Below are 57671 nucleotides of genomic sequence, written 5' to 3'. Positions count from 1 at the left end.
CTTCGTGTGGCCTCCGTCAGTGAGGTGACCGGCTTCCCCGAAATCATGAACGGCAGGGTCAAGACCCTGCACCCCCACATCCACGCCGGCATCCTCGCCGACAAGGACAACCCCGAGCACATGGAGACCCTCGCGAAGCTCGACCTCGCGCCCTTCGATCTCGTGTGCGTCAATCTCTACAACTTCGCCGAGGCCGCCGCCCGCGGGCTGGACCTCAAGGCCGCCGTCGAGCAGATCGACATCGGCGGTCCCTGCATGCTGCGCGCCAGCGCCAAGAACTTCCACTCCGTCCTCGTGGCCCCCGGTCCGCAGCACTACGCGCGCATCCGCGAAGAGCTGGAAGCCAACGGCATGAAGGCCCCCCTCGCCCTGCGCAAGGACATGGCCGCCCTCACCTTCCGCCAGACCAACCGCTACGACGGAATGATCGCCGACTACCTCGAATCCCACGAGGCATAGGCCAGCTTCGACGATTCCCCCGCGGTCGCCGACGCGGCCGCGGGGTTCTCCGCGCGCGTCCCCTGCCGGAACATGTTGCCTGCTTCCAATGGCGGGCATATATCTTCCGAAAAGCACAGACGGCGTCCGCCGCCGCAAGGAGAACCGCCATAGCCTCGAAAGTCCTCGGCAACACCCAGAGTCTCAAGCCCAGCCAGCTCAAGGCCGTCGCCCGCCTCTACCAGCGCCGCTACCCCCACGAGGGCGGCATGACCAACGACCAGGCCCGCGAACTCGCGGTGCTCTCGCGCGGCATCGGCCGCCAGATCGGCGTGCTCATCGACCGTCAGGGCAAGCCGTCCATGGTCATCGTCGGCGAACCGGGCGGCATCTTCATCCCCGACATTTCCGGCGAACGCCGCAGCCCCGGCAGGCTGCGCGGGCTGCGCCTGCTGCACACCCACCTCACGGACGAGGCGCTCACCGAGGAAGACCTCATGGACATGGTCTTCCTGCGGCTCGACGCCGTCACGGCCCTCACCGTGGACGACATGGGCTCCCCGCGCGACGTGCACGAGGCCACGCTCCTGCCGCCCAATCCCGAAGGCCGCGCCTACGACATCACCGGCCCCACGCCCTACCACCGCGTCACCACCAACTACCTCTCGCGCATCGAGGCGCTGGAGGACGAGATGGGTCGCGCGGGCGCAGCCGCATCCGGCTCGACGCAATCCGGCGGACGCCGCGACAGGGCCATGCTCGTCAGCGTATCCACCGAGGCCCGCGCCGCGCAGGAAATCTCCCTTCGCGAACTGGCGGACCTCGCGTCCACGGCGGGCGTGGACGTGGGCGGCACCATGATCCAGCGCGTACGCGTCATGAATCCCAAGACCATCCTCGGCAAGGGCAAGCTCGCCGAGCTTGAGGTCATGGCCCTTCAGGAAAACGCGGGCGTGATCATCTTCGATCAGGAACTTACCACGGCCCAGATGCGAAACCTCGCCGACATCACCGAACGCCGCATCCTCGACCGCACGCAGCTCATCCTCGACATCTTCGCCCAGCACGCCACCTCGCGCTCCGGCAAGCTGCAGGTGGAGCTGGCCCAGTTGCAGTACACCTTGCCCCGGCTGGTGGGAAAGAACCGGGCGATGGACAGGCTCATGGGCGGCATCGGCGGACGCGGACCCGGCGAGACGAAGCTCGAAGTGGACCGCCGCCGCGTGCGCGAGCGCATCACCCGCATCAAGAAGGACCTCACGGAGCTTCGCAAGCGCCGCAAGGCCACGCGCACCCGCCGCGCCAAGGCCGGGCTGCCCGTGGTAGCGCTGGTGGGCTACACCAACGCTGGCAAATCCACCCTGCTCAACACCCTCACCAGCAGCACCGTGCTGGCCGAGGACAAACTCTTCGCCACGCTGGACCCCACCACCCGCAGGCTGCGCTTCCCCGAGGAGCGCGAGATCATCATCACCGACACCGTGGGCTTCATCCGCCAGCTTCCCGACGAACTGAAGGAGGCCTTCCGGGCTACCCTCGAAGAGTTGGAAGCCGCCGACGTGCTCCTGCACGTGGCCGACGCGGGGCACCCGGAGCTTGAAACCCACGTCGCCGCCGTGGAGGACATCCTGCGCGAAATGGACCTGCACGAAATCCCGCGCATCATGGTCCTCAACAAGTGGGACAGCCTCGACGACGAACAACGCATGCTGGTGGGCAACATCTACCCCGAGGGCATCCCCGCCTCAGCCATCGACCGCCCGAGCCTGCGCCCGCTGGTGACGGCCATCCTCACCGCCGCCTTCCCGGGCTGGCACGAGGCCGACGCCGAGGACTGGGCGCAGGAGGCCACCGCCGTGGACGAGGGCGACGACGAAACCGAGCAGTGGGAACGGGAGCTTCCGTCGGACGACGAAACAGCTGACGAGCACGGCCGCTAGAACGCGCACCGCAGGAAGGGACGACACGAAGCCCTAGGGCACAAGGCCCCGCAAATCGGCGAGGAATCTCCGCATGACGGGAAGATAGTCGATGTGTTCGCGCGCGGCGGCTGCCACCTCCGCGCGCGACGCGCCGCGTGCCCGACGCGCCCGCTCCAGCGCCTCGCCCCACGCCCAGTCCCGCTCAAGGGGCATGTACCACGGGAAATCCGCCGGGAATGCCGGGTCCGCGCATCCGGCCACCACTGGCAGCCCCCGGGCGAGGGCGTCGCGAACCTTGATGGACGAGGCCTCGGCCAGCCCAGCCCGATGCATGGCCATACTGCCGAAGCACACGTCCGCCGTGGACAAAAGCGCATCGAGAGGCGCAGGCTCAAGAATTCCATGCCACGCCACGCGTGGCGTTCCAATGACCAATCGCCGCAGGTCCGCGTCCAGCGCCCCGGCCAGATGCAGTTCGAACGGCTCGTGCCCGGCGTACTCCGCCATACGCGCGAGCACCACGTCCAGCCCGTGCCACGGACGAAAGCGTCCGGCCACCATCACCAACCGCAGGGCGTCCCCTCGCACGTCACCAGCCAGCCGGACGCGCTGCGCGTGGATGGCGTTGGGCATACTCAGCCACGCCAGCCCGCCAGCGCGTAACGCCTCGGCCCGTGCTATCTCCGGGGTGACGCCCACCACGCCGAGGCATCCCCGCTGCCGCCGGGGTCCGGTCACACGCTCGATCAGCGCCCCCATCCGACTCTCAAGCCCCAGCTCACGCACGGCCAGCGTGTGATGCACGAAAAGCACGTTCTCCCGCCTGCGCATGGGCCGCGCCCATATCTCGCCGGGGTAATAGCGAGCCAACACCACGTCGTACTCCCCAGCCAGCGCGTCCACCACACGGTTGAAGGCCCCCCGCGCCGGGGCGAGATTCAGGGTCAGCGCGCGCCCGGCCATGCCAATGCGCCCCACCCCGCCGCGCCCCGGCGGAAACAGCCCCGTCAACCACCCCGGCACGTCCGGAGCGATACGCCGCACGCCGTCGCGCCCGTAGCCCTCCTGCCCCGAGACCACGAACACGTCCCACGCGTCGCCGTCCAACAGCCGCGCGGCCACGGCCTCGTCGGCCCGCTGCCGTGCCACGCCGGGGTAGTATTCCACGCTCAAGGACACATGAGCTACGCGCACCCTTCGCCTCCATCCGCCACCTGTAACCGATTCCCCGTCAGACTCACGACGCCCCCTCTGCGGCCTCGTGCCGCGCAATGCCGAGGGCGGCAAGGCTCTGCCGGGCGTCGCGATGGTCGGGCACGGCGTCGAGGGCGCGGCGCAGAAGCGTCGCGGCCTCGTCCCGGCGTCCCTGACCGGCAAGAATGACCGCCATGTCCGTCAACGCGTCGGCGGAATACGGATTGATGTCGAGGGCACGGCGCAGGAAGGCCACGGCCTCGGCCGCCCGCCCCCGCGCGTATGCGGCCTCGCCCCGCGCGGTGAGCATGCCAGCGTCGTCCGGCGCGAGGGCCAGCGCCTCGTCGAGCATGCGCGCCGCCGCCCGCTGGTCCCCACCGCGCGCGGATTCCTGCGCCATGGCAAAGAGCACGGCGGCCCGCTCGTCCGGCGCATGCGCCCCGGCACGACGCGTCTCCAGCCACGCCGCGCGTGCGGCGCGCTCCACGTCGAGCATGGCGAGGCGCAAGGACGCCTCGGCATCGCCCGGATAACGCGCCAGCACACGCTCAAGGCGCACCCGCGCGGCGTCGCGGTCCTCACGCTGGCAGGTCCGGCGGGCCTCCTCCACAAGCGCCTGCCGCCACTGCGCGGCGTCCAGCCGGTACAGGCCAAAATCGTACGGGGGAGCCTGCGGATCGGCGGCGGGCACGCGAAACAGCCGCTCCGGCAGGTAGGCCGCGCCGGTACGGCGGCTCACGGCGGCGGCGTCCCACTCGTCGCGCACGCGGTACGTGAAGAAAAGCAGAAGTTCCGGCGGATCGCGCCGCATCTCGGAGACGAGCCAGTCCGCATAGCGCAGCCGCGCCCCGTGCCCGTAGAGGAAAAACGTGGCCCGGCCGATGTAGAAACGGTCCGCGTAGAGATACAGGGCCGGATGGTCGCCCCAGACCAGAAGCCGCTCGCCCTCGCGGGCCAGTTCGCGAACGGCGGTACCCACCTCCCGCGCCAGAGCGAAAAGCCCCCACATGGAGGTGGTCCCGTCGGGATTTCGCCCTTCGCGCTCCTCGACGGCGAAACGCCGCAGGCGCAGCGCCAGCCACCCCGCCTGCGCAAGCCCCACGCCAACGAGCGCCCACCACGCCATGCCCCCGGTCTGAACGGCCCAGTGCGCTCCGGCACCGGCCAGAAGCGCCACGGGGAGCCACAGCGGATTGAAATGCGGCGTGAAATAGTTCTGCTGCACCTGCTGCATGCCAACGAGCACCGCACCAACGCCAATGAGCGCCGCCGTGGCCCCGTCACCACGCAGGGGCCAGCACACGAGCCACGCCCCGGCAACGCACAGCACACCCCACAGGTCGCGAAGGCTCCAGCGCAGGTTGCGCCACGCGAGAAGCCCCCGCCGCCCGCGCGAGGTGGCGCTGTTCACTCCGAGGTAGCTGTCCCCGGCCTCAGCGATGCCGTACTCCCACGAGTTGAAGGCGCGGTTCCACAGCTCCCGCGCGCCGATGACGCCAAGGCGCTCCAGCACGTAACCCGCGTACTCGGCCAGCGGCGTCACGAGGTTGATAAGGTACTGGCGCGGCGAGCACTTCTCGACCAGCGGGATGAGCGCCAGCGGGGCGAGCATGATGACGGCGAAGCCCACGGCGTAGGTCCACAGCGCCGTCCACGGGCCGGGCAAGAAGGGGAAGGCCAGCGGCACTACCACCGCCCACGCCAGCGCGGTCAGCTTGATATGCACCATCCACCCGGCCATGAGCCCGGCCCCGAAGAAGGCCAACGCGCCCACGTCCCCGGCATGGCCCAGAAGGGTGAGGCACAACGCCAGCGGCAGCAGAAAGACGTGTTCGCCGTAGGTGAGGGAGAATAGCGTGGACGGCGCGGCGCAGGCAGCGAGAAATGCCAGCCCCGCCCCAAGCCCGGCCGCGCGCCCCCACAGGGCGTCCGCAGCCAAATACGCGGCGCAGGCAGTGGCCGTCAGCCACCATGCCTTGCAGGCGTAGAAAAACGCGGCGTCGCGGCGTCCGGCGATGCGCGCGGCCTGCGCGGCCAGCCACTCAATGCCGAAATAGCCCACTGTGTGCAGTCCGCCGTGCCATAGCCGCGCCCCGCGTCCCTGAAACGCGGCGAGGAAGAACCAGTTGCCGTCGTCCTCGGAAAAGGCCTTGCGCCGCCAGCCACGCAGGGCAAGCCAACCGAGGGTCACGATGACAAGGCAATCCATGAATGCCGTCACCGCGCGCCTCCGCCGTCGAACTCCACACCGAGTTCGCGCGCCCACGCGGCGAGCATCGCCCCACGCCACAAACGTTCGGCGTAGGCTCCACCGCCAAGGAAGCGTTCGGCCTCGCGGCGCAGGGCGGGCATGTCGAACATGGGCGGGCCGTCGCCGTGGAGTACTCCGCGCAGCCAATGCGGCGCGGCGCGAAGCCACGCCGCATCCGGCGCGACAAAGCCGATCTTGTCGCGCCTGTCGAGGATGGCGTCCGGCACGATGCCGTGCAGAGCACTGCGCAGCACAGCCTTGCCCCGCGCATCAGCTCCAACGAGGTGCCCCTCGGGCAGATGGAGCAGGAACCCAGCCAGTTCCGGGGTCAGAAAGGGCAGACGGCTTTCCACGGAATGGGCCATGGAATTGCGGTCCTCATAGCGCAGGAGTTCCGGAAGGTAGGACGCAGTCAACGCGTCGAGACATGCCGCGCGCAGGTGGTCCGGACCGTGCGGGGCAGGCGCGGGATGCGGCAAGGCCCCGCGCTCGGCCAGCCAGCAGGCATCGACCCAGCGCGGCAGCAGGCGCAGGGCGGGAACGGCGCGGGCCACGCGCTCGGCCCACGGCGGCAGCAGAAGCTTCCCAGCGCGAAGCACAAGCGCCGCCCCGCTCACGTCCGGCAGAGCCAGCGCGGCCCGCCACAGCCGCACGGCCTCGAAAATTTGCCAACGAGAGACAAGCGACGCCATGCGCGACGCCACCATGGGGCGATACCCTGCGGCCAGTTCGTCAGCTCCCTGTCCGTCCAAGAGCACGCGCACCCCGGAATCAGCCGCCGCAGCCATGACCCGGTACTGGGCGTAAACGCTGGCCGAACGCACCGGCTCGTCGTGCGCCCGGATGAGGTCCGCCATGTCCCGCCCAAGGTCGGCTGGTTCGGCCATCACCACATGTATCCGCGCCGCTGCGGCCTGCGCGGCCGTCCGGGCATGCCCAATCTCGGAAGGCGCATCCTTCCCGGCGTCGAAACTGAAGGCCGAGAGGTCCGCGTCCGGCGCATGATGACGCATGGCCACGAGCACCGCCGAGGAATCCAGCCCGCCCGAGAGCGCCGCGCCGACGGGAATGTCGCTTCGCATGTGCCGCGCCACCCCCGCGAGGAACATGCCGCGCAGCACGGCTGCGGCCTGCATAAAGCCCATCGTGGACTGTGGCGCGGGCGTCGGGTCGAACCAGCGATACGGACCGGAGACCACAGCCGCAGGCACGGTGACCGTCAACAGGTGTCCGGCCGGGAGGCGTCGCACATCGGCGAAGAATGTCCGCTCCCCGCCGTCCGTGGGTAGCCCAGCCAGATACCGCCCCACCTGTTCCGGGTCGGCCGCGCGCACCACGCCGTCGAGGGTGAGCAGGGCCTTCGGTTCCGAGGCGAAGGCCATGCCCCCCGGCCACGCGCACCAGTACAGCGGCTTGATGCCGAAGGGGTCGCGCGCGAGGAGTAGCGTGCGGCGGTGGGAATCGTAGAGCGCGAGGGCAAACATGCCTTCCAGCTCACCAAGGGCGGCCTCGCCGCGAAGCGCCAGCAGGCGCAGGAGCACCTCCGTGTCCGAGGTGGAGCGGAAGGTTTCGCCCGCGCGTTCGAGGTCTTCGCGCAGTTCGACGTGGTTGTAGATTTCGCCGTTGTAGACGATCCAGTAGCGGCCGTCCGGCGTACACATGGGCTGGCGCCCGGCGGGAGACAGGTCGAGGATGGACAGGCGGCGGTGGCCCAGTGCGAGGCCAGCGCCGTGTGCGCCAAGGTTCTCCCGGCGCACGGCCGGGGCGTACGGCGCATCGAGAGACCACGCCGTAGCAGGCGTGGCGGGACCGCCAGCGAGACACACACCGCTTCCGTCTGCACGGAACACGGCATAGCCCTCGTCATCCGGGCCACGATGCGCCAGCGCATCGGCCATGCCCGTAATGCCGCCAAGGCGCGCCCAGCCCGCGCCGTCGGAAACGATTCCCGCAATCCCGCACATGCGCACTCTCCAGAGATTTCGGAGGATTCCACAGACTATCGGGCAGGCCGAGGCAGGTCAAGGAGGTCCGGCGCGAATCATGGGCTTCCGAGACAGCGTCGCACCGCCCCCCGATTCCCGGCAGCCGCCGCGTCAGGCGCACTTCCGGACGAAAGACGGCTTCGCGCCACGTTCGGGACGTCCCACGCCAGCCGCGCCACTGTTGAACCGCATCGTGCGCATGTGCTAACGTACGGGAATGGCCGAGTATCCATCTTCAGACCACTCCCAACGTCCCGCGACGGTGGCGAGCGTCACCCCGCTGCCGCTCTCGCGCGACAGCCGGACCATGAAGCAGGCCGCCACCGTTGCGCGGCTGAGCCTGCGCTCCGTCGTGGTCGAGGGCGCACCCGGCCTGCCGCTCCCGCAGTCTCTCGGCCTCGCCACCCGCACCGCCGTCGCCCGGCCGGACACCGGGCGCGGGGCGCTGGCCGTGGCCTCGCGCTACCTGTGGCGGCTGGGGGCGGCCACCTATCGCGCCACCCCGCCAGACGCCGCGCTCTACCACCTGCACGCGCCCTACCAGTTCCCGGCGGTCTACGCCCGCGCCCGGCGCACCGGCGCGCCCATCGTCTACGACGCGCACGACTTCTACACGGCCATGGAACGCCCCGACGCGGCGGGCATGGCCGAACGCCTCGTCCTGCACCCGCTGCTGGCCCGGCTGGAAGCCGCCTGCGTGCGCCATTGCGCCGCCCTCATCACGGTCTGCGACGGGCTGGCGGACCTCTACCGCGAGCGCTACGGACGCGAGGCCACGGTCATCCGCAACTGTCACGACGCCCGCCTCGACGTCGCGCCATCCACGGGAATCCGCGATGCCTGCGACGTCGGGCCAGACGTTTTCCTCGTGGCGGTGATCGGGCAGGCCAAGGCCGGACGCCCAACCGACGCAGCCCTCGCCGCGCTGACAGCCCTGCCAGAGCACGCCCACATCGCCCTGCTCGGACGCGGGCACGAGGCCATCGCCACGGCCGCCCGCATGGCGGGCCTTGCCGGACGCGTACACGCCCTGCCGCCCGTGGCCCCTTGGGAAGTGGTACCTTTCGTTTGCGGCGCCAACGCCTCGCTCATCCTCTACACCCCCATTTCGCAAAACTACCGCTTCTCACTGCCAAACGCGCTCTTCCAGTCCCTCGCCGCAGGGCTGCCCCTGCTGTACCCGGACCTGCCGGAAATCCGCGCCGTGGCCGAACCGCGCCATTGCGGACTGGTGATCGACCCTACGGACAGCGCGGGAATCGCGAGCGCGCTCGCACGCATCATGGACGACGCCGCGCACGCCGCCAGCCTGCGCGAGGCCGCGACGCGGGCCGGGCACGAACTCTCGTGGGCCGCCGAGGAATCGCGGCTTTCGGAGCTCTACGCCCGCCTGCTTGGAGGCTCGCCATGATTCTCGGCTTCAACGCGAGCTTCGACCCCGGCTACGCCATCGCCCTTCGCCCGCACGACGCGCCGGGCTACCCACTCGTGGCCGACGGCCTGTGGGGCGTGACCCCCTCGGGACACGGACTGCGACTTCGAATGCAAAACGGTGCTCTAGAGCGGCACTATCCCGGCATCGGCTGGCGGGTGAACCCGGCCCACACCGCATGGTGGGGCCTTGTAAACCTCACCATCGGACTTTCGCGGGGCGACGCCGAAGCCCTCGACCGCACCCGCGCCGCCGTGGCGTGGCTCGCCGCCAACGCCCGCGAGCACAACGGATTTCCCGCATGGACCTACGACTTCGACTGGTCACACATGGGCATGACGCTTCGCGCCCCGTGGGCCAGCGCACTGGCGCAGGGGCTGGGGGCGAGCCTACTTTTCCGCGCGGCGCGGGCTGCGGGCATGCCGGACCACACCGCGCTGGCCATCCGCGCCCTCGACGCCCTGCGCATCGACCTGCGCGAGGGCGGACTGCGGACCGAGCTGCACGGCACGCTCTGCTTCGAGGAATACCCCACCCCAGAGCCCACCGTGGTGCTCGACGGCTTTCTCTTCGCCCTCGTCGCCTGCGCGGACCTCGCCCACACCACGGGCGACAGCTCGCTACTCGACGATGGAATAGCAGGACTGGCGCGACTACTGCCGGTCTGGGACTGGCGCGGACGCTGGAGCCGCTACGGCGCGCACGGGCCGCTGTGTTCCCTCGAATACCACCAGTTGAACCACGCGCTTCTGATCACGCTGGACGCCATCGCTCCGGGCCACGGCCTTGGTTCCGTGGCCGAAGGCTGGACGCGCCACCGCACATCCCCGGCACTTCGCGCCGCCATCCTCGCCGCCTACTACACCACGAACGTCCGCCACACCCTCGGCCCCGGCGGAGGGCTTGCCGCCTTCGCCCTGCGCAAGCTGCGCGAAATGCGCCCCCCGGCCGCGAAGGAGGACATCGCATGACGCATCCGAACCTGCCCCGCCTCGCCCGCGCCGTGTGGAGCGACCCGCAACAGGCGGTGCGCTTCGCCAGAAACCGCCTCGCCAGCGCCCGGTACTTCGTGCCCGGCGTGCTCACGGCCCCGCCGCCAAGCGTGGTCTACGTGGCCGTCAATTCGCGCTGCAACCTGCGCTGCCGCATGTGCGACGTGGGGCTTGGCGAGACGGACACGCCCTTCCACGACAAACTCGCCGGACCGCACCGCGACATGGGCATCGACGAATTTCGCGCCCTCGTCGATTCGGTGTGCGACCACGCGCCGCTCGTCTCGCTGACGTCCACGGAACCGCTCCTGTGGCCGCATCTGGAAGCCGCCCTCGCCCACGTGGCCAGCCGCGACATGCACGCCGCCATCACCACCAACGGCTACCTGCTCCCGCGCATGGCGGCCATGCTCGTACGCGTGGGCCTGCGCACGCTCAGCGTGTCCCTCGACGGGCCGCCGCGCATCCACAACGCCGTGCGTGGCGTGGCGGATTCCTTCCAGCACGCAACGGAGGGCATCCGCCTCGTGCAGGAGGAAAAGGCCCGCCTCGGGCGCACGTGGCCGCAGATCACCATCAACTGCACCATCACCGCCGACAGCCACGCCCACATCGCCGCTCTGATGCCGCATCTGCGCTCCCTGCGTCCGGACCTCGTGACCGTGTCGCACATGAATTTCGTGACCGACGAACAGGCCGAAATGCACAACCGCCTCTTCTCGCGCATCGGGACCAGCCGCCCCATGTGCACGGCGGGCGTCAACCCGCGCGACGTGGACCCAGGCACCCTCGCCAGTCAGCTTGCCGAGATGCTCGCCGCGCCGCTCGACGCGCCGGTCCTCCTCACCCCACCACTGACGACGTCGGACGACATCGCCGCCTACTACCGCGAACCGTTCAGGCACTTCGGGCACCGGACCTGCTTCATACCGTGGAAGCATGCGCAGGTGCTGGCCGACGGGCGGCTCACCGTGCTCACGCGCTGCTTCGATGTCAGCTTCGGCAACGTGTTCGAAACCCCGCTGCCCATCCTGTGGAACGGCGACTCCATGCGCACGTTCCGGGCGGCACTCAAGGCGCACGGGCGGTTTCCGGCCTGCCTGCGCTGCTGCGGGTTGTTCTGACCATGTGTGGCATTGCGGGATACGTGGGCGGCTCCGGCATCCCCCGCGAGCGCATGCTCGCCGCGCTGGCGACACTGACGCATCGCGGCCCGGACGCGCAGGGCCTATGGACCGCCCACGAGGTGGGGCTGGGGCACAGGCGGCTGGCGGTCATCGACCTCTCCGACGCAGGCGTGCAGCCCATGCGCCTCGGCCATCTGACCATCGTCTTCAACGGCGAGATCTACAACTACATCGAACTGCGCCACGAACTGCGCGAGCTGGGGCACACCTTCCGTACCGGCACGGACACGGAGGTGCTGCTGGCGGCCTACGCCCAGTGGGGGCGCGACTGCCTGCCGCGCCTGAACGGCATGTGGGCCTTCGCCCTGTGGGACGAAAGCGAAAGGCAACTCATCTGCGCGCGGGACCGCATCGGCGTGAAGCCCCTCGTCTACGCGCGGCGCGGCGACACGCTCGTCTTCGCCAGCGAGGCCAAGGCCATCCTCGCCATGCTCGACGCGCCAGTGGCCGTCAACACCGCCGAGGTGGCGGCATGGCTTGCCAGCGGCTACTCCCACTCGGACGACACATGGTTCGACGGCATCCGAAAGCTCCCGCCCGGCCACTGGCTCGCGGCGACGCCCGGCCCGGACGGCCTGCGTGTGGACATCCGCCGCTGGTGGCACATCCCCGAGGAAACCAGTGCCCACGCCACCCCACAGGAACTGCGCGCCCTCCTCGCCGACGCCGTGTGCCTGCGCCTGCGAAGCGACGTGCCGCTCGGTTTCCACCTCTCGGGGGGGACGGATTCCTCGGGCGTGGTGGCCCTCGCGGCCTGCGCTGGGCACGCGCCGCATACCTTTTCCGGCCACTTCCCGGACGCGCCGGAGCTCGACGAACGCCCCCACGTGCAGGCCATGCGCGAACGCCTCGGCCTCGCCCACCGCGAAACCCTCATCACGCCCGAGGCATGGCGACGCAGCCTCGGCGAACTGATCCGGGTGATGGACCATCCCGAGGCCGGACCCGGCGCGGTGAACCAGTATCTGCTCAACGCGCTCATGCGGGAGAATGGGGTAGTGGTGTCGCTTGGCGGGCAGGGTGGGGACGAACTCTTCGGCGGCTACTGGCACCACGTGCCAAGCCACCTGCGAAGCCTCGCGACGCGGGGAATGCGCGGCCGCCTCGTCCGGGAACTGGCGGGCCTCGCCACAAGCGGAACCTTCCTGCGCGAGGCCCTTGGCGCGGCGCTTCGCCGTCTGCGCGGGCAACACGCCTCGCACGGACTGCTCGCGCACGATGTTGCTCCGGCGACGAACTCCGCCCATGGCTGGACGCGCCCGGAAATGGGCATGGCCAAACGCCTGCGAGACGACGTGCTGCACTATCTGCCCGCGCTGCTCCATGTGGAGGACCGCACGAGCATGGCGTGGTCCATCGAATCGCGCCTGCCGCTGCTGGACTATCGGCTGGTGGAATACGTCCTCGCCCGCGACTCATTGGACCACATTCGCGGGCCCAGACTGAAGGTCGTCCTGCGCGAGACCCTCGCCCCGCTCCTGCCGCCCACCATTACCGCGCGATGCGACAAGCGTGGCTTCAACGCGCCGCTTGGCGCATGGTTCGCGGGACCGCTGGCCGACTGGACGCGGCGAACGCTCCTCGGCCCGGACGCCATCGCGACCGGAACACTCCTCGACGCAAGCGTCGTGGCCCACGCACTCGACACCCACGCCCCGCCCCGGCGCGACAACGCCGACGCCATCTGGAAGGCGCTAGCCATCGAGGCGTGGCTTACGGCCTACCGTCACAGGCTCCTGCTCTAGCGCCCCGGCGCGGCGTTCCACTCCGGCGGCTCATCCCCGATCCACTCGAACATAGCGGCCCAGATATTGGCCCCGTCCTTGTACTTGGTCAGGCGATATCCGCGCTGGGCAAAGGCCTCGGCATACGCCGAATACGCCGTGTCGAAACTGTGGCGCGACGGCGCGATGACGATGACGGCAGGGGGCAGGGCGTCCAGCACGGCCAGCGCGGCCTCGGCCGGAGCGGTCTGCCCGTAGACCGCGCCCCACCCCATGGGCACGCCATCGCGCACGATCTCCGGCGCCCGCGCCAGCAGCACCGGGCGCTGGAAGGCCGCGTAGAAGATATGCGGCACATCGGCCTTGCGCACCACCGTGAGCACGGAGTGATTGCTCTCGCGCACGCGCACAAGCTCATCATGATTGCGAAACACGAGGAAGACGCCAAACGCCGCCACCGCGAGGCACACCACGGCGGCCGTGCTGCGCGAGACGTCCGGCTGCACGCGCTGGACCGGCGAAAACGTGGTGGCCAACGCCACACACATGGGCAACAGCAACGCATCGGCATAGCGCAGGTTCCCATAGGGAAACACCCCGGCCACGCCACCCGCCGCCGTGACGACGAAAAGCAGAATCAGATACGCCCACACGAAAAGCGCACGACGGCTCAACCGCCCATCGCCAAGGCGCGAAAAGGCGACCACAGCCACGCACCCCGCGCACACCCCGGCCAGTATCTTGAGCATCATGAGGTTCCCGCGCATGGTCAGCACGCCATCCACACTCTGGCGGAAGGCCTGCAGAATCATAATCAGCCCGCCATGCACCACGAAGCGCGCCACGCCAAGCACACCGCCGTCCGAAAAGCCGGAGGAGGCCAAGAAATAGGCACGCATGTCCGGGCGCGCATCGTGACCGAGGTTCGCAAAGGGAAAGGCGTACCACAGCGCGGCATGCACCACGAAAAACACGGCCAGCGGCCACATGGATGCAAGCGCCCGAACCACCGGCCCCACTCCGCGCATGCCGGGCTCGCGCACGAGGCGCACGGCAAGGGCTGCGGCTCCCCCCACCCCCACGGGCACCAGAATGGTCACGTTGGAAAAGAAGGCCGCCGGAACGAACAGCAGAGCATGGGCCACGGCCTCCCTCCGCCCAAAATCGCGCTCCGCAAGGGTCAGAAACACAAAGAACAGCCAGCAGGCCACGAAAAAGCTCACCGCGTAGGTAACGCTCGCATAGCCGGACACGTAGAGGCCATGCGTGGAGAAGGCCAGAAGCCCGAGGACCACGGCGTGCAATTCGAAGCGCTCCGGCCAGTGCCGGGCCAGCCCCTCGCGCACGACGAAAAGCGTCCCCACGCCGACCAGCACCGCAGGCAGGAGAAAACACCACAGTTCCCCGCCGAGCAAACGATACACCAGCCAGCAGACCAGCCGCGTCGGCAGCAGATAGGCCCCGGCCCGAGCGTACTGCCCAAAGGGACCGTCCACGCCCTCCATGAGCGCATAGTCGTCGTAGCCGAAGCCGTCGCCGGTCACCTGCACCAGCCGCGCCCCGACGCCCACACCGAGGATGGCGGCCACGGCCCATGGCCACAGTCCGTTGCGGTTCTCGATCACCTGCCCCCCTCCGCCACGGGCTGCGCCTGCACCGCAAACACGCGCACGGGAGTGCTCGGCTCATGGCTGTAGGCGTACGTCTCGTCCGCCAGTTCGGGATCGTCGGAGCGCGTCTCGCGCACCAATTGCGCCACGATGCGCTCCCCATCCACCTCGCCGAGGGTCACAGGTGCGCTGCCATCGGCATCGAGCAGCAGACGCTCCACGCGCGGCAGGCCCACCGGTTCGAGCCACGTCGCGCCACCGGCGGGCGTGACCGCAACCAGTCGCACGCCATGGCGGCGCATGAACAGCGCGAGCACCCGTGCGTCATCCCCCACGGGCACCGTGTCCCACAGATAGAAAAAGCGCCGCCCCCCGCCGTCCAGCAGGGCCAGCATGGGGTCGAAGGCCAGCACGCCGCCGCCCTCGGCATCGACGATGCGTAGCATGGCGCGCAGGTGGGCGGCGCGAACGTGATTGCGACGCACATCGGGCATGTTCCAGTCCGCAGCCCGCGCGTAGCCCCTGAAGCCCTCGGCCACGGGATGCTCGCCGGGGAAATTCGCCCGGAATCCCAGATCGTGCTTGGAATGCAGCATCACCAGCACCACGGCCAGCATGACGGCCAAAATCACGCGCAGGAGCCCATTCCCGCGCGAACGGACAAGGGCCACGAAAGAGACAGGAACCACCGCCGCCAACAGCATGGCCTCATAGGTGAAGCGTGGATCGGGCATGGCGCGCGCGGCCAGCGCCACCCCGGCGGGCCACAGGACGAGAAGCGTCAGGCTCTCGGCGGTGCGTCCGGCACCGGGGGGAGCGTCATCTCCCGCACGGACGAAACGCCGCCGCACAAGGCGCTCCACGGCCAGCGCCAGCCCCGCGCCCCACGCCGCGCTCATCATGTCCGCCGTCCGAACCTGCCAGATGCGGCGCAGATAGCCGAACAGCCCGGAATTCCACACATCGGCCACGCGCTCCCCAAGCATGCCCGCCAGCCCATCCACGGCGATGCGCCCGCCCGCGTCGAAATCAATGTCCAGAAGCAGCCGCGCGGCCACCAGCGCCCCGACGCCGCAGCCCGCGGCGGCCACGGCATTGCCCCATGCGAATTCGCGAAACAGCACGCGCCAGCCGCGCATCCTCCCGCGCCACAGCCACAGCGCCCACAGCGCCGCGTAGCCCGCCATACCGATGAGAAAGGGAATGTGGTTGATCACCGCGCACAGCCCAGCCCACAGTCCCACGGCGGCGAGCCTGCCACGGCCAGCGCACGCCATGAATCGCGCCGTCATGAGCGCGAGGACCGATACGGCGGCCAGCCCGGCGGCGTCGTAGCGCGCCGAGGAGCCGACATAGCAGAACGAGCGCAGGAACAGGAACATGTAGCCCACGCACGCGCAACCCACCACGGCCACGCTCACATCCGCCACGCGCAGCGGACGCGGCACGGCCACACACACGGCGGCGAGGCACAAAAACAGCGCGCACGCGTTCAGAACCCGCGCGACCAGCCGGGCGCGGGGAATGCGCTCCATGGGCGGGGTCACATCCATGAGCGCACCGTAGAGGTACTGGGTCAGCGGCATGAGCACGGCAGGCGGCATGCGCCTCGGCTCGCCGTCGGCGAGATACCCGAAACTCGGATGCCCATGGCGAAAGCCCGTGAGGGCCATGGTCATGGACATGGTTTCGTCGGCGGTGTTTGGCGTGTCGATGGTCGGCTCGTAGGCGTAAAGGAAGCTCGCGGCGAGGCTCGCCAGCGCAAGGCCTACCCACAGCGCGGCCCGCAGCGCCCGGCGTATGCCCATTCCCGCAGCGGTCATCGCCGCCTCTCGCCCACGCACAGAAGCGTCAGCCCCACGGGCACGGACAGGCCCCGGCGCACCAGCCAGCGCTCCCCGCCCATGGCCGCGCCCAGAAGCGTCTCCACCACTCGCGGCGGGTGCGAAATTTCGGCGGTGGTCCGGGGGGCGTCTCCACCGCGCAGGCGGTCCCACAAGGCGAGGACGAGAGCGGGCAGAAGCCCGGCGGCGTTGAAATAGGTGCCGCGCAGATTCACGAACCCGGCCCGGCGCAGCATGGAGCGCATGGCGGGCAGGGTGAAGCGCCGCTGGCCCATGCCCGCCCGATCGTGCCCGCGCATGAGACAGGCGAAGGCCGGTTCCGTCACCAGCAGCGCGCCGCCGGGGCGTAGCAGTTCGCGCCCCTGCGCGAGGACCTCTTCCGGGTCGGCCACCCACTGGTGATAGAGCACGTTGAACATGGTCAGCACGTCGAAGCTGCCGGGCCGAAACACCGACGCCGCACGCATGGCGTCCCCACGCACGAGGAGCGCGCCCGGCTGACGCGAACGCGCCAGCGACAGGGCATGGGCACAGAGGTCCAGCCCCACGGCGCTCCCGCACAGACCGGCCAGCAGGGGCAGATTTCCACCGGTGCCGCAGCCGAGGTCCAACGCCCAGCAGGCCCCGGCCGCGCAGCGCCCGCGAAGCATCTCGCGCACCAACTCCCGACGCGCCACGAACCACCAGTGCGTGTCCTCCACCTCGGCCAACCGGTCGTACAGCTCCTCCCTCACGGCACCCTCCCGACGACATCCCCCGGCAAGGCGCAGATCCAGCCTTCGGCGGCCAAACGCACCAGCAGCGCGCGATAGGCCTCACGCACCTCGGGCCGCCCGCAGTAGTGGGCATCGGGATGGGTGTTGATCACGAGCACCCCGCCGCAACGCGCCAGCCAGCACACCTTGGGCCACCACCAGTCGGTCAGCGCCTGCGGCCGCACCCCGCCCGCCACCAGCGGCGCCTCGAAGGGCAACGTGCAGGGCATTTCCACCAGTCCGGGACGCATGCGGAAGGGCCATACATCACCCACCCCGCCATGCCCGCCCGGACACACGAAGTCGTTGTCGAGGCAGGTCAGGTCGTAGTCGAAGAATTCCTCCAGCACGTCAAACATGGTCCGCGTGCGGTACCAACTCGGCCCCCGGTAACCCCGAATCCCGTAGCGCTCGCGGAAAGGGGCAAGGGCGTCGAGGGCATGACGCAGGGCGTCCGCCGCCAGAAAAGCCTCGTCGTTGTCATGGGTCAGCCCGTGCAGGCCGATCTCGTGCCCATGACCGCGCAGGTGGTCCAGCCGCGATGGGTCCGGCTCGGTGCCCGGCACAACGTTCCACAGGGCGCGCCACCCCAGCGACTCGTCCACGGCAGCCAGCTCGTGGGCACGGGCGAGACCGTCGGCGGTGTCGCAATCATGGGTGAGGACCACGGTGCGCGCCAAGGCCGACGGCCCACGCAGCGCACGCAGGACCAAGGCGCAGCCCGGATTGTGCGGCGTAACCGGATGCGCACGGTGCGAACCCCGGCCCCGAACAGCCAGCACGGCCCCGGCCAGCGCATTGCGCAGCGGTCCCGGCAATCGGTGGTAGTGGAAGGGCAACCGCGCCGAGAGCGGACGGACATGCTCCGGACGGTAGGACTCGTCGTGCAGCATGCGTTCCCATTCATCCCGCTTAAAGGCGCACTGCGCGCCGCCCTCGCCGTTCTCCCACACCAGCGCCAGCCTGCCGGTGGGAAATTCACCGAAGAAGACCACGCGGGATTCGTCGGCAGGAACCGCCCGTTGGTCCACCAGCCCGGCGCGGAAGGGAATGAAGGCCCGCATGCCGTCCATCCACAGCTCCCGCGCAAGGGGCGCCGGTCCGGGTACGATCTCCAGCGCGTAATATTCCCGAAATCGCCTGTCAGCAGACATCACCGCCCTCCCCGGCGCTGTCGCGCTCAATGAACCAGTTGGGCCGCCCACGGGCCTCGTCGAGGTTGCGCCACAAGTATTCGCCGAACACGCCGAGCATGAAGAGCTGCGCTCCGCCAAGCACCAGCACCGCCACCATGAGCGACGCCCAGCCTTCCACCCGCACCCCCTGCCCGAGCGCCAGCCACACCACCCACAGCGCATGGCAGAATCCCGCCAGCGACGAGGCGAGCCCCAGCCACGTGGCCGCCTTGAGCGGCAGGCCGGAAAAGGCGATGAGCCAGTCCTTGGCCAGAAGCCAGCGCGTGCGAAGGCTCCACTTGGATCGTCCGCTGACGCGGGGCCTGCGCACGTAGTCCACGCTGTCCTGCGCGAAGCCAATCCACGCCAGCAGCCCGAAAAGCGAGGTGTTACGCTCGCGGCAGGTGCGCACCGCGTCCACCACGGCCCGGTCCAGCAGGTAGAAATCCGCCCGCGAGAGGTCGATGCCGCCGTTGCCACCAGTCAGAAGCCGCAGCAGCAGATAGAACGCCCGCGCCGTCAGCACCCGCGCAAGGCCCTCGTCGCGACGCTCGCGAAGGGCCCACACCACCTGCGCGCCAGCCCGCCACTTGGCCACCATCTCCGCCATGGCCGCCGGATCGTCCTGCCCGTCGGCCGCGATGCAGAACACCGCATCCCCCCGCGCATGGGCCAGCCCGGCCCGAAGCGCCGTATGGCTGCCCGAGCGGCGTGACAGACGCAGGCAACGCACCCGCGCGTCGCCTAGGGCGGCCACGGCCCCGAAGGTGCCGTCCGTGGAGTGGTCGTCCACCACCACGACCTCCACAGAGCAGCCCTCGGCGGCGGCATCGAGCATCCCCAGCACCGCGGGCACGGTGACGGGAATGTTCGCGGCCTCGTTGTAGGCCGGGATGACCGCCGAAAGTCTCATGCATCAGCCTCCGCCAGCCGTCGGGCGGGGATGCCCGCCCATGTCTCGTCCGGCGGCACGTCGGCGAGGACCACCGCGCCCATGCCGACCAGCGCCCCGTCGCCCACCTGCACACCCTCGCGCAGGCGGCAGCCCGCACCGAGGTAGCAGCCTCGCCCAACAGTCACGAACCCGGCCAGCACCGCCCCGGCCGCGACGATGGAATACGCTCCCACCCGCGTATCATGCGAGACCACGGCCCCGGCCATGATCAGGCAGTGGTCGCCGACAACAGCCCCCGGCCCCACAAAGGCCCCGGGCATGACCAGCGTGTTGACGCCAAGCTCCACGTCCCGCGCCACGCTAGCGTGGGCATGGACCAGCGTGGCGAAGCGCCCCCGCGCAAGGCCGAGTCCGTCGATGATGTCAGCGCGCTTGCGATAGGTGGCCGGGCTACCCGGCACCGCCAGCACCCGCACGTAGGGCATGCGCGACAGCCACTCCCGCCCGCCGAGAACCGGCACGCCGCAGCACTCGCGCTCGTGGGTGTCGGGGTCATCGTCCACGAAGCCCGCCGGGCGCGCCACCGCCCCCGGTCCCAGCATGCAGGCCAGCGCCTCGCGCGCGTTGCCGCCGAAGGGGAAAAGCAGCACGTCATCCGACACCGCGCACCTCCCGCGCCACGGTCTCCACGTCCGCCTCGCTCATGCCGTTGAACATGGGCAGAAGCACCACACGCTCCCGCGCATCCTCGGAATGCGGGAGGCGAAGCCCCGTGCGGTAGGGCGGCTCCGCGTGGGCGTTCATGACCCCGGGCCGCGAGGCGACCCCACGGTCCAGCAGGCGCTGCATGAACTCGTCGCGCCCGACGGGAGCGTCCGGCATGAGGCGCACCGGATAGCTCATGACGTTCCAACGGGCGTGGCGCGGCTCGCAGGGCAGACGCAGCCAGCCAACACCGGAAAGCGCCTGCTCGTACAGGGCGCGCAGACGCCGACGCCCCTCGATCATGTCATCCAGCCTGCCGAGCTGCACCACGCCCACGGCGGCCTGAATGTCCGTCATGCGGTAGTTGTAGCCGGTGGTGACGTAGGACTCGATGGTCACCCTGCGCGCGCTGTGGCGCACCGCGTCGGACACGCTCATGCCGTGCTGGCGGTACAGTCGGAAGGCCGCGTCCAAGGCCGCGTCCGCCGTGGTCAGCATGCCGCCGTCGCCGGTGGTGAGAATCTTGCGCGGATGGAAGGAAAAGCACGCCGCCGCGCCGTGGGGCCTGCCCACAGGGGCGAAGCTCGCTCCGCCGTCCACGGACAGGGCGCTTCCCGCCGCGCCGGCCGCGTCCTCCACCACGGGCAGCCCGAAGCGCCCGGCGATGGCGAGGATGCGCGTCATGTCGCAGGGCATGCCAAGCTGGTGCACGGGCAGCACAGCCGCCACCCGCCCGGCGCGCCCACCCCCGCAGGCCCAGAGCGGGCTTTCGGACGGCAGCCCGCCGCGCGTGGCGAAATCGTGTCGCAGCACGCCGTCGCGCAGGGCGCAGTCCTCCTCCAGAAAGCGCTCAAGGGCCTCGGGCGACATGTTGAAGGTCTCCGGCTCCACGTCCACGAAGGCCGGTTCCGCGCCGCAGTGGCGCACCGCGTTGGCCGTGGCGATGAAGCTATGGCTCACGGTGACGACGACGTCGCCGGGCCGCACGCCAACGGCCAGAAGCGCCATATGTAGCGCCGTGGTGCAGCTGGATACCGCGCAGGCATGCGTGGCCCCACAGCGCTCAGCAAAGGCCCCCTCGAAGGCCACAACCCTCGGCCCCTGCGTCACCCATCCGGACAGGATCGCCTCGCGGGCGGCGGCCGCCTCCTCCTCGCCAAGCCATGGTCTGGCAACGGGTATCATCACCATTCCTCCCAGTTGCGTTCCGGAGCCTGCCGCGCCAGCGCCTCGGCCCCGGCAGGATGCCGAGCGAACCATTCCACGGTACGCGAAAGCCCCTCGCCGAAGCTCACCTTCGGCTCCCACCCCGTCAGGGACCGGAAGCGCGAGGCGTCGGCCAGCAGGCGGAGCACATCGCCGGGGCGCTCGCGCGTGTGGGCCACCACGGCCTCGGGATTGCCCACGGCCCGCACCACGCGCGCGCACAGTTCGCCAATGGCCATTTCCCGTCCGCTGCCCACGTTGAGCGTCAGCCCGACGCAGGCGTCGCATTCCGCCGCAAGGGCCAGCGCCTCGGCCACGTCGGTCACATAGGTAAAGTCGCGCGTCTGGGTGCCGTCGCCATGCACGGTGACGTCCAGCCCAGCCATGGCCCGCACGATGGACTTGGGGATGACCTCCCCGGCGTCCCCGGCGTGGTGCGAGCGCGGACCATAGGCATTGAAGGGCCGCACCACGGCCACCGGCAGGCCGTAAGCAGAATGGTAGGCCCGTGCGCTGGCCTCACCCGCCAGCTTGGATGCGCCATACACCGTACGCGGTCGCGCGGAGTGGGCCTCGCTCATGGGCACGCTTCGCGCGCTGCCGTAAATCTCGGACGAGGAGCAGTGCACGAAGCGCGCGCAACCAGCCCGCCGCGCGGCCTCAAGCAGCAACAGCGTGCCTTCGGCGTTGACGCGATGGTTGGCGAAGGGATGGGCCAGCGAATGCCGTACCCCGAGGCAGGCGAGATGAAAAACGACCTGCACCCCGTCCACGGCGCGGCGCACGTCGAAGGGGTCCACCACGCTACCCCGAGCAATCTCAAGCCCGGCGCGTCCGGCCTGCGTGCCGAGGTTCTCCGCGCTGCCGTTGGAAAAGTCGTCCAGCACGCGCACCCTCGCTCCGCGCTCCAACAGCGCGTCCACCAGATGCGAGCCGATAAATCCCGCCCCGCCCGTGACGAGGCACTGCCGTCCTTCCAGTTCCATGCCCTCTCCTCGCGCGATTCGTTGTCCCTCACCTCGCGGCGGCGGCCACGGCCCGCGACAGGGCCTCCACCACGATCGCCACCTGCGCCTCGTTCATTTCCGGATACAGCGGAAGGGTCAGCACCCGCCGGGCGCAGTCCTCGGCCACGGGGAAATCGCCCTCCCGATGCCCAAGGTGCGCGTACGGCGGCATGAGGTGCAGCGGCACGGGATAGTGCACCCCGGTGCCCACGCCCATGCGCGTCATGAATTCCCGCACGCGGTCGCGGTGCTCCACGAAGACCGGATACAGATGCCAGCTCGACGAACGCCCCTCGGCCTCGGTGGAAACGTCCACCCCCGGCACTGCGGCCAGAAGCTCGCCATAACGCACGGCAAGCTCGGCACGTTTCGCGTTCCAGGCCGCCAGCCGGGGCAGCTTCACCCGAAGGGCCGCGGCCTGAAGCGCGTCGCAACGGCCGTTATAGCCCTCGCGCTCGTGCACGTTCTTGGTCGCCTGTCCGTGGTCGCGCAGCACGCGCACGGCGGCGGCCACACGGGCATCGTCCGTGGTCACGGCCCCGGCCTCGCCGCAGGCCCCGAGATTCTTGCCGGGATAGAAGGAGAACGCCGCCGCATGGCCCATGCTCCCGGCCATGCGTCCGCGATAGGTGGCCAGGTGCGCCTGCGCCGCGTCCTCCACCACCCACAGCCCGCGCCGCCCTGCCACGTCGAGGATCGGCTCCATATCCGCAGGCTGACCGTAGAGATGCACGGGCACCACGCCGCGCGTTTTCGGGGTGATGGCCGCCTCGAAGCGCGCGGGGTCGAGGGTATGCGTCGCGGGGTCGAGGTCCGCGAACACGGGCCGTCCTCCGGCCTGCGTCACGGCCTCCGCCGTGGCGATGAACGTCATGGGCGGAACGATGACCTCGTCCCCCGGCGCAAGGCCAAGAGCCATGAACGCGAAGCGCAGCGCGTCCGTGCCGCTGCCCACGGCCACGCAGTGCCGCGTACCGCAAGCCATGGCGAACTCGCGCTCAAAGGCCTCCACGTGCTCCCCGCCCACGAAGGCCCCGGCCTCCAGCACGCCGCGCCACGCCGCGAGGATGTCCCCGGCCAGCGGGGCATGCTGCGCCGCGAGGTCCAAAAACGGCACGCGCATCACATGTCCTCCACACGCTTGAGGAACCGGGCGGGATTGCCCACCCACACCTCGCCGGGCGGCACATCGCGCGTGACCACGGCCCCGGCACCGACCAGCGCGCCCCGGCCGATGGTCACCCCGCACAGGATCACCGCGCCGGAGCCGATGGCCGCGCGGTCCTCCACCACGGTGGGCACCACGGTCCACTCGCCGTCGCCGAGGGGTTCGCCGTCGTCCCCCACGGCGCGCGGGCGCGGATCGTTGACGAAGCTCACGTTGTGCCCAACGAAGACGCCGTCGCCGATACGCACGCCCTCGCAGACGAAGGTATGGCTCGAAATCTTGCAGTTGCGGCCCACGCTGGCGTTCTTCTGTATCTCCACGAAGGTTCCGATGCGCGTGCCGTCGCCCACCTCGCAGCCGTAGAGGTTCACGAAGTCGCGCAGCACCACCCCGGCCCCAAGGCGCACGTCCGCCGCGATGCACGAAAAGCGCGTCATGGCCTCTCCTCCGCGTCATCCACCCGCACCCGTTCCCCGCCGCGTTCCACGGAGCGTTGCGCCGCCTCCAGAACGCGCAGCACGTCCAGCCCCTCGCGCCCGCCGGTCAGGGCCTCGCGCCCCTCGGCAATGGCCGCCGCGAACTCCGCCACCACGGCAGCCAGCGCCTCGCCCTGCGGCACATGCGGCGAGGCCACCCCGCCCGTGCGGTAGGACACGAGCATCCTGTCGCGCTCCTCGCGGCCCGGTCCGGCGTCCACCACCACGCCCTTGTCGTAGACCTTGAGCGTCTCCACAGGGTCAAGGTCGTTCCAGACGATCATCCGCTCGCTGCCGCCGATGATGGTCTTGCGTATCTTCACAGGCGAAAGCCAATTGAGATGCAGATGCGCGATGAAGCCATCGGCGAAGTCCAGCGCCACGTAGGCGATGTTCTCCTGCGGCCAGCCCGCCAGCCGCGCCGCGTGCACGGTCACGGCCACGGGCCGCCGCCCCGTGACGAGGGCCAGCACGGAAAGGTCATGCGGGGCCAAGTCCCAGATGACGTTCACGTCGCGCTGGAAGAGGCCCAAATTCACGCGCACGGAGTCGAAATACAGCAACTCCCCGAGATGCCCGGCGTCCACCAGCCCCTTCATGGCCCGCACCGCGCCCGCGTAGCAGAAGATGTGGTCACACATGAGGACCAGCCGCTTGCGCATGGCCAGTTCGACAAGCTCGCGCCCCTCGGCCACGGAGGCGGCCATGGGCTTCTCCACCAGCACGTGCCGCCCGGCCTCCAGACAGGCCCGCGCCACAGCGTGGTGGGTATGCACGGGCGTGGCCACGGCCACGGCCTCAACACGCGGATCGGCCAATACCTCGGCAAGGTCCGTACAGGCGTCCACGCCGGGATACGGGGCCAGCACCCGCGCCAGACGCCCGGCGTCCAAATCGCATGCCCGCACCAGCCGCGTGTGCGGACAGGCCACCACATTGCGCACGAGGTTCGGTCCCCAGTAGCCGCAGCCCACCACCGCCACGCCGAGCATCAGCCCACCCCCTCGGGCCGGACGCGCCCCTCTGCGGTGTCCTCGCCGCAGGTCTCGGCCACCACGTACAGCGGCCGCCGCTTCACCTCGTCGAAGGTCTTGCCGAGGTAAAGGCCAAGAAGGCCGAGGTTGATGAACACCAGCCCGCCGATGAGGTACAGGGAGACCATGACGCTGGTCCATCCGGGCACCGGATAGGCCCACAGCACCTTGCGCGCCATGAGGAACAGCCCGTAGCCGAAGGCGAACAGCGCCAGCGCCACGCCCACCGCGAAGGACAGCGTGGCCAGCCTGCCGGACTGGGAAACGATGATGTCCACAGCCAGCGCGAACATCCGTGCGAAGTCGTAGGCAGAGCGCCCGGCGAAGCGCGCCTCGTGGCGCACGTCCACAGTCCCGGCCGGGAAGCCCAGCGTACGCACCAGCACGTGAAAGGCCCGGCTGCGCTCGCGAAGCTGGCGGAAATTCTCCACCACCGTACGGTGGAAGATGCCGAAATTCGCCGTGCGCGGGTCGATGTCCACCCCGGCCAGATGGCGCAGCGCCACGTAGAACAGCCGCGATCCGGTGCGCTTCAGCAGGCCGTCGCGCCTATCCGTGCGCCGCGCGAACACGATGCGAAGGCCCTCCAGCGCCCGTGCGTACAGGGCGGGAATTTCCTCTGGCCTGTCCTGCAGGTCGCAGTCCATGACCACCACCCACTCGCCGCGCGCTCTGTCCAGCCCGGCGGTGATGGCGTAGTGCTGGCCAAAATTGCGCGACAGGCGCACCCCGCGCACGCGCGGGTCACGCGCGTTCAGGGCGCGGATGGCCTCCCACGAGCCGTCGGCGCTCCCGTCGTCCACCATCACCAGCTCGAAGTCCGCGTCGAGAGGCTCCACGGCCTGCGCTACGCGGCGGTGGAGTTCGTCGAGGCAGCCCGCCGACTCGTAGACCGGCGTGACCACCGAGATCAGCGGGCATTTGCCGCTCATGCCAGAAGCCTCCCGTCGAGCTTGACCTCGGAGAGCACGCGGTCCGCGTCGAGCAGGTAGCGGTACCACTTCACGGTGACGGTACGCGGTCCCGTGTCCACGCGCCCGAGCTTGATGGCCTCGTAGATGTCGTCCACGGCCTCGTGCGGCGTATGGCGGGGCGTGAAGCCCAGCACGTCGCGGATGCGGACGAAGGAGACGTTGTAGTCGCGGTGGTCGGGGTCCGAGGGCGTGAGGTCCACGCGCACGGGAAAGGGCAGGCGCTCGCGCACCATGTAGGCCACGGTGAGGATGCGGTAATTCTGGGCGTCGCTGCCCACGTTGAACACGCGCCCGCCAACGAGGGCCGGGTCCGCCCCGAGGACCAGCGCAAAGGCCTCCACAGCGTCGAGCACGTGCACCAGCGGCCGCCACTGCGTGCCGCCGCCCAGCACGTTGAGCACCCCGCGCTCCACGGCGTTGAGGGTCATGAGGTTGATGACGAGGTCGAAGCGCATGCGCTTGGACAGGCCGTAGACCGTGGACTGCCGAAGCGCCGTCACCGCGAAGTCCGGCGAGGACAGTTCCAGCACGGCCTTTTCGGCGGCGAGATTGGCCCGCGCGTATTCGGACACGGGACGCGGCGGCGAGTCCTCGTCGAGCACGCCCTCGCCCCGGCCATACACGCTGCACGAGCTGGCCAACACGTAGCGCCGCACCCCGGCGCGGCGGGCCGTGGCCGCCACATGGGCGCGGCCGTGGAAATTGATGTCCTGCGTGAGGGTGGGGTCCAAATCCCCGGCGGGGTCGTTGGACAGGGCGGCGAGGTCGCACACCGCGTCCACGCCCGCGAAATGCTCCACGCGGCAGGAGCGCACGTCCTCGCGCACAAGCGTGAAACCCGGATGATCGACGGTGTCGCCCAGAAGCCCGGTGCCGAAGAAATAGCGGTCCATGCCGATGACGCGATGCCCGTCCGCGAGCAGACGGTCCACCAGCGCGGTGCCGATGTAGCCTCCCGAACCCGTGACCAGAACGGTTGCCATGTCTTTCCCCCTGCCGGGGCACGCGCCCCGGATGCACGGACCATGCGGCCGCTAGCCAAGCCCCCGGCTGGACACCACGATTCCCGCCACGATGAGCGCCACTCCGGCGATCTTGTGGATATTCAGCGGTTCGTGGAGCACGAGGGCCGACAGGACGAGGACGAGGACGAAGCTGAGGCTCATGAAGGGGTAGGCGAAGCTGAGTTGGAAACGCGTGAGTGCGGCAAGCCAGAACAGGGCTCCCACGAACGCCGCGAGAAGCCCCGAGAATATCCACGGATCGAAAACGAGACCGAAGAGGAACATGGCGTTGTCCCACGCGCCGCCCGGAAGGCCACCACGCTGCGACACGCCCCACTTGATGGCGATCTGGCCGTACACGGTGGTCAGCACCGTGCCGAGGATGAACAGGTAGCCCATGCGCCTCCCTCCTCGCGCCTTCGCGCGCTCACGCCGTGCGGTGTCCATTCCCCGGCGCGGCGTGAGCATCGTTCTCCAGCCAGTTCGTCCGGTTGACGAGGTTTCGGAATTCGTCGCTCCCCGCCAGCCGCAGCAGATAGGCGCAGCGCGCGCGGCTGTGTGCGGCCCGAAGCGCCAGTTCGAGGCTTTCGCGGTCCGTCCCCCGCCGCACAAGTGCCCCCAGCCAGTCGCCGAGGCTGCGCAGGGCGATGCCCGCCGCACTGCGAAGAAGCCGTAGCCGCCCCGGAACGCGCCCCCGGTGGCGGGCGTAGGCATCCATGGCTCCGCCGTTGGCCATACGCCGCTCGAAATAGGCCCGCGTCATCCGTGCGGGCGGAATGTGGTGAAAGACCTCGGCCTCGGGCACATAGCCCACGGGCCGCTCGGCCGCCCACAGGGCGCGCATGAGTCCGGTCTCGCCGTCGCCCAGCCACACCTCGCCGAAGGCCTCGGGGTTGAAGCCGCCAGCCGCCACGAGGGCCTCGCGCCGCACGGCCATGTTCACCCCGTAGAAGACTTCCCGGCCCTTGCGGAAGGCGTCTGCGCCATCAAGCAGACTCAGGATGGGGAAGGTGCCCTCCCCGCCCATGAAGGCCACAAGCCAGTCCGGCGGCGGAACCTCCCACGCCGCGCGCACCGGCCCCCCGGCGGCGGCCATGTCCGGGTGGGCGGCAAAGGCCTCGGCATAGGCCGCGCACCAGCCGGATGCAAACGTCGCGTCGTCGTCGGTGAAGAGCAGAAGGTCCCCGTGCGCGGCGCGGATGCCCGCATTGCGGGCGAAATGCAACCCGAGACGCGGCTCGGGAACGTAATCCAGCCGGACGGGAAAGCCTGCGGCCATGCCCTCCACCAGCGCGCGCACCCCGGCATCGGCGGCGTTGTCCACCACCAGCGCCTCGAAACCATGCGTCGTCTGCCCGGCGAGGCTGCGCAGACAGCGCCCCAGTTCGCCGGGACGACGATAGGTGGGCACGATGACCGAAATCCGCATGCCGCTCCTCCCGCGAAATGCCCTACCACCGCCACGGCTGACGCCACGGATAGCCCGCACGCTCCATGGCCCTCCGGGCCGCAACCCACGCCGAAATCCGCCCGACGAATCCGGGCCGCCACCCGCCGCCTCCGGCAAAGCCCTCCGGCTCCGGCGCGGCGTCGGTCCCCAGTCGTCTGGACCACTCACCGCCAAGGGGAAGCGGCACGCCGGGGCGGACCATGCCGTCGAGCCCCCTGCGGCGCAGATTGCGCTCCACGGCCTCGGCCACGGCGGCGTCCTCCCAGTCGAGGCGCAAAAACCCGCGCACCAGTCGCGCCAACACGGCCGCAGTGTCGGCCCGCAGGTCCTCGTGACGCACCAGCGTCACCCGTTCGGGACCAAGCTCGCGTCCTGCGGCCAGCGCGGCGTTGACGTGCCGCGCCCACAACAGTGCCGCGTCCCGCGCGCAGCGCGGTGCCCAGTCCTCCCCCCACGTGCGCGAGGCGACCACCATGGATGTGATGACCTCGCGTGCGTCGCGCAGCATATGCACGAAGCGCGCGCCGGGCATCAGCTCCGCGATCTCGCGCATGTAGAGCGCATGGGACGGGGTCTTCTCCACGAACAGCCCGCCCTCGGGAATCCTCACCCGCATGGACGCCAGAAGCGCGTCCATGTGCGCCGTGAGCGCCGCCATGAACTCCGCCTCGGTCATGTGACAGCCAAGGCCTACCGGGCGCGTGGAGTCCGGGGCCATGTCCCGCCGCCACGCGCGAAGTTGCGGGCCGATGTAGGAATCGAACACCCCGCTCTCCTGCCCGGTGGCCACGAGTGGATGACACGACAGCAGACGCTGCAGCCATGTCGTGCCGCTTCGCGGGCTGCCGACGACGAAGACGAAGTCCTCGCCGCGCAGGGGGGCCAAGGCCCCATTTCGTGAAGGCAGAGTGTCCACCATACCGTCATATCAGGTCTTCGCGTCCGTTCCAAACGTCTTCTGCCACGAGGCGGATGAAAACGCCGCGCTGGCGCGCTGCCTATCGAGCCAATCCTCGAAACCCGGCTCGTCCCCGCGCGCGGCGAGCGCAAGCACAAGGTCCGCCATGCGCCGCGCCGCGCCGCCGTCCGCTCCGCACAGCACGCGCTCCAGCCACGGCTGCGCGCGTTCGCGGACCTCGCGCCGGGACATGGGCGTGGCCAGCATCCCACGCACCGCACCGGGCAGATCCTCCAGCCGCCGCACCGGAACGATGACCGGACAGTCGAGGCTCGACGGCTCCTCCGGGGCCAACGCGCACAGGTAAATAACACGCACCCCGCACAGCACGGCCTCGGCGATGGCGCTGCCCTGATGCGCGATGACCACGTCCGCCGCACGCAGCACCTCGGGCAGCGGCGGATTCGGCGCACTCTGGAAGATCACGCCCGCGTCGCCAAGGGATTCGACGGCGCCCCGGAAGGGTGCGGCGTCCGCCCCGTGATGCATGCGGTAGACAAGCTGCACGCCCGGAACCTCGCGGCGTAGCGCCAGCACCCCGCGCAGAGTCCGGGCATCGGCATGGCGCGCCTCGCGGGCCTGCGTCCACGGCCCGGTCACGCAGGCCACGCACACCGGGTGCGCGGGCGACAGGCCAAGCCGCCGCACCGCACGCGCTCGTCCATCCGATGGAGCCAGCATATCGAGCCGACAGTCCCCCACCGTGGGCAGCAGTTCCGCCGCGCAGCCCAGCGCATGCATGGCGGCCTCGCGATGCACGGTCCCGGCCGTGGCGCACACCCGCGTGGCGAACACGTCCCGCTCCGCCTCCGTGTACACATGCAGACCATGCCCGATGGTCAGCGTGGGCACGCCAGCGACCCGCGCGGGCAGCACGCCGCCCACGCCGGACGCCGCCACCGCGAAATGCGAAAGTTCCACGTCCGGGCGCACGCGGTCCAGAAGCTCCCGCCCGCATTCGATGTCCGCGGCCGCGTCGGGCAGTCCCCGCACGAGCGCGTGACGCATCACGGCCATGGCGGGCCCGGCGAAGCTCTCCCCGTTGCCGTCGGCAAACAGTTCGGCGCTGGCCTCCTCCACGGCCCGCAGCGCGGCGCGTCCCAACCGCTCCCAATGCAGGCGCAACGCGGCGCGAACCTGCAATCCGGACGCGCACCGCACAAGCCGCGCACCGACTCTGTGCAGCCGCCGCACCTGCCAGCGCGAAGGAATACCGCCCTCCACGGCCACGGTCACCGCCGCGCCGCGTCCGGCCAGAAGCGTCACCACCGGCAGGACCTGATCGAGATAATGCCCCGCCCACGTCCGCACGAGGACGGACGGACTGCCTGCGGGCGGACCGTCGGATTCCCACGTCATGCGCCCCCTGTCCGCGCCGGCGAAGGCCCGCTTGAACCGCCGCCACACGCTGGCCGGGTCCGCGCGCACGGTGGCGACCTTACGCGCCAGCACCGGAAGCACTCCGCGCACCGGGCACACTCCGTCCTCTTCGATCGCGGCGTCCTCGGGCACAAACGGTACGCGCTCCACGGCGATGCCTCTACTCGCGCACAACCCGGCCAAGGCTTCGCGCTCCAGCCCCTCCTCCGAGGCCAGCACGCCGTAAAGTCCCGATGCGAAGGGATCTCCCCACTCGGCCATGACCACCCGGCGAGGGCGCACGGTGTCGAGCACCCGTCGCATGAAGACATGCGCCTGCATGGCCTCGAACATGCCAAGGAACACGGTGTGGAACAGCACGGGATACAGGGGGATGTCACGATGGGTGGCCGCGGTGAGCATGTCCGGATGCCCACGCAGCGCGTCCGCCAGGTGCCATGTGGCGGCCATGCGGCGTGCGGCGTCGGACAAGGCCTGCTTGTCCACATCCCATGCCTCGGCCTCGAAGATCCGGAAAGGAATGCCCGCCCCGGCAAGGGCGTCCTGCGCCGCCAGCGTCGTCGCGGCGACCACGGCGTCCCCACCGAAGGCCCGGAACCTCGAACGCAGCCAGCACGCGTCGTTGCGGTCCACTGCCAGCGCGAGAACGGTCATGACGCCTCCGGTCTACGGGCGGCCATCCACATGTGCGAAGACATGCCATTGTCGGCCAGAAAACGCTGAAACGCCCCGCCGATGCGCCCCCACTCGTCCATCAGCACCCAGCGCAAAAAGGGCCTATCATCCAGATCGAAGCGCCCAGCCAGCACCTCGCGTCGCACGAGTTCGACGTCCAGCTCGCCGGGGGTCGTCACGTCCAGCACCTCGAACCCGCACCTGCGGGCCAGATAGGGCAGGGAGCGCGTGTTGAAAAGGTTCAGATGCTGATGATTCACGGTGCCCGACCGGCTCCCGAGGATGGAAATGTCGAAGCCCTCGCCGTTGGGGCAGGTGACAACGAACAGCCCGCCGGGACGCAGGACGCGCAGGCAGGCCTCGAAGAATCCGGCCACGGAGAACATGTGTTCGATGCACTCGAAGCTGACCACCACATCGGCCATTCCATCGGGCAATCCCGCGCGCTCCACCGTGGACTCCACCACCTCCACGCCAAGCGCCCGACAGGTGGCCGCAAGCTCCGGCACCGGCTCCACCACCACAATGCGCGAGAAGCGCCCGAGCTTTCGGACCTCCTGCGCGAAGAGTCCGAAGCCCGGCCCCACTTCCACCAGCGTCAGCCCCCGTCCAAGGCCCATGCGCTCGCACAGTTCCTCGCAGCGTCTGGCGCGGGGCGCGAAAATGCGCTCCGCGCGCGCGGCGGCGGACGCCGGAAACAGCACCGCATTCTGGAAGCGGTATGACTCGGAGCGCGCATAATAGCGGGCCAGCAGATCCTCGTCCGGCCGAGGACTGACGTAGAGCGTGCCACACGCGAGGCAGCGCCGCCATGTCATTCCCTCCTTCTGCATGGCCGTCTCCTGCTCGACGCATTGGCAGGCCGGACACGGCACCAGCACAAAGCTCCCCACGCGCCGCGCCAGCCAGCGGGCATCCGCCGAAGCGGCCTCGGCGAGGCGGGATCGCAGTTCGTCGGGCCGGATGTCGCTTTCGCGCAGGGTCATGGAATTCCTCCGTCGGCGTAGCTCCACACGCCCTTGACCAGTTGGAAGCCCTCGGCGAAGGCCACGCCGCAGCGCGCACCGGTGCGGGCGTTCTCCCCACGGAAAAAGGCTATCCACTCCTCGCCGCGCCGCTCCACCTCCGAGGCGTGGGCGCGGATGGCCTCGATCTTGCGCTCCATATGGCGCGAAATGTCCACGCAGTAGTTCTCGCGGAAGACCTCAGTGCTCTGGTACCAGTTGCTGCGGTACATGAACACGTTGTCCACCCTGCGCCCGGCCGTGAGCGACGCCGCACCGGCGGCGGCGTGGTCCTGATGCACGTCGCGGTCCCAGTGGGTATAGATGGTGTCCGCCCCCACGCGGACCACTTCCTCGTCGATCAGCGAGATGAGGTCCGGCTGGAAGGCCAGCCTACGATTCTCCAGCCCGAGGCAGGCGAGATCGGCACCAATGATGGCCGCCCCGGAGCGCCCCTCGGCAAAGGCCAACTTCGCCGGGCGCTCCCAGTCGTTATTGGAAAGCGTGTAGCCGGAATGCGTGAGCACGAGCATGGTCACGCGGTGTCCCGCCTGAACGTGCCGGATGAGGGTTCCCGCGCAGCCGAGTTCGATGTCGTCGAAATGCGCGCCAATGGCGAGAACACTTCGGGTCATGCCCCTCCCCCCTTGCGGCCGAACCAGCGAAAGCCCACGGCGGGCAGCGCCCCAAGCTCCACGAGGCAGGCGTCCACAAGGGCCATATGCCGCGCGAGCGCGGCCTCGCGCCGCCTGTCGCCAAGGCGCATTCCGCCGATGACGTTGCCGAAGAAGGCGTATTCCCACTCGAATGCCTCCTGCGCGAAGCGCGCGCCCAAGGCGGAGAGCATATCCTCCATTCCGGCCTCCATGTCGTGGGGGGACTGCACGCGCTCGCCCCGCTCGCCAAGCCAGCGCCCGCGCCGCAGATAGGCATCGAGCGCCGCGTCCAACTCCTCGCGCTCCCGGCACGGCGGCACATCCCGCCAAAACGCCCCGGCAGCGGACAACAGCGACTCCGCCAGAAGCCACACCGCCGCGCCCGCGCGGTCCAGCCGCTCCCGGCATGGCTCCATGACACACACCGCGCCATTGGTAGCCAGAAGCCGCTCCACATGGGCCGCCACCCGGTCCTGATTGGCAAAATGATGCAGCGACGAGGAGAAGACCACGGCGTCATAGCCCCCATCCGCGAGGTCGAGAAAATCCGCCACCTCGTAGCGCAGCGCCCCCGCTCCCGGCACGGGCGGCGAGGACGCCGCCGTTTCCCGCGCGGCGTCGATGGCCACCGGCGAGACGTCCACCCCGGTCACATCGTGCCCGGCCCGCGACAGTTCGAGGGACAGAAATCCCGGCCCGCAGCCCGCCTCCAGCACCCGCGAGGCCGGAGCGAGGCGCGCGGCGACGAAGCGGAAGCGCTCGCCATAGGTCAGGTCCACAAAGGCCTCATCGCGCCACGGGTTGTTGTCGAACCACTCGCAGCGTCCGCAACGGCGCAGGTCCGGCACATGCCCGGCGGCCAGCCGCTCGCGCATCTGCACATCGAAGGCCCGCGCCTCCTCGGCAAGGGACGCTGCCGTATGCCGACGCCCGCTCATGCGCCCTCCCCCGGCGCGCCGAAGGTGCCGGTCAGGCAGCGGCGGCAGACGTCGAAGCCGTCCCACGTGCGTTCGCGCATCATCGTGCGCAGCCGCCGAGACATGGCCCCCCGCCATATCTCGGCCAGTGGCGTCTCACGCACGTTGCCAAGGTGGATTTCGGTACCCACGGGAGAACAGCAGGGATAGACGTCGCCATCCACGCCCACCACCAGCCGCTCGAAAGGCTGGGAGCAGGTGATGTCCGCCATGTGCGAGCGTACGTCCGGGTGCAGGGCCATGGCCCGTTCGCCGGGAATGTGCGGCACGTAGCTCTGGATGGACACGTAGTCCGCCACGCCCTTCCAGCGCCGCACGAAGTCGTCGACCTCGTGGGCGTTCTCGCGGATGCGCACAAAGGTCACACGCAAAAGGGGCAGACGCGCGCCGAGTTCCTTCCGGATTCGCAGAAATTGTTCGATGTTGCCCATCACGCGGTCCCAGTTACCGCCCACGCGCACAGCCTCGTAGGTCTCACGCGTGGCGGCGTCGAGGCTCACCGAAAGCCGCGTCAGCCCCGCCCGCACCAGCCCGCGCGAGCGTTCCCCGTCGAGAAGGCTCGCGTTGGTGTTGAGGCGCACGTCCACAAATCCGCTCTCTCGGGCGCGGGCCACGCGGCGCACAAGGTTCGGGTCCATGAGCGGCTCGTTGTTCCAGTTCACGGACAGGGATGGGCAGCCGTGGGCCGCGGCCTCGGCCATGACGGACTCGAAGAGGTCGTCCGGCATGACGCGGGGTTTCGGCGCGGGCATGGAGTGCCGAAAGCACATGATGCAGCGGTAGTTGCAGGTGTTCACCGTTTCCATGACCAGAAACAGCGGGAACGGGAACTCCACGAGTTCGCGCTCCGCCATGCGCCAGCGGCGGCGATACTCGACGAAACGCTCCCCGAGAATCTCGCCGAGGGTGGCGTCCACGTCGTCGAGGGCGCTGTGGTCGCGGATGCGGTCCACGTTGCTGCGTCCGGATTCCTCGGCCATGTCAGTCCCCCTCCACCGGCATCATCGGCGTGGAGCAGCGCGAGCACAGGCCGATCTCGCGGATGCGCCCGGCCTTCTGCAATTCGCGGTAACGGGTCATGACCTCGCCGGTCCACGCCTCCTCAAGGCTCATGGACGAGAGGTTGCCGAGCACCACCTCGTCCGCGTCGTCCAAATGGCAGAACTTGATGCCGCCGTCGTGCGTGACGGCGAGGCGCTGCCACGGCTTCTCGCACACGAAGTCCTCGCGGTAGGCCACGCGGTGGCGGTAGCGATCCTCCTCGTCCCACTGGTAGTAGTTGATGTATTCGAGGAAACCCATGCCATCGACCACGTCGCGCCACATGTCGATCATGGCCTCGCGCTCGTGGGCATTCTCGCGCATGAGCACCATGTTGATGCGTATGAAGGGCGTGATGGACCCGGCCTGCCGCTTAAGCCGCGCCGCCGTGCGGATGTTCGCCACCACGCGGTCGTAGCTGGAGCCGACGCGAAGCGCCTCGTAGTGCGCCTTGTCCGGCGAATCGAAGGACACGATGAGCTTGGTCAGCCCCGCGTCCATGAGCCGCTGCGCCATGGGCTCGTCGAGGAACAGGCCCGAGGTGTGCAGCATGATGTCGAGGATGCCGCTCTCGCGGGCGTAGGTCACCATGCGCACGAGGTCCGGATGCAACAGCGGCTCGCCGCTGGCGTTGAGGTTCACGGCGTAGAGTCCCTTCTGCGCGCCCTCGTCGATGGCGGCGGCGTAGACGTCGAAGGGCATGGTGAAGGCGGGCGGCAGGGTGCCGCGTCGCGCCATCTGCGTGCGCGGACAGAAGGTGCAGCGCAGCGTGCAGGTGTTGGTGAGGTCGAAATCGAGGTGCATGGGAAAGGGCCGCAGCTCGCGGGCGGCGCTGTAGCGCTGCCAGTCGTGGCGGTAGGCCATGAACGCGGGCCCCATGTCCCGCTCCCATGTCTCGTTGAAGTCGAGGAACTGGCAGCAGACGTTGACGTCGCGCTCCGCCTTGCTCGTCAGCCGGTGGGGGGACTCGGGCATGTCGTCTCCTCCCGCCCCGGCGCGTCGGCGGCGTTGTGCCGCAGGATGTCCAGCGTCGCGGGGCCGTGGTTGAACAGCGCATCAAGGACGGACATTCCCGGCTCGAAACCCGGGAAGGCCTGCGTGTAGGGGGAGCTTTCGTAGCGCACGGCGCGCACAGCCACCCCCGCGGCGTCGAAAAGGGCCATGTCCATGTAGTCCGGCCCGGAAACGCCGCACACGTAGTCCGTGGCGTTCAAATGGAGACAGATGTCGAGCAGAAGTCCGGTGGAGTGCGAGTCGAAATGGGGCAGGGCCGAGGCCCGCACCATGCGCCCGCCCATGCCCAGATAGTTCCGCACGAAGTCGATGAGCGCGATGTTCAGGTCCGCCAGACGGACGTGTCCGGCTTCGACGATAGCACGGACGGATGGAAAAATCTCGTCATGGAACGGAGTTCCGCAATAGTTGTGCGCGATGGCCCCGAGGTACTTGCGCCGCCACGTCGCATCGCCGCAGATGTCCACATCCGCGATGCGCTGGGTGAAGCGCCCACGGCTGACCACGGGCACCGTGACCCACTGCCAGCCCTCGCGGGTGCGGATGCGGTTGCGATTCTCGAAGTAGCGCTTCTTGTACTGCACGGTGTCGAAGAGCACCGTCACCGCGCACAGGTCCATCTTGTGGAAGAAGCCAAGCCACGGCGCGTGCTCGGGCTGCTGAATGGACACGCTTAGGCCCATGGCGCGCCCTCCCGCGCACGGGCCACCACCAGCGTGAGCGGCACCGGCCCCGCGTGCCACGAGAATTCCGCATAGATGGCCCGCATGCGTTCGAGGTCCTCGGGCGTATCCACTGTGACCCGCAGCCCCGGCATGCGCACCTCGCGCGGAACGCTCATGATGCGCGTGGCGAAAAGCCCCGGATTGCGAAACACGTACTCGTTGACGTGCTCGCGGTCCTCGGGCAGGCGCGCCTCGCGGCCTATGCGCTCAAGAGTTTCCATGGAGTAGACCTCCACCCCCGCGCCATCGGGAATGCCGCTGCCGGACTCGTTGCGGTTGGACGCGTAGTCCAGTCCCTCGGCCTCGTGCATGGCCAGAACGTCCGTGGCCAGCGTGAAGCACACCAGCGGATTGTCGCAGGTGGCGCGCATCACGCGCGAAAGGCCATAGGCCGCAGCCGCGCCCCGGATGCGTTCGAGCACGTCGTCCTCCGGCCCGCGAAAGACCTCCGCGCATAGGCGCTGCGCCGCATCGGCCAGCACGTCGTTCTCCGGCGTGTCCGGAACGGCGACCACGATGACCGCCACGCCGCGCACCAGCCGCAGCCGGTCGAGCACCCGCGCCAGAAGCGACCTACCGCCCAGATCGGCCAGCACCTTTCCCGGCAGGCGCGAGGAGCCCATGCGCGCCTGAAGCACGATGCCCGCCCGCTCAATCATTCACGCCCCCCGCAAAGCCCGACCAACGCGGACACGATGCGCGACGCACCGCGCCCGTCCACGGCCTGCCTGCCGCGCTCCCCGGCCTGCGCCAGCCACGTCCCGTCGTCGAGGACGTCCTCCAGAATGCGGGCCGCGTCCACGGGCGCGGTGTCCTGCCCACGTCCGAAACACCGCGCGAAGCCTGCGGCCTCGGCCGCCTCGCCGCGCTCGCGCTCGTGCGGGTCCTCCCAGAACACCACAGAAGGCGCACCACAGCAGGCGGCCTCGAACAGCGTGTTCCCTCCGGCCGAAATCACGAGGTCCGCCTCGAAAAACCGTTCCCACATGTCCGGCACGTCGGTGAGCACTTCACTATTGAGGTCGCTCTCGGCGAGGAGCCTGTCGAGGGACGCGGCGTAGGTGAAGCCCGGCCCGCACACGAAACGCGCCACGCCCACCAATTCCGGGCGTTCGGCATGCACGAGGCCAAGCGCACGCGCCATGACCAGCGTGGCCCCGGTGCGGTCCACCCCGCCCATGGTCACCAGCACCCGCCGCGCCTGCGGCATGGGCGCGCGTGCCCGCTCGTGCACCTCGGCATATTCGGGGCGCACAGGAAGATACGACAGGCCAGAGAGCACAGCGCGGTAACCATCGGGCAGACGGTGCCACGCGCGCACCGGCGCGGGATTGACCATGACCATCGCCTCGGGCCGCCCCTCCCCGAACTCCTCCAACGCGCAGGTCAGATACCCGGCCCGCGCAAGCGGCGCAAAATCGAACTCCTCGGGACGGCGCACATCCACCACGGCGATGTCCGGACCCTCGCCGCCCATGGCCGCGAGGGTTTCCTCGTCGGCGTCATAGGCGTTGGCGGCGTCCCCGAAGCGGCGCATGGTGGCGAGGGCAAGATCGCCAATGCCCAGAAGCCGCGTGGGCATCCCCGCAGCCCGTCCGGCCCCGGCCAGCGCCATGCACGCGAACACGTGCCCAAGCCCGATTTCCCTTCGGCCCTCGGCAATAAGCACAAGCGTCATGGCTCCACCTCCAGCCCAATGTGTTCCGGCCGCAGGGGCGTCTCCGCCGCGATGGGCACGAGGACGCGCCTGCCGAGGGCCGAGCGCCACCACTTGGGGGCAAGGCCCGTGCCGGGGCGGCGCACGTCGAGGATCGTCTCGTCGAGGACATCCCCTGCCGCCACGTCGCGCATGACGATGAGGCTCACCTTGTTGGTGCGCATGTTGCGCTCCTCGGCCGGGGTGGGGCGCTTCACGCCGTCACCGAAGGCTGGCAGCACATGGGCGGCGTAGTCCACCAGCCGCCGAAACTCGGCCTCGTCGGACGACAGGGCGCGATCCGAACCTTCGGCATTGCCCTCGCACCAGTAGTGACGCTCGATCATGTCCGCGCCGAGGGCCACGGCGGCGCGGGCACAATCGATGCCCACGGTGTGGTCCGAGAACCCCGTGGGCAGGCCGAATTCACGCTTCATAGCCACCATGGCCCGTAGGTTCTGCTCCGCCGGATCGGCGGGATAGTTGGACACGCAGTGGAAAAGCAGCAGCCGGTCGTTGCCCCGCGCGAGGATGGCCTCAACGGAATCGCGCACCTCGGCCATGGTGCACATGCCCGTGGACAGAAAGATGGGCTTGCCCGTGTCGGCCACGATTTCGAGGAGCGGAATGTGCGTCGCGAGGTCCGAGCCGATCTTGTAGGCGGGCAGGTCGAGGCGCTCCATGAATTCGAGGTCGCGCACGTGGCTCGGCGCGGAGAAGACCGTCACGCCCCGGCGCTTGCAGTAGTCCACGAGGAAGGCCTGCACCTCTGGCGGGGTGCGGCTCTCGGCGAAGACCTCGCGTTGCAGGCGCGTGCCCACCGAGGGCATGTCGAAGCGGTTCGCGCGCGTGGTGATGGTCTCCGGATCGAGGGTCTGGAACTTCACGGCGTCGGCCCCGGCGCGCATGGCCGAATCCACGATGCGCGCGGCCTCCTCCTCGCCAGCGAAATTCCCGGCCACCTCGGCCATGAAATACACCCGCCGTCCGGTGCCGATGTCCGTTCCGTCAAGGGTTACCGTCGCCGCCATGTCCATCCTCCCTGTCCGTGCCATCAAGCCGCGTGGTGGACACGCGTAGCGCGGGGCGCACGGCCCCGGCCACCCTGCGGCTCACGGCGATGTTGGCTGGAGCGAAGCCCTGATACGACACGCCAAAATCGAGAGCGCGACGCACGGGCAGATGATGCACCCCATGCGCCATGACGTTGACCGTGACGAAGAAGCGCCGTTCGCCGAAGAGCCGCGCGGGAAGCCGCAGCGTGGTCCGGTACGTGCCCCGCCCAAGGGCCGTCCCCGCGTCCGGCGGCAGGAAGTCCGTACTGTCCGCCGCCACCAGCGGCACGTCGCCCTCGTCGGTCAGTTGCAGGATCACGCGGACGTCGTGCAGATCGCGCAGGCACTGGTAGTCCACGGCCACGGTGACCTCCTCGTCGGAGCGGAAATCCCGCCGGGGTGTTCCCGCATCGTCGCACACCGCCACCCGCAGCACGCGAAGCGCGGCCGGGCCGGGGCGGTATTCGTCCACGCGCGATGCCAGCGCAGGGCCGTCGAGCACGGCGGCGTCACTCGGCGCATGGCCGAGGTAGCGGTCCACAGCCGCGTCCGGCGCGCCGTCGAAGCCCACGCGCCCGTCCTCCAGCACGATGCAGCGCGTGCACAGGCTGCGGATGGACGCCATGTTGTGACTCACGAAAAGCACCGTGCGCCCCTGCCCGGCCACATCACCCATGCGGCCAAGGCACTTCTTCTGAAAGGCTGCGTCGCCCACGGCCAGCACCTCGTCCACGAGCATGATTTCCGGATCCAGATGCGCGGCCACGGCAAAGGCCAGCTTCACGTACATGCCCGAGGAGTAGCGCTTGACCGGGGTGTCCATGAACGCCCCGACCTCCGAGAACTCCTCAATGGCCGCGAAGCGGCTCACGGTCTGGGCACGGGTCATGCCGAGGATGGCACCATTGAGAAACACGTTCTCGCGTCCGGTCAGCTCGGGGTGGAAGCCGGTGCCGATCTCCAAAAGCCCGGCCACGCGCCCCTTGAGCCGCGCCTCGCCCGCAGTGGGCAGGGTGATGCGGTTGAGAATCTTGAGCAGCGTGGACTTGCCCGCGCCGTTGCGCCCGATGACGCCCACCACCTCGCCGCGCCGCACGTCGAGGTCCACATCGCGAAGCGCCCACACGTGCCCACGCGAGAGCGCCGGCCCATCCACGCCCAGCGGGGCGTTGGGATCCTCGCGCCCACGAACCCGCGCCCACCAGCTCTGGAGATCACGCCCGAGCCAGCCGGTTCCGGCCATGCCCAGCCGGTAGCGCTTGGACAGCCCGCGAACGCGGATCGCCGTCTCGCCCATGCGCTCCCTCCCCTACACCGTATCCATGAAGGTCTTCTCCACCCGCCCGAACAGCGCCAGCCCGCAAAACAGCACGGCGACGGAGATTCCCACGGCCACGGCCAGCATATTCCAATCGAAGGTGCCGCTGCCCAGCCACGCCACGCGAAAGGCCTCCACCACCACGGCCATGGGATTGAGGGCGGCGATGCCCCGCCAGCGCTCGAGCAGGGCCGAAAGCGGATAGATGATCGGGGTGGCGTACATGAAGAGCTGCACGCCGAAGGAGACGAGAAAGCGCAGGTCGCGGTAGCGCACGGTAAGCGAGCAGACCACGAGGCCAAGCCCCACGCCGAGGCAGGCCATGACCGGCACGAGAAAAAGCGTCAGTGGGGCGGCAGGTCCCGGCAGAGGCAGCTCGCCACGCCACGCGTACCAGCCGAGGAAGGCGAGCAGGAACCCGAACTGCAACAGGAAGGAGAACAGCGCGGAGATGGTCACGGACACCGGCACGGCGAGCCTCGGGAACCACACCTTGCCGAAGATGGCCGTATTGGCCACGAAGGTATTGGACGTGCGCGTCAGGCACTCCGCGAAGTAGCGCCAGACCACCACCCCGCACAGGTAGAACGGCAGGCGCGGCAACCCGTCCGTGGACAGCCCTGCCACCCCGCCGAAGATCACCGCGTAGACCACGGTCAGAAGCAGCGGCTGGATGACGAACCATGCCGGTCCGAGCACCGTCTGCTTGTACTGGGACACGAAGTCCCGCCGCACGAAGAGCACAACAAGGTCGCGGTAGCGCCACAACTCCGCGAGGTCCAGACCAAACCATCCGGCCCTCGGCGTGATGACCGTGGTCCACTCGCCCTGCGCATCGGGCACCCGGCGTGCGGCGTTCGCGTCGCTCATGCGTCCTCCGCCGCGCCGTCCCCGTCCCCACGCCTCACAGCCACGAAGGCATAGTTCGCGGGCAGGCCAGCGTATTCGTCGGCGTACATGCGCACCCCCTGAAAATAGCGGACGCCCAGAAGCTCCAGCCCGTGCGCGTCCATGAGCGCACGCATGCGCGTCGCGCTCACTGCACGGGGAAATTCCGTCTCGCGCCCGAACCACCACCAGAGGAGCGTGGCGGCAAGCCCCTTCACGCCGTAGCGCATCTTGGCCGCACTGCGGTGGCGCAGCCCTTCGAGGCAGTACATGACGAACCAGCCAATACCGTTGGCAGTGAGGCACAGCCTGCCTCCGGGCGTAAGCACCCGCGCCATCTCGGCCATGGCCTCGCGCTGGCGGGTGAACATGAACACCCCGGCGCAGTGCACGCGGTCGAAATGCGCATCAGGAAACGGCAGGCTCTCGGCCACCGCGTCCTGCACCCGGATGCGCGAGGCCTCGGCGGGATGCGCGGCGATGGTGACAAGGCTCGCCTCGCGAAAGCGCCGCCCCGGCTCCACGCCCACCACCTCGGCGGCGTCGCGGGCGTAGGCCAGAAGCCACTGTCCGTCTCCCGAACCGACCTCCAGCACCCGACCGCCCGGCGCGGGCATGCCGAGGCGCTCCAGATGCTCCCGCCAGTGCTCCACCCCGCGCGCAAAGATGACCTCACGCCCGGTCTCCCACGTGGTGTCCGTCTCCTCGCGTCCACCGCGCGGCCACACGAGGCCAAGCCCCCGCGCCAACACCCACGCCAGCGCGTCCGCCGCGCCCACGGCCAGCGCATAGGACAGGCCGCGTCCGCGCAGCAGGCCATGGCGCACCCGCACGGAGAGCCCGCGCCACGCCCGCACGGGCAGGGACGGCCGCGGACGCTCCACCTCGCCGTAGCGCGCGTCGAAGCCCTCCCACCAGCGAAAGGCGTTCAGCGGATGCAACACCACATGCGCCACGTCGCCGGGGCGCAGGGTCCGTAGCCGGGCGATGGGCCACGCGGGCCAAAGCGTCCAGCCGCTGCCGCCGGGATAGCCGAAATAGTCGATGAGCCACAGCTCACAGGGCGGAAGCGGACCGGACGGCGTGTCGCGCACGTAGCCGCCGCCCGCGCCGTCGTGGTAGTCCAGCCCTAGCGCCCCCGGAGCGATGCCGGAGTAGAGATCGCGGTTGGAGCGTCCAAGGCGGTCGATACCCGGATGCCCGTGGGCCACCACGCCGCGCACGCGGCGTCCCGCCTCGGCGGACAGACGGTCGATGTCGGCCCGAAGCTGGGCCAGTCCATCCTCTCCGCGCGTTAGCTGGGCATGGAGATGATCCGAATGCACGCCCACCTCAAAGCCCATACCCGCCACCTCGGCCGCCACCCCGCTGCCCCACAGCGCGTAGTGACGCACCGGGTCCGTGAGAAAGAAGAACGTCGCCCCAAGGCCGCGCGCCTTCAGTTCCCGAGCCAGCGGCACCGCGAACTGAAAGCCGCCCGGGTCCACGTCCACGCGCAGGGCCACGCTCACCCGCCCGGCCTCACCGCGTCCCACCCGGTCCACAAGGAACTCGCCAAGGCCCGCCACGGCGTAGCGCGAGGCCTCGGCCAGCTCGTCGAACACGGCCCGGTAGGCCTTGGTCAGCCCCGGCAACGCGGGTGCGTCGCCCTGCGGGCGCACCACGTTGCCCTCGCGCACCACGCTTCGGGCCTGCTGCACCAGTCCTCCGGCACGGGTCATGCGTCCTCCCCGGATTTGACAAAACGTCCCTCCTGCGCGGCAACGCGCAGCATCCACGCCAGCCGCGCGGGCTTTCCGGCAAGCCCTAGCGCGTCCATGCCGCAGGTCTCCACCAGCCCGCGGATCCTCGCGGCAAGGGCCTCGCGCGCAAGCCCGGCTCCACAGGGCCTGCCCGTTGCGGCCGGGGAAAACAGCCACTCGGCGGGCACGTCGCCCATGGCCACCCGCAGCACGCGCCGGGCCACGGCCTCGGGCAGGCGAAAGGTCTCGGCATGGCGCAGGGCGCGCTCGGCGGCGATGGTGCGCGCCCGAGGCGAGGTCAGAAGCTCGAAAAGGACATCCTCCACCTCGGCAGGCCGCACGTAGACCGAGGTCGGAGCCACGCGCTCCGGCATCCAGCGCGAGGCCTCGGCGGCGAACTCCCCGCCAACCACGCAGGGCACGCCAGCCAGCGCGGCCTCGGTGGCGAAACCGGGCATCGGCGTGTCGGACCACAGCTGATCCACGGCCACATCCGCACGAGCCAGCGCAGCGAGCACCTCGGCGTGGGGCACACCGGACAGCTCGCGGTAGTCGAAATCGACGCCTCGCCCACGCAGGCGCTCCACCATCTCGCGGATGCGCACGGTGCCCTTGCCCTGCGGAGCCGAGGGGCAATGCAGCAGCACAGGACGGGTGCCATCCGCAACGCGACATGGCCGTTCACGGTCGTCCGCCGGAATGCCCACCCGGAAGACATTGACGAGATCACAAGAAAAAAACTGCGAAAACGCAGGATTGCAGATCACGGCATGGGCGCTTCGCTCCATGGCCGCGCAGGCGCGGGCCGTGCGGCGGCTGGCGCGGGCCAACGCCTGGGGCGAGGCCGCCAACGCGAAGCCGTCGAGATAGGGCGGGCGCACGTCGCTGCCGTGGCACATGCAGACCACCCTACGGCCGAGGCGGCGCAGAATCCGCCAATCCACGCGGCTACCCAGCGGGCAGAAGGACGAACCGAAGGACATGACGAACACGTCGTGCGTGGCCGCCGCCCAGACAAAGGACAGCGCCAGAAGCCCGCGCACCATGGCCTCCACCACGGCCCGCCACGCCCGCGCCGCGCTCGCCTCCCGCAGGCGCGCCAACCGCGCGAAGGCGCGGGTCAGCGGATGCCTACGCCCGGCGAAGCCGTACGGCTCGGGATAGACCTCCACCACCGTAGGCCGATGCCCGAGGCGCGAGACACCTTCGGCCAGCGCCCCGGCATAGCCTGCGATGTTGCGCAGACCGATGAACACCCGTAGCGGCGCAGAGCCGTCCGCCGGGCCTCTCATCCCGCCAACCATGACGACTCCCGCGCCAAGGCATCGAGTTTCGCCTCGTCCAAACGCGGCGCATCGGCAACCAGGCACCCACGATCGCTGCGCAGGCCGGAAAAAAGCGCAGGCGCGGCGAGCCGCGCGAAGCCGTTGCACTCCAGCGCTCCGGTCAGCGCGTCCCCAAGCTCCGCCGCGACCATGGCCTCGCAGATGTTGCCGATGTCCGTGGACACGCCGTTGCCAAGCGTCACCGCAAGGCCCGCCCCCACCGCCCGCCGCGCGAGGTCAACGCAGGCCTGCGGACCGGGATGCTTGCACAGCTTGAGCTTGACCGCCGCAGCGCCGACGCGTGCGGCGCGGTCCACGTCCTCCTCGGCGTAGATCGGTTCGTCGAGCATGATCGGCACCCGCGTCGATGCGCACAGCATCGCGGTGCCCTCCCAGTCCTCGCGGGCAAGGGGCTGCTCCAGCCAGCGCAGTTCCTCGCTCGCGCCACCGTTCACGGCCTCGCAGAAGGTTTGCGCCTCGGCACGCGTATAGGCCTGATTGGCGTCGAAGCGCACCATCGCGCCGACATCGGCGGCCCGTTCCAACGCAAGAAGCGCCGCCGCCACATCCGAGGCGAGATCGCGTCCGATCTTCATCTTGAATTCCGTGAATCCCTCGGACAGCGCATCCTCCATCGCGCACAGGACCGCACTTCCTCCGTCCGCCGGATCAAGCGGAAAAACCAGCGGCACGCGCAGGATAGCCGCACACCGCCCGGCCAAGTCCGGAAATTCCAACGCCGACGCCACGGCCGACACGGCAAGCGGCCCCCTCGCGGCCTGTCCGACAGCGCCGCTCAAGGCGTCCCGCGCCGTGTGGCCGACCAGCCCCGCGCACAGCCCGCGCACGGCGTCGCGCACCTCGTCGAGCGTCCCGCCGCCATAGCCCGGTAGCGGCACGGCCTCGCCCACGCCACAGCGCCCGTCCTCGAACACCACGCCGACCCATACGCTGTCCACGTGCGACAGCGTGGCGAAGGACAGCCGATACGGCTGGCGCAAAGCGCGACGCACCACGCCGCAGCGTACGGACACAATGCGCGCGCTCATGCATCGCCCCCGGCAAGCCGCGTGCGGGCGAGGGTCCGCAAGCGCTCGCAACGCTCCTCCACCGCCCGCCTACGCGCGTCCATCTCGGCCTTGCCATTGGCTGCGGACGGCAGCACATACCCCACGGGATTGTAGCTGACGACGCCCTCCAGCCGCGATGCAACGGCAAGACGCGCCGCGCCCGTCAGCCGCGCCCGGCGCACCACGCAGGTGAACCATCGCGCCAGCACATCGGCCCCTGACTCGGTAAGCTCCCCCTGCCGCAGCATGACCGTCACCGGACGCCCCACCACCATGTGGTGCCGAATGAGCGAGGTGATGGCCCGCACATGCAGATTCTCGTCCGCCCCCGGCTCCACAAGCGCCATGGGCGCAAGCAGGGTGTCCGACAGCGCGTAGTCGCCCCGGCGCAGGTAGCGCGTGCGCTCCATGAACACCTGATAGGCGCTGTGAACCACGCTCTGTTCGCGCGCGGAAACCATCACCGGCACCAGCGCGTCGTGATCGAGAAGCCTGCGGTGAAGGTCCGAAAAGTCGTCGCGCCCGGCGAGGGCACAGCGGTAGTCCTCGTCCGGGCCGATAGTGCTCGGGCACACGTCGCAGGCGCGGCAACGCATGAGGCGCATCCCCGTCACGTCGATGATCTCGGACTCGACCTCGTCGGCGAAGGCTTCGGCCAGCCCCCGCGCGGCCTCCAGCCCGCGCCCGCGCGCATCCTGCAGGATGACGAAGGCGACGCGCACTGGCCCTGCGATGTGCCCGCCAACCTCCATGCCCATGAGTAGCCGCGCCAGCCTGCGCCCCGTGCCCATGGCCGTATCCAAACCGTAGTCGTCCTCGCACGCGGAGCCGACCATTCCGGCGCGCACCGTGCCGCCATACTGGGCCGTCGTCTCGGAATCGTTGCCCACGGCCAGAAGCCCGAGGGACACCATGTCCAGCACCTGATAGACCAGCGCCGTCTCCTGCCCGCCGTTGCGCTTGGCACCCACGGCGATGCCGCCGTACAGGCACCCGGCGAGCGCCTCGCGCAGGTAGTCGTCCTCGCGAAGAAGCGTCACCAATTCCTGCACAAGGCTCCCCCGGTCGCCGAAATACACGGGGCCGGACACCAGCAGCGCATCCGCCGCCAGCAGATCGGCCTTAAGCGCGTCCATGTCCTGCCGTGTGCCATCGGGCCGAAAGTGCCACGCCAGCGACCGAAAGCCCACGTCCACGCCCATCCCTGCGCCCACGTCGGCAGCGGCCCACAATCCGGCGGCCAGCGCGGCCTCGGAATTGCTCACCCCCCGCGCGCCAGCCGTGCGCAACGCCTCGCGCAGCCCGTCAGGAACCGTTCCCGTCGAGGCGTCGCCCGGTGCGGACAGTCCGCGCAGCCACACCGCCATCGCCTCGCGGTCCGACAACAGGGGCAACTCGGCGACGAGTAGCGCCGCCTGTTCCGGCGTCAGCGCCCCACGCAGACTTCCCGCCAATCCCAGAATCCTCATGGGCACTCCTCTAGGCAAAGGGATCGACCAGCGCGTCCTCCCGCACCACCACCGGCGCGTAGGCGCAGGTCACCGTCAAGAGCTCGTAGGCGTCAAAGCGTGGCGGCACGTCCTCCCCGCCAAGCATCCGAAACAGCAGCTCGAAATAGTTCTCCCCGGCGGGAATGCAGACCAGCGCCGAGGAATTGGAAAAGCGCGGATTGATCTCGGTGACGGCAAGCCCGCCGGCGTCGTCGCGCCAGACCTGAAAATTCCCCGGTCCGTCGTAGTGCAACGCGCTCACGATGGTCTCGGTCATGGTCTTGATGCGCGGATCACAGGGGATGGTGGTGCCGCGCGTGATGCCGCCACCGGCTCCGAAGCCCCGCCGGTGCAGGGTCACCAACCGCCGCAGGCTGCCCGCGCGGGCGAAGAAATCCACGTTGATCTCCATGCGCCCCTCAAGGTGCTCCTGCACGAGGTAGTCCCCCTCGCGCCCGGCACAGCGCGTGCGCTGCGCCGCGAGGTCCTGCGGCCCGGCAAGCCGCGCAAAGAAGTACCACGGCGAGTTCTTCATCCCGGCGTGACGCGGCTTGAGGCAGGCCGGATACGTCGCGCCATGGCCGTCCGGCGGCAACTCGTCGAGGCGCACGGTATGCGGAACCGGAACGCCAAGGCCTTCGAGCATGGTGTGGCTCGCCCACTTGTCCATGCACAGGTCGATGGTCGCGTCCGGCACGGCCACCAGCGCCGCGCCAAGCGCAGCGAAGCGCTCCCGGCATCCGGCAAGGCCCACGAGGTCGAGGTCCGCCAGCGGGAGGACATGGGAGATGCGCTCGCGCCGGATGATGCGCTCCAGCGCGGCGATGTAGGCGGGATCGGCCGAGCGCGGCACGCGGTAGCACACGTCGGCGGAGACGACTCCCGGCGCGGTGAAGTCCACCTCGGTGGTGACCAGCCGCGTCACCTGCGGACAACGCCGCACGGCATCAAGAAGGATGTTTCGGCGTCCTGCGGTGGGAACGAGTACGCGCATCGCGGCTCCTTCCGGCGGCTGGTTCCGCGCGGGGCGAATTGGTTATCAGGCCATATGGGGCAAGGCTTCCCGGACTGCGGCCCGGCACAATTCAGCGTAGGTTTCGGCGCCTCTTCGCCACGAGAAATCCCTTGCCGCGCGCTGGCGTGCAGCCTGTCCCATGCAAAGGCGCAGCCCCCGGTCGGCAGCGAGGACGTCGACACACCGGGCAAGGCCCATAGCGTCGCCAGCGTCGCACAGAAATCCCGTCTCGCCATCGACGACGACCTCGTCCGTACCCGTTGCGCGCACGGCCACCACGGGGAGCCCGCTGGCCATGGCTTCGAGAACCGTGTTCGGCATGCCCTCCCCGCTCGACGGAAAGAGAAAGACATCCGTCGCACGGTAGGCGTCCGGCATGGCCTCGCGCCCAAGCCAGCCGCGAAAGCGCACCCGGCCATCGAACCCTGCGGCGTCGAAGGCCGTCCGCAACCGCGCACGCTCGGGACCGTCGCCCACGATGTCGAGAATCCACGGCAGACCGTCGAGCCGCGCAAGGACGGACGGCAGGATGCCCAAGCCCTTCTCCGCGCCGAGCCGTCCCGCGTAGAGAAGACGCAGCGCGGTGCCCTCGTCGGTCGAAACGGCGGGCGGCGCGAAGACCTCGCAGGACACGCCATTGGGCACCACATGCACGTCAAGCTCTGGTGCGCTACGCCGCGCCAGCGCGGCCAGCCCGTGACTCGGTGCCACCACCGCCGCGGCAGAGCGCCACAGCCTCACGAGTGCCGGTCGCAACAACCGATGCGCCGTGGCGAGCTGCGCGGGCTGATGCCCCGGCACGTCGCCCCCGCGCAGGGACACGACATAGGGCACTCCACGTAGCGCACGCAGGACCGCAGCCACAGGACCGGCCGGAAACCCGAAGAACGCCACGGCAACGTCGGGGCGCTCCAGCCCCACCAGCGCCCGCAGGCCCGCCGACAGGGCGAAAGTCGCCATCTCCGGCGGCGAAGAGCGGTCCATGCGCCGCCGCAGGACCGGAACGCGGACCACGGCGTAGCCGTCGCGCTCCTCCCGCGCGGGCTGGCCCCGGAAGCGCCCGGTGAGCACGGTAACGGCGTCCCCGCCCCGCGCCATCTCACGGGCGAGGTTGGCCGTGGCGTTTGCGCCGCCGCCCCCCACCGGGGGCAGCTCGTGGCTGATCAGCAGGATTCTCACGATGAAGCGTTCTCCAGACTGCCCGGCGTCAGCGCCCGCAACCGCGACGCGGCAATGGCGTCCCACGGGTCCAGATGCAGGGCTATGCGGTACATGCTCGCGCTACGGCCCAGATCGCCCGTGTGCTCGTACACCGCGCCAAGGGCCACGGCGGCAGCCGGCTCATCCGGATACATTCTGCGCACGCCGCTCAGTAGCACGGCGGCCTCGCGCCCGCGACCGACGGCAAGCATGGCCTCCGCCCTGTTGAGGCTGGCGCACATGGCGTGCCACTGACCGAAATCCGTCCCCGGACGCAACGCGGGCCGCGCCAGCGTGCCGCAGGGGTCGAGCAGATGCCCGTAGTCCGTACCGGAAAGGGCCGCGCGAATCTCATCGGCATTGTCCACCAACTCCGCGAGGGGACGCGCCGCACTGCTGCGCAGGGTCGTACGCGGCGGCCGCTCCCCGACCTCGATACCGAGAAAGGCGCACACCTCCCGCAGGGGCTTCGGATTCATGCTTCCGGCGTCGGAACGCCCGCACACGGCGCGCTCAAGTGTCAATTCGTGGCACTCGAAACGCCGGGACAGGGTCTCCCGCCACTCCCCGATCTCCCTGATGCGTCCGGCAAGGGCGTCGCACAGGCCCTGCGCCCGCAGGCGCACCCGCTCCGGCGGCTGGGGGCCATCGCCATGCGCCCTGCCACCATGGGCCACGCGCTCGCGGCTGCGCACCGAGGAGACGAGCGTCTCCAGCACGTTCTCCCGCACGAGGTGCACAACCTTCACCCCGCGCCGCTCAAGGGCGTCGAGCAGGCCGGGCACAAGGGGAATCTGGTCGTACTTGAGGCAAAAACCAACGGCGGATGCGCTCTCCGCACGGGAGTAGAATCCGTCGAGATAGGCGTCGATGACCTCGGCGAAGCGCGGCGGCGCAAGGCAGCGTTCGTCGGCGCGGATCATGCCTGCCCAGTAGCGGTAGAAATTCTCCGGAGAATGCATGCCAAGGCCCAAAAAGACCTCCGGCCCCACGCTCGCCCCAGGCAGGGCGTCCAGAATGGATGCGACGAAGGCGCTTCCGGAGCGCTGAGTGGAGACGAGAACGAATTCAGTCGGCGAGGACGAAGCGTGTGTCATGCGGCAGCCTCCGTTGCGATTTTGCGCCGCGCCTCCCGGCGCAGCAGCATCCACCCCGCAAGAACCACCACGGCTTGCAGGGCCATCGACAGTTCCGGGGGAGCGGGCCGCTGCACCCCCTGATGCACGACCTCGAAGGCCGCGAGCCATTTCCAACGAATCCCGATGACGAGGGCCAGATGCAAAAGGTCCGGCAGCACGCCGAAGGCGGCGCCAACGGCGATGCGTAGGCGCACCGCCCCCTCGGCACGGCGGCAGGCCACAGTCACGAGGACGAGGGCCAGAAGGCTATCGCCAAGCACCACGGCCGACTGGGCGGGATTGATGAACCACGGTTCCCAGCTCGGCACGCAGTCCACGAGCAGATGCAGGGCGAAACCAAGCGCCGCCGCGACGGCCACGCTCCCCGAACGTGCCCCGGCCACGGCCCCGCACAGGGCATGCGGAGAGGCCATCATGCGCGCCACCTCGGACGTTCACCTTCAGCGCATTCGCAACGCCGACGGCCCCGCCCCGGCCACACGCTCCCGCAACTCACCCTTTCCCGCGCCACTGCGCGCTCGGCGGTTTTTCCCGCCATATCGCCTCCCAACGGCCCGATGTCGATTCCCCGACGCCGCGACGGACCATCACGCGACGCCGACGGTCTTCATGCAACTCTACACAAAAGCGCATGTTTTTCACAACGCAGCCAGACTCTTTCGCAGCTAAAACACTTGGGCAACGCCCGTAATGCCTGCCATGCACGCAATTCTGCACGTTCCATGCCGCGCCATGCATGCAGACACCATCAAACGTCATCTGTGGACCATCACGAATCCATGCGTGCCACCATCACCACGTGGCCCAGCCGTCAAGCATCTCCCGAATGCGGTCCTCGTGCGCGTCGAAGATCACCCGCGACTGCTCGCGGATCACCTGCCGAACCTCATGGGGACGCGGCAGCACGGGCAGGGCCAATCCGTCGAGCACCGAGGCATCCACGCACTCCACCTCCATGGTCTTGTCCATGTCCATGGTCAGGCCGTCCAGCGGGGCGTCCATGACGAACTCCTTGCGTAGCATATCCGGATCGAGGCTCTTGATGAACCGACGCGTCTCCGAGGGCGGGGCCTCGGTGTTGAGGCGCGTAATCTTTGTGTTGAGCCGCTCCACCCAGTTGCGCATCTGGAGCATGTAAGCCTTGACGAGCTTGCGTCCGGTGCCCTTGGGATCGTCGTAGAACCGACCGTTGTGAAACTCGTCGATACGGTCCTGCAATCCCGCGTAGACGAGGTGCACGATCTTCTCGTAGGCGCCGTGGCGGGTGAGCGTCAGCGGGCGCTTGATCCAGCGTTCGAGGAACTTCTCGGGCATCGTGCGTTCAGGACGCAAGAGCCGCCCCGGATTCTCCACGCCAATGGCCGCATAGAACGCCCCCACGTACTCCGGCGCCATGAGCAATTCGTTGAACACGGACGCCCGCTCCAACACGCGCTCGTGCACGCCGCGCAGCTCCTCCAGCTTCTGCGCGAAGGCCTCCTTCTCCACCTCGATCTGCCGCCGGGTGCCAAAGAAAGTCGCCGCCGCCTCGACCATGGCCTCCTGCATCAGATCATCCGTCAGATAATTCAGAATCTTGGTCATCCTGCCTCCCTTGTCCTACGACGCCGTGCCGGGCGTCGATCACGGTTTGCCGCCATCGTATCGCAGTGCACGAAACGGTACAAGGAATCCGCGATGATGCACGCCTTGCTCGATGCATTCCCACCGCGCCACCCGGAGCACGGCATCCACACGGCGCGGGCCAGAGCGCCAAACACGCCATACAGCGTGCCGTCACCGCATCGCCACAGTCGCCACCACCGCATGACATGCGTCGCGCAATGCGCCGCCATGCTTGCGCTTCCCCCCGATTCGCGTATTTTTGGTGGAATGGAGCATTTTATTTTTCTACCCATAAAAATCTAAAGCCCGAAGCCGGGAGGCCCCAATGGTCGAACGCGTCATGCACGCCAACCGGATACTGGCCATCATCGTCCGCGCCGGGCACGAGGCCGAGGGTATCGAATTCTTCACGCCGGACAGCTTCTCCCAGCAGTTGGCCGCCATGCGCCGCCCGGCCGGGCACGTCATCGAACCACACGTGCACAACCCCGTCCCGCGCGAGGTCCACCTCACGCAGGAAGTGCTGTTTGTGAAGCGCGGGCGCATGCGGGTGGACTTCTACGACGACGAGCGCGTCTACCGGGAAAGCCGCATCCTCGCCACGGGAGACGTGATCCTGCTGGCCGAGGGCGGACACGGCTTCCACATGCTCGAAGAGACCGTGCTCATCGAGGTGAAGCAGGGTCCCTACGCCGGCGAGGAAGACAAGACGCGCTACGCGGGCATAGCGCCAAACGAGGCGATCCTTCGCGATCCCGACCCCTGTTCCTGAACGGAGGCGGCATGGACGACTTCATTCCCGTCAGCACCCCTGTCTTCGAGGGGCGCGAGCGCGAGCTTCTGGCCCAATGCATCGAAACGGGCTGGATTTCCTCCGAGGGGCCGTTCGTCGAGGCCCTTGAGCGCGGCATGGCCAAGCGCACGGGACGCGCGCACGGCGTGGCCATGTCCAGCGGCTCGTGCGCCCTTCAGGCCGCCGTGGGCGCGCTGAACCTGCACCCCGGCGACGAGGTCATCATCCCCTCCTTCACCATCATCTCCTGCGCGGCCGCCGTCATCCGCAGCGGGGCCACCCCCGTAGCCGTGGACTGCGACCCGCGCACCTGGTGCATGGACGTGGACCTCGTCCGACAGGCCGTGACCCCCCGCACCCGCGCCGTGATGCCCGTGCACATCTATGGGCTGACCGTAGACATGACGCGCCTCGACGTCCTCACGGCAGAATACGGTCTCGCCATGGTGGAGGACGCCGCCGAGGCCCACGGCCAACAGTGCGACAGCCACCCCTGCGGGGGCTTCGGAACCATGAGCGTGTTCAGCTTCTACCCCAACAAGCTCATCACCACCGGCGAGGGTGGCATGGTCCTCACCGACGACGAGGCGCTGGCCATGCGCCTTCGCTCCATGCGCAATCTGTGCTTCGAGCCGCAGCGGCGCTTCGTGCACGACGAACTGGGCTGGAACTGGCGCATGTCCAACGTGCAGGCGGCCATCGGAGTGGCGCAGCTGGACCTGCTCGACACCTTCGTGGAACGCAAGCGCACCATGGGCCGACGCTACGACGCCCTCTTGGCCGACATCCCGGGCCTCGAACGTCCGCTCCCATCCACGCCCTTCGCCGACAACGCATACTGGGTCTACGGCGTGGTCCTCGCCGACGAGGTCCCCCTCGACGCGGTGCAGGCCATGCGCCGCCTCGCGGAGCGCGGCATCGGCACGCGCCCGTTCTTCTGGCCCATGCACGAGCAGCCGGTGTTCCGGCGCATGGGCCTATTCGCCGACACGCACTGCCCCGTGTCCGAACGCATCGCCCGCCGGGGCTTCTACATCCCAAGCGGCCTCGGCCTCACCGAGGAGCAGCAGGAACGCGTGGCCGCCGCACTGCGGGAGGTGCTGGTCCATGCATGACGAGAACAGGACGACTCACGACGTCTTCGATGATTACGCGAAGTATTACGATTTGTTATACGACGACAAGCCATACGCAGAGGAAGCGGCCTTTGCCGCGCGCCTCGTCACCGCCCACTGCCCGAACGCGCGCGAGGTACTGGAGCTCGGCTGCGGCAGCGGACGGCATGCGGAGCATCTGGCTCGGGCGGGATTTTCGGTATGCGGGGTGGAGCGTAGCCCCGCAATGCTCGACGCCGCACGCGCCCGCAGGGCGACCCTCGACGCGGCCACCGCCGCACGCATCGACCTGCGCGAGGGCGACATCCTCGACCTTGACCTCGGACACCGCTTCGACGCCGTGGTCTCGCTGTTCCACGTCATGAGCTACATGACGACCAACGCAGACCTGCGCGCAGCCTTCGGCGCGGCCGCCCGCCATTTGCGTCCGGGTGGCGTCTTCGTGTTCGACTGCTGGTATGGTCCCTGCGTGCTGGCAGAGCCCCCGCGCGAAGCGCGGCGCACGGCGCAGGCGGATGGAATCCGCCTCGAACGCATGACGCGGCCGGAACTGGACGTGCGCGCCAACGCGGTGTCTGTGCATTTCGAGCTGACCGTGGACCGCGAGGACGAGCCGCCGCGCACCATCCGCGAGACGCACCGCATGCGCTATCTGTTCTCGCCCGAGGTGGAAGGATTCATGGAGGAAGCGGGCCTCGCGCTGGCCGAAAGCGGAGAGTGGATGACCGGACGCGCTGCGGACCGCGACACCTTCGGCGTGTACTTCGTGGGGGTGCTCCGAGGATGAGGGACAGGATATGCATCGTCTCCCCACATCCGAACCCCGAGCTGAACCCGACCATCGTCAATCTCATCCGCGAACTGTCGGGACGCTTCGCCGGGGTGGACGTGCTGTGCCCGCAGGGTGACTTCGCCGCGACGCTCTCCGGCGGATCACTCCAGCTACAGGAGCGGGCCTCCGCGATGAACCCAGCCGCCCCCGTGCGGCCCGGCCTGCGCGGCAAAATCGCCAACGCCGTGCTGCGGCGCATCCGCCCGCACCTCTTCGCGCGGGGGGAACACGCGGCCGTCATCGGGGTGGACCCGCGCGGCATCGCCATGGCCCACAGGCTGAACCGCGTGGCCCGTCTGCCGCTGGCCTACGCGTCCTTCGAGATCATGTTCGAGGAAGAATTGACGGCCGCAGAGCAGGCCATGCACGCGGCCGAACGCGAGGCCTGCGCCCACGTGGACCTCGCCCTCGTGCAGGATTCGCGACGAGCCGAGGCGCTGGAGCGCGAAACCGGCCTTGCGCGTGAGCGAATGGTGCTGGTCCCCAATGCTCCGGCCCCGGAACCCATACCGGAATCGCGCTGGCTGCGGGACCGCCTCGGGCTTCGCGACGACAGGCGCATCGTGCTCCACGCGGGGACCCCGGCGGGCTGGAGCGGGCTACACCTGTGGCCGGACATGCTGGCCACATGGCCCGAGCGCTTCGCGCTGGTGGTGCACTGCCGCGCGGACATCGGCCCGCGCACGCGCGCGCATCTGGCGCGGCTCGGCCGGGGGGGACGGCTATACGTAACCCACGGCCCGCTACCCGCCGCGTCGCTAGCGTCACTCTTCGCCTCGGCGGACTTCGGGTTGGCCTCGTACATGCCCGTACCGGACGACTGGACCAGCGGGCTGAACGTGTACCATCTGGGCCTCTCGTCGGGAAAGGTGGGCTGGTACGCCATGTGCGGACTGCCCATGCTGGCGGGCAACCTGCCCGTGTTCCGCCGGGAGTTCGAGCGCTTCGGTTGCGGAGCCGTCTACGAGCGCGCCGCGCAGACCGGCGAACTGCTCGACGCGCTGGACCGCGACTACGACTTTCATAGTCTGGAAGCCCGACGCTTCTACGACCAGCGCCTCGACCCCTCGGACGGCATCGAACGCTTCTGCGCCCGGATCGAGGAACTCTGCCACCCGGAGAAAAGACCATGACCGCGCCCCTCATCTCCGCCGTGCTCGGCTCGTACAACCGCCGCCGCTTCCTCGCGCGGACGGTGGAGAGCCTGCGCCGCGAGCTGTCCGGATTCGCGCACGAGATCATCGTTGTGGACGGCGGCTCCACCGACGGCGCACTGCGCTGGCTGACCCGCCAGCGCGACGTGCTGACCATCATCCAGCACAACCGGGGAACATGGCGCGGCGTCCAACTGCCGCGACGCTCGTGGGGCTATTTCATGAACCTCGGCTTCCGCTGCGCCTCGGGCCGCCACGTGCTCATGGTCAGCGACGACTGCCTTCTCGTTCCGGGCGGCGTTCCCGCCGCACTGGCCCGCTTCGAGGCGCTCGAAGCCGAGGGCCGCCGCATCGGGGCCATGGCCTTCTACTGGCGCGACACCTTCCGCCGCCGCGAATACGTGGTGGGGCTGACCTTCGGACGCCACATCTTCGTGAACCACGGGCTGTTCCAGCGCGACGCCCTCGCGGACGTCGGCTACTGCGACGAGGAGCACTACGCCTTCTACCACGCCGACGGAGACCTGTGCCTGCGCATGCGTGAACGTGGCTGGGAGGTCACAGACGCGCCGGATTCCTATGTGGAGCACTTCCCCCACGCCACGCGGGAGGTCCGCCGCGACAACCTCGCCCGCGCCCATGCGGACTGGGACGCCTACCGCACGCGCTGGGCGCATCTCCTCGAAAACGACCCCTTCGAGGGCGGGGCGCTGATCAAGGCCTTCGACGATCCGCATCGCACAGCCCTGCGCTTCCCACCGTACGACGTCGCCTCGCTCGTCCTGCGGCGAGCCGCCTCCCGCATGCGCAAGGCCTTCGACCGGGGAGCGCGCCACCATGCGTGATTTCCTGCGAAATCTGCGCGACGCCGCCCTCACCCTCGCCGGGTCGGCGGACTCCGGGGCGCGCTTTCGCACCCTGCAACGGCGCATCCACCCGGAGACGCTACGCTCGCACGACGCCATCCTCGACTGGGCCGCCGAACGCGCGCGCAACGCGGACGACACCGCACAGCCCACGAACGATCCCATCACCATCGAAGGCGCACACCTGCTGCGCGACACCCTCGCGCAATTCTCCGGGTGTCTCTCCGGCACTCGGCTACGGGTGCTGGTGCACGTCCCCCCGGCAACGCTGTCCCCGGCGGGGCACTCCGCCTATTCGAACCTCGCCCGGAGCCTCGATGTTCTCGGCGTGCCCACTCGCATACAGGGCTGGGACGACACGCCGGACGCCATCGCGGACTTCCGGCCCACGGTGCTCGTCACCGCCGACCACGCGGCCTATCTTGACCGCATCCACTGGCCCACGGTGGACACCTGCGCGCGCGAGCACCCGGTCCTCGTCGGGCTGACCGCCGCCCCAGAGGGACAGGC

At 69.4% G+C, this 57671-nt stretch carries 52 protein-coding genes (2 of these 52 cut by a window edge); 12 read left to right on the top strand and 40 right to left on the bottom strand.

Annotated elements, in window-relative coordinates; genetic code table 11:
• Positions 1-459: the 3' portion of an IMP cyclohydrolase gene (locus GGQ74_RS14535; RefSeq protein WP_167942320.1), read on the top strand. 141 nt of this gene lie to the left of the window's left edge; only the last 459 of its 600 coding nucleotides appear in the window; its start codon lies beyond the left edge, outside the window; it ends in the stop codon at positions 457-459.
• A gap of 248 nt (positions 460-707) precedes the next feature.
• Positions 708-2378 (top strand): GTPase HflX, encoded by a 1671-nt coding sequence (hflX, locus tag GGQ74_RS14530; RefSeq protein ID WP_209280218.1) that lies wholly within the window; start codon positions 708-710, stop codon positions 2376-2378.
• A gap of 33 nt (positions 2379-2411) precedes the next feature.
• On the opposite strand, the gene GGQ74_RS16540 is transcribed toward hflX, so the two are convergent.
• Genes GGQ74_RS16540 through asnB (GGQ74_RS14515) form a run of 3 tightly spaced genes read right to left on the bottom strand, consistent with a single transcriptional unit; the run spans position 2412 to position 7769 of the window.
• Positions 2412-3554 carry a glycosyltransferase gene (locus GGQ74_RS16540; protein ID WP_167942319.1) on the bottom strand — a complete coding sequence of 381 codons (1143 nt, stop codon included), beginning with the start codon at positions 3552-3554 and terminating at the stop codon, positions 2412-2414.
• Between the two features lie 43 nt (positions 3555-3597).
• Complete coding sequence (locus tag GGQ74_RS16535; protein WP_167942318.1) at positions 3598-5775, bottom strand: tetratricopeptide repeat protein; 2178 nt, start codon at positions 5773-5775, stop codon at positions 3598-3600.
• Positions 5772-7769, bottom strand: a complete 1998-nt coding sequence (gene asnB, locus GGQ74_RS14515) for an asparagine synthase (glutamine-hydrolyzing) (RefSeq protein WP_167942317.1) — start codon at positions 7767-7769, stop codon at positions 5772-5774. Before asnB (GGQ74_RS14515) ends, GGQ74_RS16535 begins: the two co-directional genes overlap by 4 nt.
• 238 nt (positions 7770-8007) lie before the next feature.
• On the opposite strand from asnB (GGQ74_RS14515), the gene GGQ74_RS14510 reads away from it, so the two are divergent.
• The 4 genes from GGQ74_RS14510 to asnB (GGQ74_RS14495) are packed head-to-tail and all read left to right on the top strand — an operon-like array spanning position 8008 to position 13146.
• Positions 8008-9201 (top strand): glycosyltransferase, encoded by a 1194-nt coding sequence (locus GGQ74_RS14510; protein ID WP_167942316.1) that lies wholly within the window; start codon positions 8008-8010, stop codon positions 9199-9201.
• Positions 9198-10193 carry a D-glucuronyl C5-epimerase family protein gene (locus GGQ74_RS14505; RefSeq protein ID WP_167942315.1) on the top strand — a complete coding sequence of 332 codons (996 nt, stop codon included), beginning with the start codon at positions 9198-9200 and terminating at the stop codon, positions 10191-10193. Before GGQ74_RS14510 ends, GGQ74_RS14505 begins: the two co-directional genes overlap by 4 nt.
• Positions 10190-11338: a radical SAM protein gene (locus GGQ74_RS14500; protein WP_167942314.1), complete on the top strand. Its 1149-nt coding sequence runs from the start codon at positions 10190-10192 to the stop codon at positions 11336-11338. The genes GGQ74_RS14505 and GGQ74_RS14500 overlap by 4 nt, the downstream gene beginning before the upstream one ends.
• A 2-nt stretch (positions 11339-11340) precedes the next feature.
• A complete protein-coding gene (asnB, locus tag GGQ74_RS14495; RefSeq protein ID WP_167942313.1) occupies positions 11341-13146 on the top strand; it encodes an asparagine synthase (glutamine-hydrolyzing) in 1806 nt (601 codons plus the stop codon).
• Here asnB (GGQ74_RS14495) and GGQ74_RS14490 read toward each other — a convergent pair.
• The 37 genes from GGQ74_RS14490 to GGQ74_RS14310 all read right to left on the bottom strand — a co-directional run bounded on the left by GGQ74_RS14490 (position 13143) and on the right by GGQ74_RS14310 (position 52380).
• The gene (locus GGQ74_RS14490; RefSeq protein WP_167942312.1) at positions 13143-14750 is read right to left on the bottom strand and encodes a hypothetical protein; all 1608 of its coding nucleotides are present in this window, start codon (positions 14748-14750) and stop codon (positions 13143-13145) included. The genes asnB (GGQ74_RS14495) and GGQ74_RS14490 overlap by 4 nt on opposite strands.
• On the bottom strand, positions 14747-16558 hold the full coding sequence (locus GGQ74_RS14485; protein ID WP_167942311.1) for a hypothetical protein: 1812 nt from the start codon (positions 16556-16558) through the stop codon (positions 14747-14749). Before GGQ74_RS14485 ends, GGQ74_RS14490 begins: the two co-directional genes overlap by 4 nt.
• Complete coding sequence (locus tag GGQ74_RS14480) at positions 16555-17313, bottom strand: methyltransferase domain-containing protein (protein WP_167942310.1); 759 nt, start codon at positions 17311-17313, stop codon at positions 16555-16557. Before GGQ74_RS14480 ends, GGQ74_RS14485 begins: the two co-directional genes overlap by 4 nt.
• Entirely contained in the window at positions 17310-18488 is a 1179-nt protein-coding gene (locus tag GGQ74_RS14475; RefSeq protein ID WP_167942309.1) for a polysaccharide deacetylase family protein, read from the bottom strand. Before GGQ74_RS14475 ends, GGQ74_RS14480 begins: the two co-directional genes overlap by 4 nt.
• Positions 18478-19422 carry a glycosyltransferase family 2 protein gene (locus GGQ74_RS14470; RefSeq protein WP_167942308.1) on the bottom strand — a complete coding sequence of 315 codons (945 nt, stop codon included), beginning with the start codon at positions 19420-19422 and terminating at the stop codon, positions 18478-18480. Before GGQ74_RS14470 ends, GGQ74_RS14475 begins: the two co-directional genes overlap by 11 nt.
• A complete protein-coding gene (locus tag GGQ74_RS14465; RefSeq protein WP_167942307.1) occupies positions 19419-20066 on the bottom strand; it encodes a NeuD/PglB/VioB family sugar acetyltransferase in 648 nt (215 codons plus the stop codon). The genes GGQ74_RS14470 and GGQ74_RS14465 overlap by 4 nt, the downstream gene beginning before the upstream one ends.
• Positions 20056-21294, bottom strand: coding sequence for a DegT/DnrJ/EryC1/StrS family aminotransferase (locus GGQ74_RS14460; protein ID WP_209280217.1), 1239 nt, complete (start codon positions 21292-21294; stop codon positions 20056-20058). The genes GGQ74_RS14465 and GGQ74_RS14460 overlap by 11 nt, the downstream gene beginning before the upstream one ends.
• Complete coding sequence (locus GGQ74_RS14455) at positions 21294-22301, bottom strand: dTDP-glucose 4,6-dehydratase (protein ID WP_209280216.1); 1008 nt, start codon at positions 22299-22301, stop codon at positions 21294-21296. The genes GGQ74_RS14460 and GGQ74_RS14455 overlap by 1 nt, the downstream gene beginning before the upstream one ends.
• Before the next feature lie 28 nt (positions 22302-22329).
• Positions 22330-23445 carry a DegT/DnrJ/EryC1/StrS family aminotransferase gene (locus GGQ74_RS14450; RefSeq protein ID WP_167942305.1) on the bottom strand — a complete coding sequence of 372 codons (1116 nt, stop codon included), beginning with the start codon at positions 23443-23445 and terminating at the stop codon, positions 22330-22332.
• Positions 23445-23927: an acyltransferase gene (locus tag GGQ74_RS16440; RefSeq protein ID WP_167942304.1), complete on the bottom strand. Its 483-nt coding sequence runs from the start codon at positions 23925-23927 to the stop codon at positions 23445-23447. Before GGQ74_RS16440 ends, GGQ74_RS14450 begins: the two co-directional genes overlap by 1 nt.
• Positions 23924-24958: a Gfo/Idh/MocA family protein gene (locus GGQ74_RS14440; protein ID WP_167942303.1), complete on the bottom strand. Its 1035-nt coding sequence runs from the start codon at positions 24956-24958 to the stop codon at positions 23924-23926. Before GGQ74_RS14440 ends, GGQ74_RS16440 begins: the two co-directional genes overlap by 4 nt.
• Positions 24958-25932, bottom strand: a complete 975-nt coding sequence (locus tag GGQ74_RS14435) for a glycosyltransferase family 2 protein (protein ID WP_167942302.1) — start codon at positions 25930-25932, stop codon at positions 24958-24960. Before GGQ74_RS14435 ends, GGQ74_RS14440 begins: the two co-directional genes overlap by 1 nt.
• Positions 25929-26957, bottom strand: a complete 1029-nt coding sequence (locus GGQ74_RS14430) for an NAD-dependent epimerase/dehydratase family protein (RefSeq protein ID WP_167942301.1) — start codon at positions 26955-26957, stop codon at positions 25929-25931. Before GGQ74_RS14430 ends, GGQ74_RS14435 begins: the two co-directional genes overlap by 4 nt.
• Before the next feature lie 51 nt (positions 26958-27008).
• Positions 27009-27377 carry an EamA family transporter gene (locus GGQ74_RS14425; RefSeq protein ID WP_167942300.1) on the bottom strand — a complete coding sequence of 123 codons (369 nt, stop codon included), beginning with the start codon at positions 27375-27377 and terminating at the stop codon, positions 27009-27011.
• A gap of 28 nt (positions 27378-27405) precedes the next feature.
• The gene (locus GGQ74_RS14420; protein ID WP_167942299.1) at positions 27406-28407 is read right to left on the bottom strand and encodes a glycosyltransferase family 2 protein; all 1002 of its coding nucleotides are present in this window, start codon (positions 28405-28407) and stop codon (positions 27406-27408) included.
• 22 nt (positions 28408-28429) lie between these two features.
• Positions 28430-29314 (bottom strand): sulfotransferase family protein, encoded by an 885-nt coding sequence (locus tag GGQ74_RS14415; RefSeq protein WP_167942298.1) that lies wholly within the window; start codon positions 29312-29314, stop codon positions 28430-28432.
• Positions 29315-29356: 42 nt separating this feature from the next.
• Positions 29357-31420, bottom strand: a complete 2064-nt coding sequence (locus GGQ74_RS14410; protein WP_167942297.1) for a glycosyltransferase family 4 protein — start codon at positions 31418-31420, stop codon at positions 29357-29359.
• Complete coding sequence (locus GGQ74_RS14405) at positions 31417-32427, bottom strand: class I SAM-dependent methyltransferase (RefSeq protein ID WP_167942296.1); 1011 nt, start codon at positions 32425-32427, stop codon at positions 31417-31419. The genes GGQ74_RS14410 and GGQ74_RS14405 overlap by 4 nt, the downstream gene beginning before the upstream one ends.
• Positions 32424-33080, bottom strand: a complete 657-nt coding sequence (locus GGQ74_RS14400) for a PIG-L deacetylase family protein (protein WP_167942295.1) — start codon at positions 33078-33080, stop codon at positions 32424-32426. Before GGQ74_RS14400 ends, GGQ74_RS14405 begins: the two co-directional genes overlap by 4 nt.
• Complete coding sequence (locus GGQ74_RS14395; RefSeq protein WP_167942294.1) at positions 33077-34039, bottom strand: class I SAM-dependent methyltransferase; 963 nt, start codon at positions 34037-34039, stop codon at positions 33077-33079. The genes GGQ74_RS14400 and GGQ74_RS14395 overlap by 4 nt, the downstream gene beginning before the upstream one ends.
• Entirely contained in the window at positions 34036-35058 is a 1023-nt protein-coding gene (locus GGQ74_RS14390; protein ID WP_167942293.1) for a radical SAM/SPASM domain-containing protein, read from the bottom strand. Before GGQ74_RS14390 ends, GGQ74_RS14395 begins: the two co-directional genes overlap by 4 nt.
• A gap of 1 nt (position 35059) precedes the next feature.
• Complete coding sequence (locus tag GGQ74_RS14385; protein ID WP_167942292.1) at positions 35060-36094, bottom strand: radical SAM/SPASM domain-containing protein; 1035 nt, start codon at positions 36092-36094, stop codon at positions 35060-35062.
• Complete coding sequence (locus GGQ74_RS14380; RefSeq protein WP_167942291.1) at positions 36070-36816, bottom strand: WbqC family protein; 747 nt, start codon at positions 36814-36816, stop codon at positions 36070-36072. The genes GGQ74_RS14385 and GGQ74_RS14380 overlap by 25 nt, the downstream gene beginning before the upstream one ends.
• Complete coding sequence (locus tag GGQ74_RS14375) at positions 36807-37517, bottom strand: cytidylyltransferase domain-containing protein (RefSeq protein WP_167942290.1); 711 nt, start codon at positions 37515-37517, stop codon at positions 36807-36809. The genes GGQ74_RS14380 and GGQ74_RS14375 overlap by 10 nt, the downstream gene beginning before the upstream one ends.
• Positions 37514-38536 (bottom strand): hypothetical protein, encoded by a 1023-nt coding sequence (locus GGQ74_RS14370; protein WP_167942289.1) that lies wholly within the window; start codon positions 38534-38536, stop codon positions 37514-37516. The genes GGQ74_RS14375 and GGQ74_RS14370 overlap by 4 nt, the downstream gene beginning before the upstream one ends.
• A complete protein-coding gene (locus GGQ74_RS14365; RefSeq protein ID WP_167942288.1) occupies positions 38533-39585 on the bottom strand; it encodes an N-acetylneuraminate synthase family protein in 1053 nt (350 codons plus the stop codon). Before GGQ74_RS14365 ends, GGQ74_RS14370 begins: the two co-directional genes overlap by 4 nt.
• Positions 39563-40906: an ABC transporter ATP-binding protein gene (locus GGQ74_RS14360; protein WP_167942287.1), complete on the bottom strand. Its 1344-nt coding sequence runs from the start codon at positions 40904-40906 to the stop codon at positions 39563-39565. Before GGQ74_RS14360 ends, GGQ74_RS14365 begins: the two co-directional genes overlap by 23 nt.
• A gap of 12 nt (positions 40907-40918) precedes the next feature.
• The gene (locus GGQ74_RS14355; protein WP_167942286.1) at positions 40919-41797 is read right to left on the bottom strand and encodes an ABC transporter permease; all 879 of its coding nucleotides are present in this window, start codon (positions 41795-41797) and stop codon (positions 40919-40921) included.
• Entirely contained in the window at positions 41794-43536 is a 1743-nt protein-coding gene (locus GGQ74_RS14350) for a methyltransferase domain-containing protein (protein WP_167942285.1), read from the bottom strand. The genes GGQ74_RS14355 and GGQ74_RS14350 overlap by 4 nt, the downstream gene beginning before the upstream one ends.
• Positions 43533-44861, bottom strand: coding sequence for a glycosyltransferase (locus tag GGQ74_RS14345; protein ID WP_167942284.1), 1329 nt, complete (start codon positions 44859-44861; stop codon positions 43533-43535). Before GGQ74_RS14345 ends, GGQ74_RS14350 begins: the two co-directional genes overlap by 4 nt.
• Positions 44846-45931, bottom strand: a complete 1086-nt coding sequence (locus GGQ74_RS14340) for a mandelate racemase/muconate lactonizing enzyme family protein (RefSeq protein ID WP_167942283.1) — start codon at positions 45929-45931, stop codon at positions 44846-44848. Before GGQ74_RS14340 ends, GGQ74_RS14345 begins: the two co-directional genes overlap by 16 nt.
• The gene (locus GGQ74_RS14335) at positions 45928-47421 is read right to left on the bottom strand and encodes an NADPH-dependent FMN reductase family protein (protein ID WP_167942282.1); all 1494 of its coding nucleotides are present in this window, start codon (positions 47419-47421) and stop codon (positions 45928-45930) included. Before GGQ74_RS14335 ends, GGQ74_RS14340 begins: the two co-directional genes overlap by 4 nt.
• Positions 47422-47431: 10 nt before the next feature.
• The gene (locus GGQ74_RS14330; protein ID WP_167942281.1) at positions 47432-48436 is read right to left on the bottom strand and encodes an ATP-grasp domain-containing protein; all 1005 of its coding nucleotides are present in this window, start codon (positions 48434-48436) and stop codon (positions 47432-47434) included.
• Positions 48437-48481: 45 nt separating this feature from the next.
• Positions 48482-49636, bottom strand: coding sequence for a glycosyltransferase family 4 protein (locus GGQ74_RS14325; RefSeq protein WP_342448631.1), 1155 nt, complete (start codon positions 49634-49636; stop codon positions 48482-48484).
• The gene (locus tag GGQ74_RS14320) at positions 49633-50754 is read right to left on the bottom strand and encodes a tetratricopeptide repeat protein (protein ID WP_167942280.1); all 1122 of its coding nucleotides are present in this window, start codon (positions 50752-50754) and stop codon (positions 49633-49635) included. The genes GGQ74_RS14325 and GGQ74_RS14320 overlap by 4 nt, the downstream gene beginning before the upstream one ends.
• Positions 50751-51212, bottom strand: coding sequence for a hypothetical protein (locus tag GGQ74_RS14315; protein WP_167942279.1), 462 nt, complete (start codon positions 51210-51212; stop codon positions 50751-50753). Before GGQ74_RS14315 ends, GGQ74_RS14320 begins: the two co-directional genes overlap by 4 nt.
• Positions 51213-51588: 376 nt before the next feature.
• Positions 51589-52380: a hypothetical protein gene (locus GGQ74_RS14310; protein WP_167942278.1), complete on the bottom strand. Its 792-nt coding sequence runs from the start codon at positions 52378-52380 to the stop codon at positions 51589-51591.
• 346 nt (positions 52381-52726) lie between these two features.
• Between GGQ74_RS14310 and GGQ74_RS14305 the strand changes: the two genes are divergently transcribed.
• The 6 genes in view from GGQ74_RS14305 to GGQ74_RS14280 are tightly spaced (at most 11 nt apart) and all read left to right on the top strand, a layout consistent with a single transcriptional unit that may run on beyond the window.
• Positions 52727-53173 carry a cupin domain-containing protein gene (locus GGQ74_RS14305; RefSeq protein ID WP_167942277.1) on the top strand — a complete coding sequence of 149 codons (447 nt, stop codon included), beginning with the start codon at positions 52727-52729 and terminating at the stop codon, positions 53171-53173.
• Between the two features lie 11 nt (positions 53174-53184).
• Positions 53185-54309 carry a DegT/DnrJ/EryC1/StrS family aminotransferase gene (locus GGQ74_RS14300; RefSeq protein WP_167942276.1) on the top strand — a complete coding sequence of 375 codons (1125 nt, stop codon included), beginning with the start codon at positions 53185-53187 and terminating at the stop codon, positions 54307-54309.
• On the top strand, positions 54302-55096 hold the full coding sequence (locus GGQ74_RS14295; protein WP_167942275.1) for a class I SAM-dependent DNA methyltransferase: 795 nt from the start codon (positions 54302-54304) through the stop codon (positions 55094-55096). The genes GGQ74_RS14300 and GGQ74_RS14295 overlap by 8 nt, the downstream gene beginning before the upstream one ends.
• Positions 55093-56274 carry a glycosyltransferase family 4 protein gene (locus GGQ74_RS14290; protein ID WP_167942274.1) on the top strand — a complete coding sequence of 394 codons (1182 nt, stop codon included), beginning with the start codon at positions 55093-55095 and terminating at the stop codon, positions 56272-56274. Before GGQ74_RS14295 ends, GGQ74_RS14290 begins: the two co-directional genes overlap by 4 nt.
• Positions 56271-57140 carry a glycosyltransferase gene (locus GGQ74_RS14285; protein WP_167942273.1) on the top strand — a complete coding sequence of 290 codons (870 nt, stop codon included), beginning with the start codon at positions 56271-56273 and terminating at the stop codon, positions 57138-57140. The genes GGQ74_RS14290 and GGQ74_RS14285 overlap by 4 nt, the downstream gene beginning before the upstream one ends.
• On the top strand, positions 57133-57671 hold the 5' portion of the coding sequence (locus GGQ74_RS14280; protein ID WP_167942272.1) for a glycosyltransferase family protein. Its footprint extends 715 nt past the window's final position; 539 of the gene's 1254 nt are visible here — the first part of the coding sequence; it begins with the start codon at positions 57133-57135; the stop codon falls past the right edge of the window. Before GGQ74_RS14285 ends, GGQ74_RS14280 begins: the two co-directional genes overlap by 8 nt.

Source organism: Desulfobaculum xiamenense (assembly GCF_011927665.1).
Lineage (GTDB): Bacteria > Desulfobacterota > Desulfovibrionia > Desulfovibrionales > Desulfovibrionaceae > Desulfobaculum > Desulfobaculum xiamenense.
Note: the sequence above shows the minus strand (reverse complement) of the source record. Positions and strands in the feature narration are given on the sequence as shown.

Coding starts and splice junctions, on each gene's coding strand:
- GGQ74_RS14460 (WP_209280217.1), bottom strand. CDS start 21,294: ATGATACCCGTTGCCAGACCATGGCTTGGCGAGGAGGAGGCGGCCGCC.
- GGQ74_RS14405 (WP_167942296.1), bottom strand. CDS start 32,427: ATGACCCTGCGCGAAAGCGACATCCGGCCCGACGAACTGCGATCCCGC.
- GGQ74_RS14380 (WP_167942291.1), bottom strand. CDS start 36,816: ATGGGCCTAAGCGTGTCCATTCAGCAGCCCGAGCACGCGCCGTGGCTT.
- GGQ74_RS16440 (WP_167942304.1), bottom strand. CDS start 23,927: ATGACGCGCTTTTCGTGCATCGCGGCGGACGTGCGCCTTGGGGCCGGG.
- GGQ74_RS14505 (WP_167942315.1), top strand. CDS start 9,198: ATGATTCTCGGCTTCAACGCGAGCTTCGACCCCGGCTACGCCATCGCC.
- GGQ74_RS14320 (WP_167942280.1), bottom strand. CDS start 50,754: ATGACACACGCTTCGTCCTCGCCGACTGAATTCGTTCTCGTCTCCACT.
- GGQ74_RS14335 (WP_167942282.1), bottom strand. CDS start 47,421: ATGAGGATTCTGGGATTGGCGGGAAGTCTGCGTGGGGCGCTGACGCCG.
- GGQ74_RS14420 (WP_167942299.1), bottom strand. CDS start 28,407: ATGCGGATTTCGGTCATCGTGCCCACCTATCGTCGTCCCGGCGAACTG.
- GGQ74_RS14290 (WP_167942274.1), top strand. CDS start 55,093: ATGAGGGACAGGATATGCATCGTCTCCCCACATCCGAACCCCGAGCTG.
- hflX (WP_209280218.1), top strand. CDS start 708: ATGACCAACGACCAGGCCCGCGAACTCGCGGTGCTCTCGCGCGGCATC.
- GGQ74_RS14475 (WP_167942309.1), bottom strand. CDS start 18,488: ATGTCTGCTGACAGGCGATTTCGGGAATATTACGCGCTGGAGATCGTA.
- GGQ74_RS14510 (WP_167942316.1), top strand. CDS start 8,008: ATGGCCGAGTATCCATCTTCAGACCACTCCCAACGTCCCGCGACGGTG.
- GGQ74_RS14440 (WP_167942303.1), bottom strand. CDS start 24,958: ATGCTCGGCGTGGCGGTGGTGGGCTGCGGCTACTGGGGACCGAACCTC.
- GGQ74_RS14350 (WP_167942285.1), bottom strand. CDS start 43,536: ATGACCCGTGCCGGAGGACTGGTGCAGCAGGCCCGAAGCGTGGTGCGC.
- GGQ74_RS14355 (WP_167942286.1), bottom strand. CDS start 41,797: ATGAGCGACGCGAACGCCGCACGCCGGGTGCCCGATGCGCAGGGCGAG.
- GGQ74_RS14390 (WP_167942293.1), bottom strand. CDS start 35,058: ATGGCCGAGGAATCCGGACGCAGCAACGTGGACCGCATCCGCGACCAC.
- GGQ74_RS14345 (WP_167942284.1), bottom strand. CDS start 44,861: ATGGTTGGCGGGATGAGAGGCCCGGCGGACGGCTCTGCGCCGCTACGG.
- GGQ74_RS14450 (WP_167942305.1), bottom strand. CDS start 23,445: ATGCGCGTGCCGTTTTTGGACCTCGCGGCGCAGCATGCCCCGCTGGCC.
- GGQ74_RS14360 (WP_167942287.1), bottom strand. CDS start 40,906: ATGGGCGAGACGGCGATCCGCGTTCGCGGGCTGTCCAAGCGCTACCGG.
- GGQ74_RS14385 (WP_167942292.1), bottom strand. CDS start 36,094: ATGCCCGAGTCCCCCCACCGGCTGACGAGCAAGGCGGAGCGCGACGTC.
- GGQ74_RS14485 (WP_167942311.1), bottom strand. CDS start 16,558: ATGACCGCTGCGGGAATGGGCATACGCCGGGCGCTGCGGGCCGCGCTG.
- GGQ74_RS14435 (WP_167942302.1), bottom strand. CDS start 25,932: ATGAGCGGCAAATGCCCGCTGATCTCGGTGGTCACGCCGGTCTACGAG.
- GGQ74_RS14430 (WP_167942301.1), bottom strand. CDS start 26,957: ATGGCAACCGTTCTGGTCACGGGTTCGGGAGGCTACATCGGCACCGCG.
- GGQ74_RS14305 (WP_167942277.1), top strand. CDS start 52,727: ATGGTCGAACGCGTCATGCACGCCAACCGGATACTGGCCATCATCGTC.
- GGQ74_RS14310 (WP_167942278.1), bottom strand. CDS start 52,380: ATGACCAAGATTCTGAATTATCTGACGGATGATCTGATGCAGGAGGCC.
- asnB (WP_167942317.1), bottom strand. CDS start 7,769: ATGTGCGGGATTGCGGGAATCGTTTCCGACGGCGCGGGCTGGGCGCGC.
- asnB (WP_167942313.1), top strand. CDS start 11,341: ATGTGTGGCATTGCGGGATACGTGGGCGGCTCCGGCATCCCCCGCGAG.
- GGQ74_RS14295 (WP_167942275.1), top strand. CDS start 54,302: ATGCATGACGAGAACAGGACGACTCACGACGTCTTCGATGATTACGCG.
- GGQ74_RS14395 (WP_167942294.1), bottom strand. CDS start 34,039: ATGAGCGGGCGTCGGCATACGGCAGCGTCCCTTGCCGAGGAGGCGCGG.
- GGQ74_RS14370 (WP_167942289.1), bottom strand. CDS start 38,536: ATGACGCTTGTGCTTATTGCCGAGGGCCGAAGGGAAATCGGGCTTGGG.
- GGQ74_RS14375 (WP_167942290.1), bottom strand. CDS start 37,517: ATGATTGAGCGGGCGGGCATCGTGCTTCAGGCGCGCATGGGCTCCTCG.
- GGQ74_RS14315 (WP_167942279.1), bottom strand. CDS start 51,212: ATGATGGCCTCTCCGCATGCCCTGTGCGGGGCCGTGGCCGGGGCACGT.
- GGQ74_RS14470 (WP_167942308.1), bottom strand. CDS start 19,422: ATGAGACTTTCGGCGGTCATCCCGGCCTACAACGAGGCCGCGAACATT.
- GGQ74_RS14300 (WP_167942276.1), top strand. CDS start 53,185: ATGGACGACTTCATTCCCGTCAGCACCCCTGTCTTCGAGGGGCGCGAG.
- GGQ74_RS14340 (WP_167942283.1), bottom strand. CDS start 45,931: ATGAGCGCGCGCATTGTGTCCGTACGCTGCGGCGTGGTGCGTCGCGCT.
- GGQ74_RS14400 (WP_167942295.1), bottom strand. CDS start 33,080: ATGACCCGAAGTGTTCTCGCCATTGGCGCGCATTTCGACGACATCGAA.
- GGQ74_RS14410 (WP_167942297.1), bottom strand. CDS start 31,420: ATGACCGTTCTCGCGCTGGCAGTGGACCGCAACGACGCGTGCTGGCTG.
- GGQ74_RS14285 (WP_167942273.1), top strand. CDS start 56,271: ATGACCGCGCCCCTCATCTCCGCCGTGCTCGGCTCGTACAACCGCCGC.
- GGQ74_RS14365 (WP_167942288.1), bottom strand. CDS start 39,585: ATGGCGGCGACGGTAACCCTTGACGGAACGGACATCGGCACCGGACGG.
- GGQ74_RS14330 (WP_167942281.1), bottom strand. CDS start 48,436: ATGCGCGTACTCGTTCCCACCGCAGGACGCCGAAACATCCTTCTTGAT.
- GGQ74_RS14455 (WP_209280216.1), bottom strand. CDS start 22,301: ATGGAACTGGAAGGACGGCAGTGCCTCGTCACGGGCGGGGCGGGATTT.
- GGQ74_RS14500 (WP_167942314.1), top strand. CDS start 10,190: ATGACGCATCCGAACCTGCCCCGCCTCGCCCGCGCCGTGTGGAGCGAC.
- GGQ74_RS14425 (WP_167942300.1), bottom strand. CDS start 27,377: ATGGGCTACCTGTTCATCCTCGGCACGGTGCTGACCACCGTGTACGGC.